Genomic DNA, 57,671 nt, shown 5'->3' with positions numbered 1-57,671 from the left:
CATGAGTGATATTCCAAGCTTCCCATACGCCATTTTGTGGGGTGAGCGCACTTTATGCTCTGTAGCCAATTTAACGATAAAAGATGGTAAAGAATTTTTAACCTTGGCGCCATCGATTCCGGTGAAGACAGAAATCCATCTTTACCCTTTGCTGCATGCCAATGAAGCTCTCGATGATCTTCGCCATGGCCGGTTTACCGGAGCTGCAGTCATTGTAGTGGATTGACTTGCGCAGCCTTTGTGCCTGTCATGGCTATTAAAACTAGCAGGCTTAAGTTATTTGCAGGTAAGCTTTTACAAATAATTCATATAAGAACTAACCAATAAAAAACTTCGTTCGCTGCTCACATCATATATTTTGTTACTTCGTCAAGACTGTTTTTTTTGTTTTTATTTAGTTACCATCTACGCTCTGCGAAAAGAGATCCGTATGAATTTATTTGTGGATAATTTTTTTCTCATGCCGCGCTTTCTGCAAAACACCTTGTTTTAAATTTTTAAACCCTCAGTAAATACAAGGGGCATGGCGTATTTTCTTTTTTCATTGGGGAAAATGGTTATCCACAAAATCTGTGTATAACTCTGTGAGTAGAAGATTAAAATCCTTGAAAAAGAATCCTCTGGTTAGATGTACAATAATTTTTCATCTCTTGCCAAGCTTATATGTTAAGGGAAATAACGGTTTCGTCTTCTTTTTCAGCACACATTTGCAGTAGTCTTGGGCTGGGGGCTTGCATAAAGCTGAAAGGCTGTACCTGGGAAACAGGGTTATCATTTGGCTTTAATGCCTGCAATTGTTTTAATTCTTCATGGTATTTCTTAAGAAATGTTTCATGATTTGAATTTAACTGCTCATAAAGTGTCCCACTCTCTTGCAACTGTTTTTTGATTACTGCCAATTCTTGTTTAAGCAAAATATATTCTTCAGATTTTTTAATTGCTTCTTCCGTACCATGGTTTACAAATTGCTGCAATTGCATAACAAACATTTGTTTATGCTCATTATCTTGGATGTAAGCATCCGATATCTCACCCGCAATCCCCCTCAATTGACTGTTTATTTCCTTTAAATTTTCAATTTGCTTCGCTGTTTTTGTTTTAAATTCTTCCAATCTTGCCAATGACTGTGAATATGCTATTTTTAATTGCGTAAATTCACCCTGAACTTCAGCCAAGCCCTGCACGTCTTGCGACAGCAACTGCACTTGTTGCGTTAATTCTGCAGTGGAACAGTTTAACTTTTCATTTTCCCGCTTAAATTGCTCAACTTCCTGGCTCAGTTGTATTTTAAGCTGTTGTAAATTTTCAATAATCCCACCTAAAACTCCTACTAATCCAAAAATGCCTTTCTTAAGACTGTCTTTGGATATCCTCGCGCTTTCATAGTGCTCATCAAAGATATAACTGATAATCCCATATGCCACTGCAGAAACCACGGTGATCAAAATGAGCGGCAACAAATGCCCCAAAACTCCCAATGCCAGCAAAGTCCCGAAAAAACCAACCCCAGCCAGAATTTTTTGCCAAAGAGGCACCTCACCTCCCCAAAAATTGGCCCACCTGCCTATCATGCTGGAATTATGGTAAGTAGTATCGATCATTGCATCAAGATGCTTTTTTATGTTGTGAATTTGTGAATGCACTTCTTCCATTTGTAAATCCTTCTTGGGAATAGAAGTAGTAACCTCAAAATCAGCAAGCACAGTTTGTACCATATATTTTTCCCTATTCGTCAAAAGCAATTCCTTCATGCCTGCCAAAAGCAAGCAAACGCGGCTAACTTAAATTTTCAGCTGGCAAAGCTTTGCTTTATCGTTGCACGTATCAAGTTTTATTCTTTTCATTCCGCCATCTATTTACTAAGATGCAAGCATTAACCCTTTTTCCGTAAGCAATGCATGCTTAACCGCTTGTTTTAACTAAAAATATCTTCTTACAGTTGCCAGTATTCAAAATGTGGAATTATAAGCACACAATAGCGGATAAGCCCAGTGCTGCAAAAATCTAAAGGGGAGTGATTTTACTTTTTGCAGCCAATACATGGCTGGTTTTTGCAAGATGGTGAGCAAGAGGCAAGAAACAAAGTTTGTGCCCATAAGCATACAGGCACAATTCACCTTGGGCAAAAGTGCATTAAACTCGCTTACAGCGACGAGTCATGTTCATCCATCATATAGGCAATGATATCGCCGGGCTGGCAATTTAAATGAGCGCAAATTGCTTCCAGTGTCGAAAAACGCAGCGCTTTTGCCTTGCCATTTTTTAGAATGGATAAATTAGCTTCGGTAATTCCTATGGCTTCTGCCAATTCTTTCAGGCGACATTTCCGCTTGGCCATCATCACGTCTAAATTAACAATTATTGGCATGACACATCCTTAAATTGTTAACTGAGAATCAGTTTTTAATTGATTGGCTTCTTTAATGATCCAGGAGGCTACCAAAATAATACAAGCCGTTAACAAAGTAGCAATATTGGTGGTGCCCAGCGTTACGCTTATAACCCGCTCGCCTGTCTGATTATTAAAACTCAGTGCCGCCGTAAGCATGGGTTGATAAATTAATTGCACCAGCTCCCCCAGTATCATGTAAATTCCTATCGCTCTGATTAATTTTATATTTTCTTCTTCAAACAACTCTCCTCTTTCATACAAGCCAAATAATTTGGCCAACTTATTGCAAATGAGTACGGTGATCGACAAGGGCAATAATTGAATCATTAAAATGATAAAGCGATGGATGAGGGAGTAATGAGAAGTACCTTGTATATGCTTGGATGATATCATCGGCGACCAGGCTCCCCACTCAATGATACGCTCTAGGTGAAAAAGAATAAAATAAGCGGAAGTCAGAGGGATAGCCCAACAAATGAAGGTAAAGAAAAGACGCAAAAGGCGGCTGGTCCGTTGTATTTTTTTCATGGCAATTCCTTTAAATTAAACACCACCGTATTATAAATAAAAATTATCGTTTATCAATAAAAAATTATTCTAAAACGCTATTTCAAAGCGATCTTTGCCAAAGCTTCATGATAATTTTCATAACCTGCCTGCAATTAAAGAAAAGTGCGAAAGCCGGCAATTTCATTTAAAATGCCAGTTCCTTATTGTGGCCACCCCAACATTATTACAATGGCAGTCTGTGTCTCGAACTGAACGATTATTTGCTTTAATTCAACTTTTACGCTGTCACCGGCTTCCAGTGAGTGGGGCAATTCTTGCTGAGCGATTAGGCGTAAGCCTGCGTACGCTTTACCGGGACATTGCTACCTTGCAAGTTTTTGGTGCTCCTATCGAAGGCGAGCCTGGCATGGGCTATGTCTTGAAGCCAGGATTTATGCTACCCCCTTTAATGTTTTCAGAAGATGAAATTGAAGCGATTGTTCTGGGAGCGCGTTGGGTTACCAAGCGCGCTGACTCGCAATTAAAATTTGCGGCGCAAAACGTATTGGCAAAAATCGCAGCCATCTTGCCTGCAGAATTACAAACCCAGCTGGAAACCTCAAGTCTTTTGGTTCCTCCCGGACAACACCAGAAAAGCAAAGACACTGATTTGATTCTTATCCGTCAAGCGATCCGGCGCGAACGCAAATTAAAACTGTACTATCAAGATTTACAAGGCAACTATTCCGAGCGCATTTTATGGCCCATCGCACTTGGTTTTTTTGATGAAATCCAACTGATGGTTGCATGGTGTGAGTTAAGGCAGGATTTTCGCCACTTTCGCACGGATCGGTTCCTGCAATTGGAGCTTGTAGATATACGTTATCCGCAACGCCGGCAAACTTTGTTAAAGAAATGGCGAGCGCTTAACAACATTCCGCAACAATAAATACATCAGGCTACTGACAAAAACTGGCAGCAGCATCCCTTAAGCTTAAGCCATCATCAATCCACAGGAGCTTAAAAATGTCCCTTTCCCCTAAAGCCAATTTACAATTGATTTACGTTTCAGATATCGCACGTTCCACTCTTTTTTACAAAACAATTTTCAATGCTGAGCCCGTATTTTCAAGCCCGCGCTACGTAGCATTCGCTGCCGGAAATGAGGCATTATTTGCTATTTGGACTGGGGGAACACCGCCAAACACAAGTAGCGAGCGCTTTTCGGAAATAGGAATCATGCTGCCTACAAATGCAGACGTAGACAATTTATTTGCAATCTGGTGCAAACTTCCCGATATGCATATCATGCAAGAACCATCTACTGAAGTGTTTGGCCGCACTTTCCTCGCGAAAGATCCTGACGGCCATATTATTCGGGTATGCCCCATAGATTAATAGGGCTTATAGCTGGCAATTTGCTTAAAGCGGTTTTCAATTTCTTCTTTTAATTCTGGATTGGCGCAATGGCCAATGACATTGTGGACAATCCAAACTTTTTCAGGGCTCGCCTGAGCTCTTTTAATTGCCTCGGCAGCTATGGCCATAATATAAGCAGGATTAATCTGGTTTTTAGTAACCAAAATTTGTAACTGTAAATCAGATGCTTCTTCGAGCTTGCCAGTAAACTGATAAGGCTCATATGCGGGCAGGGAAAAAAAATTTTGCGAGATCATTATGCCAACCTCTGCTCCTGCAGAATAAACCTGCATGGAAAATACGCGAAAATTTCCCTCATTATCAGCTAATTCAATCGCATAACCCTGACTTTTAAACCAGCTTAACAATCCTGCTGTTTTTTCGGTTAAATGTGCCAAACCCACGGCAAGCAACATATTACTATCTTCAGCAAGCTCTTGCAGGATTCGATAAAACCAATTTTGGTTTCTTTTAGCCACAGGAATACTGCTGGTTTCACACAAAAAATCCTTTTTAAGATAATTTTTCCGGGCAGCACCTACCCTTTGCACCAGTGTTTGCAACACCGTACTTAAGCTATCTGTGCTTTGTGCAAAATTACGTGCATAGAAATGTAAGATTTGTGAGAAAAGATCGCTGCTTTCTTCAAGACCGACGATGGCCTTCCCCGCCTTTTTATATTCTTCCCTTAATTGTACATCCATGGAATTTATGCCATCTGTCTGGGTATAAATTCCATGAATCATCCCGAATATAAGCTCATCCTTTACATTGGCAAGATCTTCACCTATTTGCCTTAATTCAAATTGTAAATGATGTAAAATTTTTTCCTTAATAAAGGTTTGCTCTGCAGAAGATAACTTTAAAAACCTGCTTTCTTCGGCAACCTTCCTTTTATAAATCTTAAGCGGTAATTTTATAAAATCCTTTACCATTTCCGGTACCGAGAAGTTTATTCTTTCCATTAATAATTTCTTGGGTTTACATAATAAACTTTGAATTTGCGGGGAAAATACATCCAGGGTATGAGCATGGCAGGTACCCAAAATTAAAATCTGTTTTTCATCTTTACTGGCTCTGAATAGCCACGGGACTGCCGCTTTGAGAGATTCAGGCTGTTGCATACTATCAATTATCAAAGCAATAAGGATAATTATACAACAGAATACAAATCCTATCTTAATAATATTGTATTATTTATAAACTTGTTAACCGGTAGGCTTGCAATATTTTATCAGGTATCCGCTTTCTCATATGCTTTTCCCTGTTGTTCTCATATAATTGCCAAATTCCCAACCCATTCATTTAAGACATTATGAAACAAAATATAAATGCCGGATATCAAGGGCAGCCACAGTTGCCGCAGACAGAAACTAATCCACTAACTTCTTATTTTTCACAGGATTTTCTTAATCTACCACCTTATTGGCCAGGAAAGCCAAATCCAAGACCAAGCCCTGAGGAAATCCTAGGCCCTTTTCTGCCGCAGCGCTGCCCATTTCCAACTGGTTTCCCAAACCCCATATTGCCCATGCCGGCTTCCACGCCAACTACAGTTAATCCGCCGCCAATGCAAGTTCCCTTTCCCAATCAGACAGGGGTTAGCTACCTGCCTGCGCAAGCAGACTTTAAAACCCTTGCACATCCAGCTTTACAAGCATCATTCGCATCTTATGCATCGCCAGCCGCCGCAGCCAGCACTGCTAATGCACGAGCGGGAGTAGCACCGCGGCATAACCCAGAAACGGAACACAGGGTATACCGAATGCATGAAGAACTGGCAAACAATGCATTGAATCACTCTGCTGAAACGCAGCAACTGTCAAATCAGGCGAGCTTTACTGGTCGTTTTTTTACACCCGTGCCAGTACAAAAGAAAACGATTAACTGTGGAGAGCCTTCCAACCAGTTAACGCGTCGGTAGAGCTTTCGGCCTCAATATAAGAGGCCGAAATTTTCTGAGCATGCAGGCAAATCAACCTTAAAAAGAATTCTACTGCCCAGACTGCTTAAAATAGGCAAACAAGTCATCGCAACCGCCAATATGCTCTTCATCAAAAAAGATTTGCGGTACGGTACGCCGCCCGGAACGGGCTATCATGTTTTCACGCTCCGCGTCATCCAAATCCACGCGAATTTCTGTGTAAGGTATCCCTTTTGCCTGCAAAAGCTGCTTGGCCCGCACGCAGTAGGGGCAAGTAGCTGTGGTATAAATTAAGGCTTTCATAAATATCCCCGAATTAATTTGACATAAGCACCTAGAAGCGTCCAAGTAAATGTTGCATTCTTAATATTAGTCTCTTGCTTTAAAATAAATAGCTAATGCTTAATAAAATATTATGCGTATAAAGATGCGATAAACTTGGTCCGTTATACGTAATCGGTTGAGAAATTACAAACGAAGTTCCCGATACAACAATACTCTGCTGTGTGCCAACAATCCCCTGCCCTAAGCTGCTTCTCCCCCAATCTTCAAACTCATAACCTAGCGATATATTCCAGTTATTATTGAGGCATTTTTGCAAACCAAGGCCCACGCTGTAGGTGAAACTGAACGATTGCGTATTATTCTCAAACCAAGTGGCTGAAAAATTGGGATCGACTGTAGGCGCTGTACTGAAACCGTGTGATTTATTAAATGAAGCCCCCAAGGAACCTGTTAAAAACGGTTGCACTGAATTCCAAAAAGGAGCAAAAATTAATTTATCGCGAATGACTGCTTTTCCATGATTCACATTGTATTGATAGCTTGAGCCGGTGGGAACGGCATTTACACTCACCGTGCCTTTTATATTGGCATCACTTGCGCCGCCAAAAGCGACCCCAAGCTGGTTGAGCACACCATTAGGAAAGGGCCATTGCAGGGCAAAAAAAACTTCCCCCGTACCCATTACTTCTGTTTTTTTATGCGCATTGTAAGTATTTGAAAACGTATTCGTAACCGGTATCGAACCAATAATAACGGGGGCGCCAGTACTGCTGACGCCAATAATGGGAATATTTTCAACTCGTGATAAATAAAATGTCTGATTTTGCCCAGGGTTAGCCAGTGCTACTCCTCCTGTAAGCGTGATCACCCGGGTAAATGAGCTGCTCCAATCATCATACCAGTCACCCAGTGCAAAAGCAGAAGAACAAAAAAACAACATGAAAGCTGTAGTAATCCTTTGCAATTTCATCTTTTTATCCATAAAAAATTTTTAACATATTATCTTAAAATCAATAAATTATCTTCATCAGGGAAAAATTTTTCTGCTCTAAAAACAAACATGATAAGCATAGGGTACGCTGCAAATTTTATGCAATAATTGCTGCTTTTCAGATAAAAAAACCACTATGAATGCCCATATATATCAAAATCCGGATAAATACAGCCAGAATAATTCGCTTCAATATCATTTTGCCATGAAAACTTTAAGCAAAATTTCTTTCGATACTAAAGCAAGAATATTAGACATCGGCTGTGGTGATGGGGTAATCACTAAAAAAATCGCCGATATGGTGGAGGCAGGGTGTGTCATTCAAAAAACGAGCTGGAGCGCTTTTTTAGTGCTGCCGGGGCGCATATTAAACAAGTTCCTGCCGAGCGGAAAAGCGAATTCCTAAATGATTTTGTAACTGCCTACTGCCAACAAGCCGGTTGTGCTGCAGATGCTATACCAGTCAGTTTTTGGTGCCTGCAAATTCTTGCTGTAAAAACGTGATTAAACAAGGAATGCAAGGTACCCAATATCCAGGTTAGATTCTCGGTGCATCGTAACTCGAAAAAACATAACCAATTTCTGCCATATTTTGCTTGGGCAATACAAATTGTGGGTAAATAGCACACACTTTTTCATGCACTCTTTTTATGTCGCTTCGCGTAAGGCAAAATTGTTTGCTAAACATTTTCTCCGCCATAACGGAGCGCACTTCATTCAAGTAAGGAGCAATCGCCCTGGCTTTTTCTATTTCTGTCTCATAGCATGCTGTGTTTAAATAGTGGGCGACCTCGTGCACAATGGTCAGAGCCAGATCAGCTGTACTCATTTCTGAATTTAAATAAATATTAGGGGTTAGCAAAACGCCTTGGGCCATGGATTCTATTTGTTTTACCGTGTCTGCAGCCGGAGGAAATAAGTCAGGAAGCTCGATATTTCTGAGAATCTGCAAACCCTTTTTTATATGAAAAAAATCCCTTTCTGTCATTTCAGCGAATGGCTTAAGCGCCACTTCGCCCGATACGATGGCGCTATATACTTTACCAGCAATCAACGATTTATTGTTTTTAATCACTGTGAGTGCTGAAGTTAATTTTTCGAAGAAATTAGCAGTGGCAGCCGCCTTAAAAAAATTATTAGAATATTGTGGATGCATGTTGAATACCTGGGAATTACAGGTTGAAACCGCTTGTTTCAACTCTTGAAACCATGCCAGAATTAAAGTCTAGGCGTATCAAAACTTGAAAAAACATATCCTATGGCTTTGGTGTTTTCACCCGCGGCTACATATTCTGGATACAATCTTGTAACTTTTTCATGGACTTTTTTTACATCATTGCGCGTCAAACAAAACCCCTTGGCGAATGCTTCTTCAGCCAAAAATGAACGTACTTCGTCACGATAGCATGCTATTTCGCATTGTTTGGTTGTCAATTCTTCTTCCCAAATGTCGGTATTTAGATAATGAGTAACTTCATGAACAATGGTTAAAGCAATCCGCCTTGAGGAGCCGCGGGAGCATAAGTAAATGCAATCATGAACGATAAACCCTCCCAGTTTGTTCTCTATGATGTTCAAGGTTTCCTCTGCGGGCGGGTATTGTTCAGGAAGTTCAATTTCACTACTTTCTGCAATGGCTTTCCTGACTTCTAAAAAGTGCTCTGCTGATAATTGCTTAAACGAGTGAAGCGAAACTTGTTTAGTCTTGATGGCTTCATAAACTTTTTCGGCAATGAATGATTTTTTTTCCCTGATTGATTTAACTGCAATTTTTAGCTTCTGTTGAAATGTCAGTTTACGCGAAGATTTATTGAAAAATGTGATATGGTTCATAAATAAATAAAAAATTTTAGTATGTTAAATTAACAAAAAAATATAAATACTTACATAGTAGAAAAATATTATACACTATATGTATTAAATTGGCAGGGAAACCTGCAGCTGCTTTCAATATTGAATACCTTCACAACTTTCCTGGCAGAAGCATCAATGCTTGCAATCATAATGAGCCCTAAAAGAAAAAATCACTGGTAAATTTTATTCCCCTACATTTTGCATTGTTTTTCACAACATTTAAAAATAAAATGGGTCCGTTTTATCAGGGGACCCAACCATGCGCTTGAATCGCAATATTACTGCCTGCATCATCGGCAATGTGCTTGAATGGTATGAATTTAGTTTATTCGCTTACTTGTCCCCAATCATTGCCCAATTATTTTTCCCCACACAAAATCCCGGCGTAGGCTTATTATCCACTTTACTGGTATTCGCCGCAGGATTTGTCATCCGTCCGCTGGGTTCTATTATTTTAGGATATTTGGGCGATCGTTTTGGCCGTGCAAAAACTTTAAAGCTTACGATCTTCTTAATGTCGATTTCTTCTGTACTTACCGGATTAATACCTACATTTCAGCAAATAGGAATACTTGCCCCCATCCTATTGGTTATCTGCCGCTTGCTGCAAGGCTTCTGCATCGGAGGTGAATTCGCAGGTTCAATGATTTATTTATCCGAAGCAGCGCAAAATAAGCAACGCGCTTACATCAGCAGCATGACGAATAATGGCTGTAATATCGGCGTTTTAATCGCCGTGGTTGCCTGTGCGCTGCTTACTCATTGCCTGTCAGAATCCAATATTCTGGCGTATGGCTGGCGAGCTTTGTTTATTTCAGGTGGGGTATTGGGTTTAACCGGGCTGTGGTTGCGGCGCGACTTGCCTGAATCCGAAACGTTTCAAACTCTGCAAAAAAATATCACAGAACCTTATCATCCGGTAACGTATGTTATTAAGCATCAACGCAAGCGCATGCTGCATGTCATTTTACTATTGGTCATCAGCGCGTGCGGAAGCTATACCCTGATGGGGTACCTTTCTACTTATATGTATACCTATTTGAACGTATCCATGCATACGGCTTATCACATGCAAATTTTATTTATTCTTTTATCTTTGATTTTTCTACCATTTTTTGCGCTTCTTGCTGACAGATATGGGCGCAAAACTGTGCTGATATTTGCCACAACAGGTTATTTGCTGTTTGCTGTCCCTTGTTTTTGGTTCTTGCAATCCACGCCATTATGGTGGGTTTTGCTTCCCCTGGTGATTTTTTATAGTGCCGAGCAAGCCGTAATGCCGGTGGTTATTGTTGAAATGTTTCCTGGCAAAGGCCGTTATACGGGCATTTCCCTTGCATACAATCTGTGCATGGCAACCGCCGGCGGCTTTTCCCCTGCATTGAATACCTGGTTAATCAATCATTTTAGCGACAATTTAATGATTGCTTATTATGTGATGGCATGTGCCTTCATATCGTTTGTTATGGCTTTAAAATACTTACCCAAAACGTATGGCGCACACCATGATTTGAGCCTGGCTTAGCCATGGCATTAAGGCCTGCAAATATGCAAACGTGGCTGTCCATCGGGTTCAGGAATTTTACATGGATTTTAAGGAGAAAAGATGTATCAGAAGACCTATTCCAAGTTTGGCCCCCGTATCTTTTTTTCAAGCTTGCTTACTCTAGTCTGCATGCAAGCACAAGCCGGCATGATGGGCAGTCTGCCACCAATTGCTCCTTGGGACGGCTTTTACGCCAGTGGACTTCTAGGCGGAGCCTGGGGCGAACAAGATTGGAATTATACCAATCTTAATTATTTTAATACGTTGGGCCCCATGCTGATAGGAACAGATTTTTCTTTCAATTCTAAAAGCGTTCTTGGGGGTGTTAACCTTGGCTATAATTATCAGCCAAACGATTGGTTTGTTGGGATTGAAGGCGCTTTAATGGCTGCAGATTTAAATCCAACGCGTGTCAGCCCTTTCTTTGCGATCGATCGCTACACTTCCGACCTCAATGCTTTGGGAACCTTAAAAGGACGTTTCGGCTATGCGTATGACGAATGGCTTTTTAACGTCAATGGCGGACTAGCCATTGCAAATGTTAAATTAACGCTTAGAGACACCCTCGTGGGCATTAGTGCATCGAGCTCACGCAGCTGGCGGCCTGGTTGGGTGTTGGGCGCCGGAGTGGATCGCAAACTCACCCCCCATTTCTCTATTGGTATAGGGTATGATTATTCCCAAATAAAATTTAATAAGACGCTTACCTGTCCAAGCTGCGGTACCGGCACTGGCCAAGGCACGCCTGTTGTAGAGGGTAAAATAGGCATACAAACTCTTCTTGCGCGCTGCAGTTATTGGTTTAATGCTTGATAAAACATGGGCATCACAGCAAAGAATGGCAAAGTATTTACGGCGTTCTTTTGAAAGCGCATACTCGTTATTTCATGAATAATTGAGTAAACGGCATGGTAGTTATTTATTTGCAAACACAAGCAGGGATTCAAGCTGAAGAATTGTCTTTGCAAGACACAGAAAAGCTTGAAAGCGCAGTCTGGATTGACTTGATTCATCCGACGCCGGAAGAGGAACATGCTCTTGAACAATACTTAAAGCTCGATATCCTACTAAAAAAGAAGTTGAAGAAATCGAGCCATCCAGCCGCTTATATTTTGAAAACAATGCCTTATTCATGACGGCAACCATGGTGGCTTATTCCGAATCCCCTGGAGTGAAAACAGACGTTGTTACTTTTATTCTCACTGAACAAAAACTCATTACCGTACGCTACATCGAATTAAACGCCTTCAAGTTATTTTCAGCTCACTTGCTTCGCTCGAAAAAAGAACAAAATGGGGAAGCTTTATTAGTTGGCTTGCTGGAGGCAACGATTGATCGCCTGGCCGATATTTTAGAGAAAATTAGCCATAAATTTGATGAAACATCTGCCTATGTGTTCCGGCAGCAGCAAAACCATGCCATCATTCAGGATGTAGACTATAAGCAAGTTTTGCAAAACATCGGCACCAGTGGCGATTTACTGACCAAAGTCCGTGAAAGTTTAATCTCATTTACCCGCCTTATCTCTTTTCTGGAGCAGACCCATTTCACACTCGCTACCAGCATCCGCCCTGCTCTAAACATCATTAGCAAAGACGTCATTGCATTGAGCGATTACGCTTCCTTCCTTTCTACTAAATACAACTTTCTTCTCGATGCAACGTTAGGTCTTATTAATATTGAACAAAATAGCATCATTAAAATTTTCTCAGTAGCCGCTGTCATTTTCCTGCCCCCTACCTTAATTGCCAGTATTTATGGCATGAACTTTCAGCATATCCCGGAATTGAAATCTTACATCGGCTATCCGGTTTCTCTGATTTTAATGTTTTTTTCAGCGTGGCTGCCTTTCCGGTATTTTAAAAAGAAAAAATGGCTATGAACTGCAATAAAAATAAGCCAACTGTAAGTACATTATTCAATATTCTTAAATACATTTGCCATGCTAACCGCAAATTTTTGAGTAAATTATGAAAGTTTTTGCACAACTTTTAGTTTTATTATGGACTTTTGCCAACCAGGCTTGGCCACTTGGTGGCACAAGCATGCATTTCCAAGTTATTCCCTTAGGCACTGGAGGTGGTGAACTTGAAGACAATTTATCCGCCTATCTCGTTGCCCCAGTGAATTCCCATAACTGGGTCGCCTTGGACGCAGGCACTTTTTGCAGTCAGATAAAAAAAATTAAATTTAAAGATTATATTGCTGCGCTGCTCGTTTCGCACGCACATTTAGATCACATCAGCGGCTTTATCATTTGCTCAACAATGGACACCGGGAAAACTATTTTAGGCACGGATGTAACCATCAATCATTTACGTGATCATTTGTTCAATTGGAAAATTTGGCCTAACTTTGCAAATGAAGGCATCCCTCCCCTCCTTAAAAAATATCATTATCAACGCTTGCAGGAAGGCGTAACCGTAGCCATACCAAACACCGCAATGCGTGTACAAGCTTTTCCATTGAATCATGGGAATCATCCATCTACTGCATTTTTGCTGGAGGCAGCAGGTTATTACCTGCTCTATTTGGGTGATACAGGTCCTGATGCGGTGGAGCATGGCAATAAATTAAGGGCATTATGGGAAAAAATTACGCCTTTGCTGCAGAAAAAGAAGCTGCTTGCATTATTCATTGAATCTTCCTATGCAAACGAACGTCCTGATACACTGCTATTTGGGCATATGACACCAAAATGGCTGATGAAAGAATTAGATATTCTTGCTCACCTCGTCAACCCTAAACACCCGCAAGGTGCTGTTTCCGGTTTAAATGTAATTGTAACCCACATCAAGCAAAGCAATGAGGCTAACCAGCTTGCAAACCAAATTTTGCAGCAATTACAAGAAAAAAATAATTTAGGCATTCACTTTATAATTCCAAAACAAGGCCAACGCCTAACTTTCTAATCCTCAATGTGCACAAGGCTTGTGCACATTTTTTTATTTTTAGAATGCCCCTGCACTTGTATAAAAATGTGCCATAATTAAGATGACCTGGCATAAGCTATTTACCTTTTATAATCATGAATTGCTTATCAATCAGGCATCACAGGTTTGATTTATCCGGCAAAGGAAAAAGATGTTTACATACACAGCTGTTTTATCCATTGATTCGCAAGAAATCGCGAGGAAAACTGGGAATGACATGGAAGAACTTTATATTTGGATGCTATCCCAAGCTCATGGAAAGACAGGGCATTTTTACGGTTATATTGTCGATAATGAAACAAAGGAAAGAGTTAAAAGTTTTCGCACCAATTCTGTTGAATAACTGCAAGTTAAAGCTTGTATTCAAATAATTTGAATACAAGCACATTAAGCTTAAGGTTTGGTTACCGTTATTTTGCCAGCTGCAGTATTTGCTTTTATGCTGGGTTCATACATGGCTTCCGCATAAAGCGGCGGCACCGTGTATTTGCCAGCGTTTGTTGCTTTCATGCGGTATACTAATTCTTTCGCTGCAGAATCAAAACTGTCAAAAAATACCACGCGATCTTCACGAATATCAACATAATCAAAATACATCCCCTGGATGGATTCACGGAGTACCTCAAAACCACCTGGTAATAAATCAACAATGGCTCCATTGAGGATAAATTGATCATTCAAACTGCGCACCTGGATATGCACTTCAACCTCATCCCCCAACGCCACACTGGCTATGATATTACCCTGGCTGTCACGGTATTCACGATGGATTTCCAATCCTTGTTGGCGAGCCTCAGTGGGCAAGCTTTTATCAAATCCAGCTTGGCTGAGTTGATAAAAATAAGTGTGCTTTTCCGGATTGGCAAAAATAATCGATTTTACCTCCTCATGCACACTGACCTTCGCATAAGTATCTTTAAGAGTAGCCAACGTTTCCTGCTCTTTGTTTGCCAATACAGCGCGGATCACCAACCCCTCTGCATTATTTTGCTGTGTCTTTGCGTAAGCGCTTAATGCAAGACTTGTATAGGCAGAAAGAATCGTATTGATGTCATCTGTATTTACAGCGGAAACCAAACCTTTGAGAAGATTATTTCCTACTTCAGGTAAACGCTCAGGGAAATGCTGGGCGATTAGATAAAGGTATTGTGCATTGGCGACGTGGTTATCATAAAAAGCAAAACGATCGCGCATTTGCCTGTCAGCTTCATATTGCCGAATCAACTGTTCGGCTTCACTTGTATTTTTTAGCATTTTATAGCTAGCCGCAATGTATGCGCCGGTTAACTCATGTTGCCATTTTTGCGGAGCTGCCTTATCCAGATACAGCTGCAAATTGGTCAAATAATTCGTGGTGACCATTTCATTGCGGGTTAACACATAAATAGCATAAGCCTGCAACCGCGCCATATCCACATCAGACGCATTGCGTGCCGCTAAATCTTTAAGGGAGGAAAGACCGCCATTATATAAATCATCAGGGATGCGATAACCCTGTTCTTTTGCCTCAGTCAGAAAATGCATGGCATACACGGAAGCAAAGGTATTGCTGTCATTTTCCCCCAAGCCAGGCCAATAACTGAAACCGCCGTTCACCATTTGGCGTTGGCCTAACATTTGAATGGTTGTTGTAATTTTTTCCGTTGCCTTTTGTGCATCATCCACCAACCAGGGATGTGCACCGATAGCTAACAGTGGGAATGCTTTACTGACTAACTGTTCCGTGCAGCCATATGGAAAATTATCCAGATAACGTTGCAAACCAGCGAGCAGAATTAACGGACTGCTTGACATGGCTGCATCGACTTGGCGGTATTGCGGGTATAAATTGCGATCAACAGCAATGGTTTTTTCAACGCCATTGCTGCTGCCGCTTGTAACCGTGGTGGAAAAATGAGTGGCAGGGCGTATGCTTACGGTAGCATCCATTTCACTGGCTTTGCCGCCCAGACTGGCGGTAAATGTCATGCGTGCAGAACCTAAGGCAGAGGTAGTAGCCCGCAATTTGAACTGCACCGTTTTCTCGCGCCCTTCTTCAATCATCAATAATTCATTATCCGAACCAATGATTTCAAGTTCAGGGCTTACTTTAAGCTCTACTGCAACTTTACCGCTATTGCCAGCACCCTTGATGTTGTTAGCAACACTGGCAGTTACTACAAACTCATCGCCAGGGGCTACAAAAGTAGGCGTGTTTGGGTTGATGATAAAATCGCCTTTGATTTCCGAAGTCTTTTCTGCAGATCCCACCGCGTCTAATGCCACAGCCACCGCCATGACATGCAACGTCCCGTTAAAATAATCCGGTATCTCATACACCAGTTGACGCACGCTGGAGTCGGTGTCAACTATGCCAGACCAGAAAGCAACAGGCAGATCCGTTTTGCGTTTAAAAGGATTTAAATATTGTGATAACAAGTCTTCACCACCATCACCTCCTGCTGCCGAAAGTTCCCGCTCGCGGATGTAGCGCGGTAAAATTTGATCTACCGTTTGCTGGGTTAATACCTCCAGAGCGCGTTTTTGGAAGAAAAACCCTAGCGGGTCGGGAGTGGTGAAGCGAGCCACCTGTAAAATGCCTTCATCCACAGCAAATACAATAATTTTTCCCGGTTTATCACTGTAATATTCCATTTTATAAGGTTCGCCCGGTCTTGCTGTTTCAGGCACGTGCAAATTGATGTGCATGGCGTGCTGGTCATGATCGACATTAAACGGCACCACGCTATAGCTTAGCGGACTTATGAAAATATCCGGCGAATTCCAATCGCGCACGAAAGCAACATTTACATAACCATTCCCCTGAAAATCGCTAGGGATACGAATTTTTTGTACAGAACTGCTGGTACCGGTTTTAAACCACTGCACTGCATAAACTTTGTCCCGCTCTATGGTAATTAAACCAGAGCCGGTATAAGGAGCAGTAATTTGCAACTCGATTTCCTCGCCAGCTTTATAATCCGTGCGGTCAAGCTTCACGCTCAATTCAGCATTTTTTGCCAAAGGTTTCTGGCTGGCTCCTACCACACTAAATTTAAGATGGCTAAGCTCAGTATCGTCTTTGTCCAGCACGTTAATCGCAAAGTCACCAATTTGCTCAGTAGGCAAATCAAAAGCACTGCCTTTTGCAGCAATGGCAAATGGCTTGGTCGCAAGCACTTTCGTTTGAATTATGGATTGGTATTGATACGTGCCATTGTCATTTTTTATCAGCGTGGATACAGGCTGCAAGGCCACTAATTGCAATGTCATGCCGCCAAGTGCTTGTTGTTGCAGCTTGGGATTTATCGCAATAAAATTCACGCTGCGCTGGCTGTTTTGCTTGATGTAGTTTAGATCGCCATCCGCCTTGTACCCCACAAAATAAGGCAAAGGGCTGACCAAAGTGGTAGCGCGTGTAGCCACACTGCGCCCACCGTCGGCTTCAAACCCCTCGGCAAAAAACGTCAGCTGATAAGTGGCTTTATCGAAACGCTCAAGCTGCAAAGGAAATTCAGCGACACCTTGCATGTCGGTTTTTGCATCAGCCAAATTATCGGTAAACACTTTAGCCGGCTTTTTAGGATCAAGGAGGGGATCGGCAAAGACATAATCAGGATAATTTTTAAACTCCACCGCTTTGGGTTCAAGTAAAATTTTGCCGCTAATACGGCGCTCAGCAGCAGGCGCTCCATACAAATTCCACAATTGCACCTTAGCTTTTAAATTGGTTGGAGAAACCCAGCCATTAATCGATTGCGGCAGAATATTTGCTTTAATACGCATCCTATCCGGCAGAAACTCAGCCACGCGAATACTTGACGATCCCAGCAGGCTTTCAGGGTGTTGATCTTTAACAATATATAAACTGATAAAATAATCGCCGGTAGGAGAAGCCGCATGCGTTGGAAAATCAAAGCTTAAATAGCCGAGGGCATCAACGGTAAATTTTTTATCAAACACCGTCATGCCACGCGGATCAGAAACGGTAGCCTGTACAATAAAGCCGGGGGGCTGCGGTTGCGCATACGCTTGCTTAACAATAACCCCGACATGCACTTCATCGCCAGGGCGATAAATGCCGCGGTCAGAAAATACATAGGCGCTTAAACTATGTTGTTCCTGCCCCGCGCTATATATACCACCTACGTCATAGCGTGAGTAATTTAATTGGCGGTTCACATTATTATAGGGAATAAAGGATACATCAGCACCCAGACTTGCCAAATAAACCACAGGCTCGCGCTCATTCACAAAATCAGTCAGCACCGGAAAATGCGCTTGTCCCTGTTCATTGCTTGCATAGGAAAGCAAGGGTAAACCATTTTTGCCCAAAACCGTCACATTTACATTGGGCAGCGGCGTGCCCGTAGTGATGGATTGCACAAATACATCATGGCTGCCGTCTTGATTGTCCTTAACGACCAATCCCATGTCGGTCACCAGCACTAAACGATTGGCACGTACATCCAACGGCTCTTGAGTTTCCTGATTCCAGCCTTGCGCCTGCAGCAAGAATAAACCTTGCGGGCCTCCTGTATTGGCTGCATTGGCCAAATATTTAGTAAAATCCAAAGCCGTATATTGTTGTTTGGTTAAATCAGAAGCATCAAATTGCTGAATTTCGGAGAAGATTTCACTGATATTTTTTTGATCAAAGCTTTGGTTAATGAAATATGGATTATTAAAATCTCCTTCAGTCTGCGTAACGAGTTGATTGATGTTGTCAGGCAATACGCGGGCAAACTCGAATTTTACAGCCGGCAATCCCCGGATTAACACCGAAAGCTTCCTCTCACCGCTTAACGCAAGTAACGCCCCTTTATGTAGGAAACTGATTTCTTGCGGGTACGGTGGCACTTTGATGATGGCAGTGTAATCTTGCGTCAGTACGAAATCACCCAAGGCACGCGCGCCTTTGTCCAGTTTAAGATAAATATAACGCGGCGTTTGCGCATTAAACTTAAAGCTGTGCAGGGTTGCATAATTATGCTCGGCAGGGATGGCTTCCATCTTAAGTGGGGTGGCTAATTGCAGAATGTTAGAAGTTACTTCCCCGGGATTTTGCCATTCATAATTCTTTTTTTCTTCTGCGTGGGCAGTTGCCGGATAATTTTGCGGTAGCAAATACACATGCAATGCCTTTTTAAGCTCGGTTTCACTTATCCCGGCTGAGGTCTCCAGGGCCAGGATTTGTTCGGGGCGATCTTGCTCATTGCGTACGATAGCAGCCGTGGCGGCGGCCACCTTGAAATAACTGCCCATATCAGGAAGCAAAAGATTTTTGGAAACAGTATGCCGGATCATGCCCGGCCCTGTGACTGAACGCACTCCCTCACCAATGACCAGCACCAAATATTGCGGAGTATCCGTCAGTGATAATGGCTCGGAGCGCAAGTAAGCAATCCGTTTATGCTGATCATAATCCAAGGTGAATTTATAATGTTTTGCTTCCTTATCCAGTTTGCCTTTATGCAAGGTCTGCAACAATAAGGATAAATTACCTTCAAGACTGTTAACCTCGACGGGATAATTGAAATGGATGGTGGCTACCGCTTGTAATAATTTGGGCTGGGTGGGGTCTTGATGCAATTTAAATTGGCTGATTTCTGCCGTAAACGGCTGCGTAGAGAAGGAATAGGCCGGATTTTGCAAGCGAATAGGTTCAGCTAAAACGCCTTCGCCAAAGCGGACCGTATAATCCTGCCCCGCTGGCCAATCTTTCGCTGGGGTAAAAATCAAGCGGCTGTCGCTTTGCCAATACCACTCCCCCTCTAGCGCGGGCGATAATTCAATACCTTGTGGCACATTTTTGCCGATCAATTGCAGTGGGGCAACCGATTTCGGCAGCAACTCGCCTTCCGCATCCTTACTGCCGAAATCAATGATCAAATCGTCTGGAATTAGGGCTTCTTCACGTAATGGCGTAATTTTAGGTGCCGTTATGTATGCTGTAGGTAATTTCGGCTTAGGAAGATTTTTATACCAGCAATAACCATAAATTGCGGCAACCAATAGACAAAGAGTAGCAACCATAACCGTCCAAAAAGCAGCCGGCCTGGCAGCAGCTTGGCGGCGTAAAAAAATCATCCAGGGCGGACTGCTCCAATGCATACGGCCTACAATCATTGCAAAAAAAGCGCCCATGCGTGAAAACAATTCGGAAACCAATGATTTTTTATTCATATATAATCCAATTTGCTGTAAAACACTGCCCGTTCCGTGATAGTTTTAACCACCGAAACCATGTTTAAAGCCGCGCGCATGATTCAGTCATCATGAAAGCATTTATAAAGCTACTTAGCATAACTCTGGTTTTCCTTTTTGTCAGTGGCGCAACCATATTATTTTTCTTACCCGTGCCATCCTTATTGGCCAGTACCCATTTCTCGACTGCGGTGTATGATGAACAACAGCACTTATTGCGGTTAACATTAAGCCGTGACGAGAAATATCGGTTGTTCACCCCTTTGCATAAAATTTCCCCAGAGCTCATTGAAGCGACTCTATTGCAAGAAGATCAGTTTTTTTACTGGCATTATGGCATCAATCCTTTTGCTACCTTGAAAGCTGGGTGGGAAACTTACATTGCCAAACGGCATCGCTTGGGTGCATCCACTATTACCATGCAACTGGCGCGCATCCGTTTTGGCATTAATTCCAAGTTTTTGTCAGGGAAAATCTTGCAAATTATACGGGCTATACAACTTGAAATGCATTACAGCAAGAATCAAATCCTGGAAGCTTATTTAAACCTCGCGCCTTACGGCAATAACATTGAGGGAGTAGGTGCTGCAAGCCTGATTTATTTTAATAAAAAAGCAGGGAAAATCAGCTTGCCTGAAGCATTAACCCTGAGTATTATCCCGCAAAATCCCAATAAGCGCACGCCCCATAATCAAGCGCTTCGGGAGATCCGCAATAAACTATTCGCACGCTGGATAAAAGAACACCCAGAAGATGCAAATAAAAAAATTTTTATTAATTTACCTTTGCAAATGCGTAAATTGCAGGACATGCCATTTATTGCACCGCATATGGTCAATGGTATTTTGCAAAATCCTTCCTTAAAGCCGCAAGAAATCACCACGACGCTGGATGCGCGTATGCAAACCATTTTACTGCGCATGACCCGCAATTATATACAACGCAAAAAAAACTTAGGCGTTCATAATGCCGCGGTTTTACTGGTAGATACCCGTGATATGGGCGTTAAAGCGCTCATAGGCTCCGTTGATTTTTTCAACCGGGATATCCAGGGACAAATAAACGGGACCGAAGCCAAACGCTCGCCCGGCTCCACCCTAAAACCTTTGATTTATGCGCTAGCTTTTGAACAAGGGATCATTCATCCCAATACTGTCTTAAAAGATGTCCCGCACAGTTTCGGCAGCTATAACCCTGAGAATTTTGATTATGATTTTATGGGTCCTGTCAAAGCCAAGGATGCCTTGGTATTAAGCCGCAATATTCCCGCTATTTATTTAGCAAACCAACTAAAAAATCCAACTTTATACCAACTTTTGGAAGAAGCGGCTGTCAGCAACTTGAAATCCGAATCTTATTACGGGCTTGCCTTAAGTCTAGGGGGGGCGGAAATTAGCATGCAAGAATTGACCAGTCTTTATGCCATGTTGGTTAACGACGGCATGTGGCGCCCTTTGCGCATGCGGAAAGATGTGGATACAGTTTGGGGAAAGCGTTTATTGAGCAAAGAAGCAAGTTTTTTAGTGCTGGATATTTTAACCAACACTTCCCGCCCGCGGTCAGCTTCGTCTACTTCGCTGCAGTCCCATCTACCGGTATCGTGGAAAACAGGCACGTCATCGGGTTACCGCGATGCCTGGACTATCGGGGCGTTTGGCCCTTATGTGTTAACGGTGTGGATAGGCAATTTCGATAATAAAAGCAATCCGGCTTTCATAGGCAAAGACATCGCAGCTCCGTTATTTTTTGAATTGGTCAGCGCTATTGAACAAGAGCAGGGAAAAAATCTTGCAGCCTTGGCAAAGCATCCGGAACTTATGAATTTAGAAAAAATCCCAGTCTGCAAAGCATCCGGCTTGCTGCCTACCCGTTATTGCCAAGATACAGAACTCACCTGGTTTATTCCGGGTAAATCACCAATCAAATCAGATACGATTTATCGCGAAGTAGCCATTGATAAAAAAACTGGATTGCGCGCTTGCCATTTTGATGCAGATACCCGTTTTGAAATTTATGAATTCTGGCCTACAGACTTGGCCAAAATTTTCAAGCAAGCGGGCATACAAAGACGCACCCCGCCGCCTTATGCACCAGATTGTGCACTGACTGCCGCCAAGGGCTTGAGTCCACAGATCGTCTCCCCGCAAACTGAATTAAGTTACATCGTCAGAGTCAATGCCATCGAAAAAACTAAAATCCCATTGATTGCAGTCACCGATGCCGATATTGCAGCCATACACTGGTTTATCAACGGCAGCTATTTCGCAAAAACACGTCCAGACAAACCCATTTTCTGGACCGCGAAACCTGGGAAGTTTATCGTGCGCGTGGTGGATGATCACGGTTTATCGGATGCGCGGGAAATCGTGGTTAAAATGGACGGGTAAACCATCATCTTTTGCAAAAAAGCACCTAGCCTAAAAATGAGTCCGTCACTTCATGCTTGTAATGCCGTTACAAAGAATTTTTTACCGCATCCAAAATGGCAAGCCTCACTTGCTCTGCCGCAATCGTGCCCAGCATAAGCTCGCTTACTTCAAGATTTCCCAGGGAAAAGCAAAAAATTATATCGCCATCGTAAGGAGAGAATATCGGCGAGATGGCTTGGGAAAAACCCGCAGCAGTCATTTTTGCCATGCGTTTTAGGGAAGCTTTATCACCTTTGGCATTGGTAAAAACAGCAATTAAGGTGGTATTGGCATTTGCAAATAGATTTTGTTCAGACTCACCGGCAAGCAAACGTTTTTCTGTGTCGGCCCAGCTGCCATCGGCAAAACGCGCTCCTGCCACGATATTGCCTTTATCATGAACATCGCCTACTGCATTAACGGCAGCATAAGCAATAACTTCAAGACCTGAGTCTAGCTTGATGGCAGCGCGCCCCATGCCGCTTTTCATTGGCGAAGCCGAAGCAATCAATTTACCCACCGTAGCACCTGTACCTGCGCCGAGTATACCGCGGTCTTCATTATGCTCAGATGCTTTAAAACAAGCCTGATATACCTCATTTGCACTTGGGGGCACGGGGTGCTTGTAACTTAAATCATATAAAGCCGCGGCTGGAACTAACGGGACAATGGCATTGGGAGCATGAAAACCAATTTCCTTTTCATGCAAATAGCGCACCATGCCTTGAACAGCAAATAACCCGAAGGTGCTGCCACCTGCCAACATCAAACCATGCACGCAAGGGACGCTGTGTTCAGGCTCGAGCACTGCCACTTCATGTGTAGCACAAGCTGAGCCTACAATGAGGTAAGAACCGATCGCACCTTGCTCAAATAAAAAGATTGAAGCACCGGTACCATTGTCCATATCGGTTACATGATTGATCTTCAAACCTTGCATGCATATCCCTTATTGATTTCCTTAGCATTAGTTTAATGCGCCTGCCTGCATTTGCAAATAAAATCCTCCATGCCAATAAATGCAACCGCGGTTATGTCCTGCAAAGGTTTAACGTGCACCAGGAGTGTATTCTGGAAAACGATTTCAGCAACCTTCAGGGAAAATATAAATGTCTTACATGCAAGAAGGCGTGGTGGCAATCATCCAGTGGAAGCCAAGCCCGCTAAACGGCAAAAACGTCCCATCCCATCACCCGATGGTTCCGACATGCAAGCCATGCTCGCGCAAAGCAATCTGCAAGAAGCCACCATGCCTGCGTCCAATGGCTGTATTGCCCAACCATTGCGGGTTGTTTGCACTACCTAAAAGAATGAATAATACTGGGGAAAATCATAAAAATTCTCCCCGATATCCAAAATAATAAGGATAAAATGCTGACCCTGGGTTGGAGCCATTCGGGTAATAAACCACCCTTAATTGCTCCGATCCAAGACACGACTCTGAAAGCGATGAGCAAGTGACTGCGTGGTTGGCTATTATGGATAATATCTCACATATTCTTTACTGAAGTTTTGCACATTCAGCCCGGTTATAGCCCTCGCTTTGCTGCGACTTGTTTAATCTTTGCAATGATTTCCGGGTGGTCCTTCTTAAATTCGGCAAAATCTTTAAAACGCAGTTCATAGAGCACACATGGGGACGCGGCGCGGCAAGTGGCATTGCGGGGTTTATCCTCTATTAGACTAATCTCCCCAATAAAATCTCCTTCGCTTAAGGTGGCCAGCAGCTCGGTTTCTTGATCTTTTTTACGTACGACGTGGATTATTCCACGGGCAATAAAAAAGAGAGAACGTCCCGTATCTCCTTCTTTTATCACTTCATGGCCAATCGGTACCGTGTAAGAACGAAATTTTTGATAAAGCAGGGAAAATTCTTTGTCTTTTAAAGTCTCAAACAAATAAAAATTGCGCAGAAAATCATAAGCATCCAATTGCACGCGTTCCATGGGCTTATGTTTAAGAACATGCATTTGTTGCTCGCATTCTTGGATAATTTCAGCGGCAATGGTGGCAGGCAACTTTCCCGCCCTCACTTCTTCTTTTAACAATTCAATTTCTGCAGTTAAAATCATGTGTTCGTGCAAACGCTCTTGCAAGGATTGGATGACCGTTGGAAAATCATGCAGCATTTGCTCTAATTGTTGCTGGGTGACATATTCCCAATGGGTAATTTGCACCGTAAGATAAGACGTTATTTTTTCGTCAAACTTAATATGCAGCTGCAGTTCTTCAAGTGCATTTTGCAAAATTTTAGTTCCCTCATGCAAAGCCCATATCTCCTCATATTGGCGTGCAATGCGTGTAGCTTGCAAACGTCCCCTTAGCCAATGCATGCCAGGTAAAGGCTCGATAAAACGAATTAAAAAATTATCCAATCGCGAAGGAACTTTAAGAATTTTGCTAACTGCCAACCACCCACCGCCATGGCGCACAGCATCTAATTGCGTGTGGATCGTATCTCTTAAGTTTCGGTAAACGGTTTCTGAAATGAGGCCTTGTGTAAACCAGAGAAACAAGGCTTTTAATTCGCGCCCGAGCATGTGATTTAACAGAAATTGCTCTTGCCTTTTAGGATTAAACGCATGATCTTTAAGGCGTGCCAGAGATTCTTCTGCCTCCTTTAGTTCATAGGCATGCTTATTTTTTAATTCATTAGCCGTATGCAAAGAAACCAGACCGGCTTGCTTTAATTGTTTTAATCGCTGAAGTGCCTGTTTTTTAATAACAATTAACCCATCCAGTTTCATTAACTGGTCGATCACGGGTATTTTATTAAGCCCTAACCAGGCAATAACCCGCTCAATCGTGAGACCCTGTGCAAATAAGGTGAATAGAACCGCCCCTGCCACCAAATCAATGAGCAGAGTTTGTCCATGAAAATGCTGCAATCCAAACACCGTGGCTAAAGAGACTCCCCCACGCAATCCTCCCCAAAAAATTACCGTTTGGTAACGCCAGTTTACTTTGGTGGATAAGGGGAAAAGGCGAGAAACAGGAATTAATCCAAACACAACGACAGCGCGCGAAATTAACATGGCAACAACCACCACTAGCCATTCTGCCAGCACGTGCCAAGTGTGAGAGATATTGATATTCAAACCGACTAATAAGAAAAGAAGAGCATTTACCGCATAAGCTGCAAATCCCCAAAATTTCTCCAGATAATTTGTTACGTCGGGAGATATTTTGGTTTGCCCCCAATTTCCCATGGTTAATCCCGCCGCGACCACAGCTAATGCCCCGCTCACCATTAAAACTTGTTCAGCGATAATAAAAGATGAATAAGCTAAAACAGTCGTTAAGGAAATCTCAATTTGTGGCTGCGATTTCAGCAAGCTTAATATACTTCCCATTAAATGGGCAAAAAGCCAACCAAAGAGCAGCCCGCCTAAAAATTTAAGCAAAAACTGCATCCCACCCTCTGCAATGCCCGGTGCATCGAGCATGCCTATGGCGAGCATAATTCCAAATGTTTTGGCAAGAATAACCGCTGTGGCGTCACTGAACAAACTTTCTCCCTCGACCAATATCCTTAATTTTTTAGGTGCGCCTAAACTTTGGAAAAGAGAAAGCACTGCAATGGGTTCAATAGCGCTTAAAATAGCGCCTAATAGTAAGGCTAACAACCAGTTCAATGAGGTAAATTGATGCACAATAAATCCCATGAGCAGCGTTGAAATCAATACCCCGGGGATGGCAAGCACCAGAATTTGCGCGAGATTGCGTTTAAGCTGGCGAATGTCGATGTGGTAAGCGGATTCAAAAAGTAAGGTCGGCAAACATAGATAAAAAATGAAATCAGGACGCAATTGATAAATATTAAAAAAACGAAGCCAACCAATACCCTGCCGCTCCAAATGGCCAATAAGTAAACCAATCCCCACCAATGCAATGGTAAAACGCCATTTTTGGCGTGAGCACGCCGCCATGGTTATTGCTGCAATAACCAGTAACAGTACAAATGCTATAACCAGCTGCGCTGCCGGCGGTAAAAGATATTGTCCCAGAGCCAAAACTCCTGTTTGCCAACGCTAGAAATCATATCCAGCTAATCATTCTCGCAGTGTCCATTTTTTCTTGCAATAGAACCTATGCTACTCTGCTCTATTGCTTTACGAATTACCCTCCGACTGTATTTAGATCGCCCATTTAATCAATTTATCGCTATCATGGTGCAATGAATACAATTATTCATTTTTAATGTAATCTTATGAAAAATAATACTTCTTATTATTTTTCCACATCATCTTTCTCAAGCAGTGAATGAGGGTTAATCACGAAAATAATTTTTCCAGCGAGTACAGGTTGCGCCATCCATTCCTTGTAATTTTCTTACGCAACCACATCCTGAAGCTAACTTAACACCTGCATTGGCTGAATTTTCCATAGTAGACGTATTTACTCCAATCAGCGAGGCAAATTATCAAAACCCGAATGATACAAACCTTGCTCCATTGTTCTCATTGCAAGCTAAACCCCCACAGCCCGAAAAACAACTATTGGTCCACGATCAATAAATTTTGCTGAATTTTTTGCATAACTGGACGCCTTTCCTGCAACATTAACACCAGCCTTTAGCATTGTTTCGGCCATCCACATCACTGTGGTACAGAAACTATCACAGTTCAAGATAACCTGTATTTCGCTGCTCTTTTGCAGGCATTAGGAAATGCTGTAACCTGCCCACAATTGGATACAACTCCCTTTATTCCACAAAACATCCCAACGAACCAACTGCAACCAGCATGCCTGCCCCTTATCACCCGCGGCGATCAAACCTGCGGCTTATTCATATTTACCCCGGGCAGAGAACTGAATCTTAATTTAGTTAACCCGAAACCATGTAAATATTTCCACTTATAATTCTTGCGGCAATCAACATGTCTCTTCTGATTTACTCAAGCAGAACGAGCCAAGATGCAGCCGCTTGGCAATCAGGCAGCCGCTAGCCGCTGACAAACGCATGCACGAAATTTGCCAGCACAACCCTGGCACACACTCATAGAAAATATCCTGGCCATACCCTCAACAATAAACCCTTTTTTTACAACAGGATCCCAATGAAATTAAGTTCGACAAGGCATTCGCTCTAAATCATACCGCAAGCCCCGGCTCCACTGGTTTTTTACTGCAAAACGGGGATTTTTTGCCTCTCCCTTGCCCATGAATGGGCCGATGGATAAGCAACAGGCACAACAATTTTATAATAGCGACAACCTTGCTAGCCCTTGGATTTTAGCCCCGTATAGACTTAAGTGACAGGCGAGCAGAGATCGCATATTATTTATAAACCCAAATGTTGCTATTCTCTGCATAATAGTCAGAAAAATCCCATATCATCGAGTGATCCCATGCGCCAATTAAACTTATTTGATAAAATATTAAGTGAGTTAGACACCACTTTACGGACATTATTCATACCACAAAACCGTCCCTGTGATCGCGCTACCCCGGGCGAGCATATTGAGGAGCCGCTTTTGACTCGTGCTGAAAAACAACACGTTGCAGGCTTAATGCGGGTCAATCATGCCGGGGAAGTATGCGCGCAAGCACTCTACCAAGGCCAAGCCCTTACTGCAAAATTAGATCATGTAAAAACGCAAATGGCCCAGGCGGCTAAGGAAGAAGAAGACCATTTGGCTTGGTGTGAGCAACGATTAGCTGAATTGAGTGAGCGGCCCAGTTGGTTGAATCCGTTATGGTACGGCGGTTCTTTTCTTATCGGGGCACTGGCAGGACTTGCAGGCGATCACTGGAGTCTTGGTTTTGTCGCTGAAACCGAACGTCAAGTCACAGCACACTTGCAAAATCATTTAAGTAATATTCCTGCTCAGGATGAAAAAACCAGGGCAATTTTAACGCAAATGCGGGAAGATGAAGAATTACATAGGCAAACGGCAATGACTGCCGGTGCTGCCGAGCTGCCCGGAGTTGTTAAATATGTGATGGGCAAAGTATCCAAATTAATGACAAAGAGCAGTTATTATATATAAATATATTCTTTTCTCTTCGCAAGTTGCCTCCCTCCCATGGCATTAATGGGAGGCGGTTGCCCGGAATAAACACCTAGGAAACAACATGGAACAAGGCATGTTCTTTATTCTATGCGTTATTTTGATAGCCTATCTTTTTGATTTTATAAACGGCTTTCATGATGCCGCAAACTCGATTGCCACCATCGTGAGCACCGGGGTGTTGACCCCAAGGCAAGCCGTATTATGGGCGGCTTTTTTTAATTTCATTGCTTTTTTGTTTTTTAATCTGATGGTTGCCAAGACCATTGGCCACGATCTGATTGCCACGAGTATCATCGACCCGAAACTGATTCTTGCCGCTCTTTTCGGCGCCATTTCCTGGAATCTTTTAACCTGGTATTTGGGACTGCCTTCCAGCTCTTCCCATGCTTTAATCGGAGGTTTGGCAGGAGCTGCTGTCGCACGAGGTGGGTTAACCACCTTAAAATGGAGTGGATTTACTAAAGTTGCCATCGGTATTTTTATTTCTCCGGTAATGGGATTAGCAGCAAGCTTGCTGCTTGCCTATGTATTTATAAAACTGTTGCAACCTAAAGACAGCGAGCGGTTCAAAAAAATGTATAAAGCCTTGCAATTGGCTTCTTCTGCTTTATTAAGCCTGACGCACGGCGGTAATGATGCGCAAAAAACGATGGGTATTATTGCCATTTTGCTTTTTTCCGCATCCTGGCTTGATGGTGAATTTTATATTCCTTTATGGGTAGTCATTTCCTGTCATGCCGTAATCAGCTTAGGAACCTTGGTTGGTGGCTGGCGTATTGTGCACACAATGGGCAGTAAAATCACGCAACTAAACACCTTAAGCGGTTGTATGGCGGAAACTGGAGCCGCCGCAGTTATTTTTGCCTCAACAGAATATGGCGTCCCAGTTTCAACAACGCAAACCGTAACCGGCGCCATTGCTGGCGTGGGATTGATAAGCGGCTTGAAAGGCACTAACTGGCGGATGCTTAGAATTATTTACCTGTCCTGGTTACTCACGCTGCCTGCCTCAGGTATAATTGCCGCAGGAATTATTCTTTTGGTACATTAATTGGAAGGGTTTTCCTTGCCTTTGTATTCCAATTCACTATTTAAACGGCTAAAGGAAAAATAAACCACAATGCCGACCAGCATCCAAATTATAAAACGCAACATGGTCACTAAAGGTAAATTGATAATAAGATACATGCAGCTTATCACTCCCAATATAGGTACATAAGGCATGAAGGGCGTTTTGAAAGGACGCGGAAGCTCAGGATGCGTGTAGCGTAAAATCAACACACCACTGCAAACGATCATAAAGGCAAATAACGTTCCTATATTAACCAGTTCTGCCAAATCATCGATGGGTACTAATGCGGAAACCGATGCCATTAATAAACCGCATACAATGATAATACGCACCGGTGTGTGCGTTGTTTTATTAATGACTGCAAAAAAACGAGGTAATAAGCCATCGCGTGCCATGGCATAAAATACGCGGCTTAATCCGTAAAAAAGCACCAGCATCACCGTGGTCAATCCTGCTATAGCCCCAACGCCCACCAAACCTGCAGCTGCCTTATAACCCAGCGTTAACAGCGCATGGCTTATTGGGGAAGCAACGTTTAGCGTACTGTAATGCACCATGCCCGTTAGCAAAGCGGAAACCAGAATGTAAATGAGGGTACAAATCACCAATGATCCCAAAATGCCGATGGGAAGATCGCGTTGTGGGTGGATGGCTTCCTCGGCTGCAGTGGATACTGCATCAAACCCCACATAAGCGAAAAAAATGAGAGAAGCACCTTGCATTACGCCACTCCAGCCAAACGGGAAAAATGGCTGCCAGTTTTCCGGTTTTACTTCATGCACTGCCATTATGATAAAAATAGCAATCACCAATAATTTAACCAGCACCATCGCATTATTAATGCGGGAACTTGATTTAGCTCCCATGATCAATAAAAGACACAAAATAAAGATGATTCCCAGAGCAAGAATGTTGCCTATGCCACCATTGGCAGGGGCATGCAACAAATAAGTAGGAATATGAATGTTCAATGCCAATAAAAGATCATTAAAATAACTACTCCATCCCACAGAAACTGCAGAAACAGCAATGGAATATTCCAACAGCAAATCCCATCCTACTATCCATGCTACCAATTCACCAAAACCTGCATAAGCATAGCCATAAGCGCTGCCACAGCCGCCAATTGCTGCTGCCAATTCAGCATAGGAAAGTGCAGAAAATGCGCAGGCAAGCCCTGCCATCACATAGGAAAAAACTATAGCCGGGCCAGCTTGCGTTGCCGCCACAATGCCGGTGAGCACGAAGATACCAGCACCAATAATGGCGCCTATACCCAAAAAAGTTAAGTCGAAAGCCGATAGACACTGCTGCAGGCGATCGCCATTTTCAATGGATTCATGAATACCTTTTTTACGAAACAAGTCCATGTTAATACGCTCGTCCTTTACATTTAAATGTTAAGCAAAATCTGTGTTATATTCATAAACCATATCACTTAACAGCCAATATTGCATCCCTATTTCATAGGGATGACTAACTCAATCCATGAATTATTTTCGAATTTGTTTATTACTGCTGGTTGTACAAAACTCATGGGCAGAAGTCACTGAAACTTATAGCCACGGGCCGTCCTGGCTACAGACAATTTGCCACCGTCTGCAGCAAATTTGGAACGAAGGCGATAGGGATTTATATTTTACCGGGTATGCCTGGCATAACCGCCATACCTATGCAAAAGAAAAAATAGCGCAATATAATGAAACTGCCTGGGGGGGCGGCATGGGTAAAAGCCTTTATGATGAAAAAGGCAACTTACATGGCCTCTATGCTTTTGCATTTCTTGATTCGCATAAAAACATTGAGCCCATCGCAGGTTATGCATATTTTAAAATGGCCCGTCTCACTGAAAATATCCGCCTTGGGGCTGGAGTAACGGCATTCATTACGGCCCGCTCAGATATATTTCACAATATTCCCTTCCCGGGTGCCTTACCCATGGCTTCTTTAACATACCGGCGGGCTTCGCTGGCTGCCACCTACATCCCAGGTGCAAAAGGAGCGGGGAACGTTTTATTTTTATTAGGAAAATGGCAGCTGGATGTATAAGTGCTCTCAGGAATGAGTCGCATTGTTTATTCCCTGCATACGCAATGGTAGATGTTTAACTAGAGAAAGCTGTTGAATAAACACTAGTCACGGCAATTGCATCCTCAGTAACTTTTTTCATGGCTATGCTGCCATTCATAATGGTCACAGCGTTTGCCGTTAATTAGTAGCAGTGGGAGATATTGGATAGGCGAAACAAGCAAAAGCAATCCATTCTCCGCAGAGAATGGATTGAAATCATTTCATTTTCTTTCTAACTTTTTGGATTGCCCGGATTTGGGCCACAGCGCGAGCCAATTCAGCAGCAGCAACGGAGTAATCGATGTCTGCATCTTTATTAGCGATGGCTTCTTCAGCACGTGCCTTAGCCGCCAAGGCAGCTGCTTCATCCAGGCTGTCAGCGCGCTCGACTGCATCTGCAAGCACCGTAACGTAATACGGTTGTACTTCCAGCATGCCGCCGGAAATGTAATATACTTCCTGCTCCCCGCCTGGCAATGTCACACGAACCTCACCCGGTTTTAACAGGGTAAGCAAAGGGGCGTGGCCTGGAACAATTCCAAGCTCGCCTATTTCGCCAGTAGCTACCACCATCTCAACGATGCCGGAAAATATTTCCCGTTCGGCACTGACGATATCCAAGTGCGTTGTTATAGCCATGTCAGACTGCCTCATAATGTTTTAGCTTTGGCAACTGCTTCGTCAATATTTCCAACCATATAGAAGGCTTGCTCAGGCAAGTCATCATATTCACCTGCAAGAATGCCCTGGAAGCCTTTAATGGTATCTTTCAAGGAAACGTATTTTCCAGGAGAACCCGTAAATACCTCGGCGACGAAGAAAGGTTGCGATAAGAAACGCTGAATCTTACGCGCGCGGGAAACCACACGCTTGTCATCTTCAGACAATTCATCCATACCCAAAATGGCGATGATGTCCTTCAATTCTTTGTAGCGTTGCAGGGTTTGCTGCACACGGCGCGCCGTATCATAATGCTCTTGCCCTACGATCAAAGGATCCAACTGCCGTGAAGTAGAATCAAGCGGATCCACTGCCGGATAAATACCAAGCTCGGCAATTTGTCGCGATAATACAACGGTAGCATCCAAATGCGCGAATGTTGTCGCTGGCGATGGGTCAGTCAAATCGTCTGCAGGCACGTATACAGCCTGGATCGAGGTGATCGAACCTGTTTTTGTAGAGGTAATACGCTCTTGCAGCATACCCATTTCTTCAGCCAATGTAGGCTGATAACCCACTGCAGAAGGCATGCGGCCCAACAGTGCGGATACTTCCACTCCAGCCAAGGTATAACGATAAATATTGTCAATGAACAATAAGACATCACGGCCTTCATCACGGAATTTTTCCGCCATGGTCAAACCGGTCAAAGCAACGCGTAAACGGTTGCCCGGTGGCTCATTCATTTGCCCGTATACCAGCGACACTTTATCCAATACGTTGGAATCTTTCATTTCGTGATAGAAGTCGTTACCTTCACGAGTACGCTCCCCTACCCCGGCAAATACCGAGTATCCACTGTGTTCAATGGCAATATTACGGATCAATTCCATCATATTTACGGTTTTGCCCACACCGGCACCGCCGAACAAGCCTACCTTTCCACCTTTGGCAAATGGACAGAGCAAATCGATTACTTTAATACCGGTTTCTAAAATTTCCTGGCTACTGGCTTGTTCTTCATAGCTGGGCGCCATGCGATGGATCGACCAAACTTCTTCCGCTTCAATAGGGCCTGCATCATCTACGGGCCTGCCCAATACATCCATAATTCGTCCCAGGGTTTTCTTACCTACTGGAACTTGGATGGGCTTGCGGGTATTTTCAGCTTTCTTGCCGCGTGGCAAACCTTCAGTCGAGCCCATAGCAATAGTACGTACTACGCCATCACCCAATTGTTGCTGTACTTCAAAAACCAGATCACCATCTACCAGTTTCAATGCATCATTCACTCGAGGCACATCGTCGCGTGGAAATTCCACGTCTACAACGGCGCCAATTACTTGCACTACGGTTCCTAAGCTCATCTCTTACCCTCTTATAAAGCGTCTGCACCACCGACAATTTCCGCCAATTCTTGCGTAATCGCGGCTTGCCGGGCTTTGTTATAAGCCAACTGAAATTCTTTAATTAACTCACCTGCGTTATCGGTTGCACTTTTCATTGCAATCATCTTCGCAGCTTGCTCGCTGGCAATATTTTCCACCACAGCTTGATACACTTGTAACTCGATGTACCGCTCCAACAAACCATCCAGTAATTCTTTAGCATCCGGCTCGTAAATGTAATCCCAGTGGTGGCTCATGGCCTTGCTGTCATCTTCCGACTTCGGCAATGGCAATAATTGTTTGACGGTTGGCTTCTGCGACATGGTGTTTACAAATTCGTTGTAGACAATGTGCAATGCGTCAATTTCACCGCGGTAAAAAGCATCCAGCATCACTTTCACTATACCGATTAAATCCTTGATGCCAGGCGTGTCGCCCAAATGATCAACGGAAGCAAGAACCCGACCACCTGCGCGTTTAAAAAACGCTTGGCCTTTCCGACCGATTACGCAAAGATCGCTTTCCTTCCCTTCTGCAGTCAACGAGCGCATAAATCCAATCGTTTCACGCAACAAATTTGAATTCAAACCACCGCACAAACCGCGATCAGTTGTCACAACAATGATGCCTACACGCTTCACTTCACGGCTATCCATGAAAGGATGACGATATTCTGAAGTAGCGCGGGCTATGTGTTTAACTACTTCATAAATTTTAGTAGCGTATGGTTTTGAAGCACGCATTCTTTCTTGCGTTTTACGCATCTTACTGGCGGCAACCATTTCCATCGCACGCGTAATTTTTTGCGTCTTTTTAATACTCGTAATTTTCGAACGAATCTCTCTCGCTCCAGCCATATCTTGCTTCGCCTTTGTTGGAGCACCCGCATGCTTGTACGGATGCTATTTACAAATGATCACCTATGTAGAAACAGGCTGCTTACCAGCTGCCTGTGCGCTTAAATTCTTCCACCGCGTCTTTCAATTGCGACTCAATCTCACCGTCATAAGCACCGGTTTCATTGATTTTTTGCATCAATGCAGCATAAGAGCCGGCCATGTGGCCTTGCAATGCTGCTTCAAAAGCACTGACTTCAGCAACCGGGACGTCATCCAAGTAACCTTTTTCGACCACAAATAAAGACAATGCCATTTGCGCAACGGAAAAAGGAGCATATTGCTTCTGCTTCATTAATTCAGTAATACGTTGCCCACGCTCAAGCTGCTTACGGGTGGCTTCATCTAAGTCGGAAGCAAACTGCGAAAATGCTTCCAGCTCTCGGAATTGCGCTAACGCCAAACGCGTACCACCACCTAGTTTTTTCATGATTTTCGTTTGCGCAGCACCGCCCACACGGGATACAGACAAGCCTGAGTTAATCGCAGGACGGATACCCGCGTTGAATAAATCCACATCCAAGAAAATTTGTCCATCGGTAATAGAAATTACGTTGGTTGGCACGAATGCAGAAACGTCTCCTGCTTGCGTTTCGATGATCGGCAATGCAGTCAATGATCCTGTCTTTCCTTTAACTTCACCATTGGTCAAGCGCTCAACTTCTTGAGCATTGATACGTGCAGCCCTTTCCAGCAAACGAGAGTGCAGGTAGAACACATCTCCCGGATACGCTTCACGGCCCGGCGGACGACGCAACAGCAAAGAAATTTGCCGGTATGCCCAAGCTTGCTTGGTTAAATCGTCATATACGATTAAAGCATCTTCACCGCGCTCCATGAAGTATTCACCCATGGTGCAGCCCGCATAGGGAGCTATGAATTGCAGCGCAGCGGAATCTGCAGCACCGGCGACTACCACGATGGTATGTTCCATTGCACCCTGCTCTTCAAGCTTGCGTACAATCGCTGCAACGGAAGACGCTTTTTGCCCAATTGCCACGTAAATACATTTAATGCCAGTGCCTTTTTGATTAATGATTGCATCAATGGCAATGGCTGTTTTTCCAGTTTGTCGGTCACCAATGATTAATTCACGCTGACCGCGGCCTACCGGAGTCATGGCATCGATGGCTTTTAAGCCAGTTTGTACAGGTTGATCTACGGATTTACGTGCAATTACGCCAGGCGCTACTTTTTCGATTGGAGATGTTTTGTCAGCTTGAATCGGGCCTTTCCCATCAAGAGGGTTACCCAAAGCGTCAACTACACGACCTAACAAGCCACGGCCCACAGGCACTTCCAAAATACGGCCGGTACACTTGGCTTTTTGACCTTCAGACAAGGTGCTGGCATCACCCAAAACTACCACCCCAACCGAATCACGTTCAAGGTTTAAAGCCAAACCATACACATTGCCAGGAAATTCAATCATTTCCCCTTGCATGACTTCAGCCAAGCCGTGTACGCGCACAATACCGTCTTGTACACTGACGACAGTACCTTCATTACGGGCTTCCGATACTACTTTAAACTGTTCAATTTTATTTCTGATTAATTCGCTAATTTCAGATGGATTTAACGCTCTTTGTTCTGACATGGACTTTTATCCTCTCAATTATGCAGCCAAATTGGTGCCGAGTTTATTCAGCTTGCCTCGCACTGAGCCATCTATCACCAGGTCTCCGGCGCGTACGATAGCCCCCCCAAGCAAAGATTTATCAATCTTTATATCCAGGGCAATTTGCCTATGCAAACGCTGGCTTAATGATTTGACTAAGCGCTCCTGTTGCACAGGGGTCAGCTCTGAAAAACTAAGAACTTGCACCACCAACGTTTTTTCCTGCTCGGCACGCAATGCTTCATACAATGCACTGATATCAGGCAACACCATTAAGCGTTTATTTTCAGCCAGCAAGGCAATGAAGCTTTGTACAAAGTTCATCTCACCTTGATAATCAGCCTGAGCAAAAATAGATAGCAGCAGCTTAGTTTTCAGCTCTGCCGAAGTCGTTGGATTGCTAACAAATTTCTTGGCATCCGGTTCTTGTACCGCTAATGCCAACTCTTTAAGTACTGTCGACCATAATACCAACTGCTTGGCAGCAAGAGCATGTTCAAAGATGGCTTTGGCATAAGGTCGGGCAATTGTTTCGGACATATCAAATCTCTTCGATCAAATTATCCAGCAATGCGCTGTTTGCTTTTTCGTCAATTTCGCGCATCAAGATTTTTTCAGCACCAACCACTGCCAAGGCAGCAACTTGCTTGCGCAAAGTTTCTTTGGCCTGGTTTACTTCTTGCGCAATTTGTTCTTGCGCAATTTTGGCAATCTTCTGAGCTTCAAGACGAGCTTCGTTTTTAGCTTCTTCAACGATTTGAGCAGCACGGCGATTGGCTTTTTCTACAATGTCAACTGCCTGCGCTTTGGCTTGCTTCATTTCATCTTTTATACGATGCTGTGCCAGCTCAAGCTCACGCCGACCGCGCTCAGCTGAGGCCAAACCATCAGCAATTTTGTCTTGCCTTTCTTCCAATGCTCTAACCAGAGGCGGCCAAACAAATTTCATGGTGAACCATACAAACGCTGCGAAAACCAGCATTTGTACGACCAACGTCAAGTTAATATCCAAGGCTTTTCTCCTGTAACATCCGGGCGTTTAACCCTTAGCACCTGTTATCAAGAACCCAAGTTGCTGAGGAAGGGATTTGCGAAAGTAAAGAACAATGCAATACCTACACCAATCATGGTTACCGCATCAAGCAAACCAGCAACGATAAACATTTTTACCTGTAACATAGGAACCATTTCAGGTTGACGGGCTGAACCTTCCAAAAATTTTCCGCCCAACAATCCAAAGCCAATAGCAGTACCGAGCGCACCCAGACCAATCAATAACGCGACCGCAATAACAGTCATGCCTTGAACTTGTGCTATTAAATTTGCAGCTTGCATAGAATTCCCCTTAATGGATAATGATGAAATAAAAAATAGTCACTAAAACCGATTAATGATCTTCATGGGCCAAACTTAGATATACGATGGTCAGCACCATAAAGATAAATGCTTGCAGGGTAATAACCAAAATATGGAAAATCGACCAGGCAAGAGCCAACAAGAACTGGGCAACACCCAAGGTAGCGTTGCTTAGCGCCGAGGATGTAGCTGCGTTCAATGTCAGTAGAGCTATCAGGATGAAAATTAATTCACCCGCATACAAGTTTCCGAATAAACGAAGTGCTAATGAAATTGGTTTTGCAATCAAGCCTACCAATTCAAGCAAAAGATTAAACGGGATAAAAATTGGATTGTTAAAAGGTTGCAAGGTCAATTCTTTGATAAACCCTTTCGGACCTTTGACCTTCAAACTGTAGTAAATGATAAGAATGAATACCGATAACGACAAGGCAAAGGTTAGGTTTAAATCATTTGTGGGTACGACCTTCAAATAATGGAAACCAAACATTCCCGCCAACATGGGCAGTACGTCTACAGGCACGATATCCATAAAATTCATCAAAAACACCCAGATGAATATGGTCAATGCCAAAGGACCGATGACTTTATTGCGGCCATGAAAACAATCTTTTACCTGATTATCGGCAAATGTCAGCATAATTTCTGCGAAATTCTGCAATTTACCTGGAACACCCGTACTGACACGGCGCGCACCTAAGTACATGAGTAATAAGGCGATTGCCCCAAGCACTACCGAAAAGAACAAGGTGTCCAAATTCAGCGTCCAGAATCCCCCATTTGACCCCAGACTCATGGTCTTTACGTTATAAGTCAGGTATGTCAGGTGGTGTTTGATATAGTCGGTGTTTGATACCATTTCAGTCACTTTCTGGCCTATTCAGTTTATTATCTATAATCAAGGGAGCAAACCAAAATACCATTTGCGCCACAATGTATGTGGCAAAAAATATAATGGGAACAACATTTACAAAAATAAAAACCAGCGCAAATAATATAACAGACAAAACAATTTTCAATGCCTCAGCCTTATAAAAGCTGTTGACGATTTGTTTTGCCGCTCTTGCGCCGTGATATTTAAATAATTTCCTGGCAAAATAAATATTTGGCAAAGCACTTACCAAACCGCCTAACAAGGCGGAAAAAGCACTGTTTTTGCCGAAAAACAATAAGCAGAATCCAGCAATTATTAAGGTTATCCCGAGTTGCCATGCAATTAACCGCTTTGCCCCGCGTAAACCCAGCTGATTTTTCACGATTCCCACCTATCTTTGGCGCGGATTATAAAGTAAACAATATGGATAAGCAACGCCAACAAGGGGATTATTTCATCTATAATTTAAATAGAGCATAAACGCTCGGTTTCAGGCTTGCTGGCAAATCCAGGATAAAATTAACGGATTGCAGTACCAAGCTGAACGTCCAACCTAGCAAGAGGAAAAACGTTATGTCTGAAAAACAACAGCGCAACGCAGCTCATATGCGGGAAAAAATGAACAATCGCTACGGCGACGGCTTACACCACAAACACGACAAATGCCACCTCTCCTATCGACACCATTACAAAACCCATCCAGCCAACACCCAAAATGGGTTAGACGGGAGTAATGAAGAAAATACTTCCACAGGCCTTATAAGAACATATAACTTGCGAAAAGTTCGCAAACGACTGGATAAAGGTCGCTTCCATTGATAAAGTATAAACATCCACATCAGGTTGGCCACTTTCCTGGTTTGGGAATAGCAGCAAATGGCCTGAGCGAGAACTCAGGCCTCCTTTAACCTTGACTTATTCAGTATTCGTATAAAAATTCTTACGAATTATCAATGTCCTAAATGTAAAATAACGAAAATTCTACAAACAACTGGATAAAGAGCGCTACCATTGATAAAGTATAAGTATCCACATCAGGTTGGCCACTTTCCTGATTTGGGAATAGCAGCAAGAGGCCTGAATTTGTTCAGGCCTTTTTTATTTTGCTTAATTTGTTTTATTTTTAATCAAGTAAGCGCTTGATCGCTCAAATTATAATATTTTAACAATTTTACAACGCGTTTAACCCCGCTGCATTCCCGGGAAATCTTTATCACCCGGCGAGCTTGTGCCGGAATCACATCCCCCATTAAATAAACAATTTGATCTACTGTAACGATTTTAAATTGATCAGGGTCAATGGCAGGATCTGCCAGAATGCGGCTGCGGATTTTAGCTGTAAGCCACGCATCTGCCAACGTTTCTTTTTGCCGCGGACTAATCCCTAATTGATTGAATAAACGACGATAACCATGTAAGCGTGCCAATCGCTGCTGCGCTTCTTCGCGCAAGCGTGCACTAGGCACATGGCCTGCGAGTAAAATGTCGCGGTTGAAAACTGCCAGATCGATATAACAACTGCTGCACTTGAATTTTTTATCTTTAAAATAAAGTGCGTGGCTAGCTTCTGCTGCCAGCCGCATATCCCATGCTTGCTTGTAGACGTCATGGCGATCATAAAACAAATTGGCACTGGTCCATAATGCATTCAAGCAGCCAGTTAAAGAAAATATTCCGCACGCTAACAGCATCAGGATGCTGTGGCGATGCATTTTAATTAATATAGCGGAAAACTTTGACAACCTTGCGTACACCCTGTACTTGCCTTGCTTCATTCACTGCCAAATTGGCTTGCTGGCGGCTGACTATTCCCATTAGATAGACTACGCCATTTTCTGTTACAACTCGCATTGAACCAGATTGCAAACCTTTTCTTGCCAACATTAACCCACGCACTTGGCTGGTTATCCAAGTATCTGTGCTTCTTTGCGCAAAGGGGATGGGGCTTTGAATGCTGATTTGGTTATAAACGCCACGCACCCCCCCGCCTCTTTTTGCAATTTTTTCTGCCAAAACACGTAAGGAAGCAGTCGGTGTTTGCCCAACAAGCAATACAGTCTGATTAAAACTGCTGACGGCAATGCGTGAATTGCGAAACAAAGGATCATTGGCTATGGTGCGGTTTATTTGATAAAAAATACGCGTGTCTGCCTCCATTACCGGTACACTGCGTCGATCGTACACAATCAAACCACCTGCTGCTGCACCGCCGGCCACGAGCAAAGCGACGCAACTGGTTAACAACGACGTGAGCAATATAAAAATATAAATCTTAAGTTTCATACTTACCCCAACATTTGACCGAACAAGGATTGATCGATTAAATCGCAAAAACAATGCAAAATAAATAAATGCATCTCGCGTATGCGAGCCGCATTATCCCCTGGTACACGCAATTCGATATCTTCTGGCCCCAAATGGTTGGCAAGTACGCCCCCATCGCGTCCGCAAAGGGCTATGGTATCCATGCCACGATCATTAGCAGCATGAACCGCTTGCAATACGTTGTCAGAATTGCCGGAAGTAGTTAGGGCCAGTAAAACATCCCCTTCCTGTCCTAAGGCTTGAATTTGACGGGCAAAAATTTGATCGTAATGGCCGTCATTACCAATGGCAGTCAATACTGCAGGATCCGTGCATAAAGTAACTACTGGCAGAGGCGGGCGCTCTACTTCAAAATGGTTGGTCATCGCTGTGGCAAAATGCAAACAGTTTGCCGCCGACCCCCCATTGCCGCACAAAAAGATTTTGCCATCATTTAATAAACAATTTACCAAACGCAATCCGGCTTTCGCAATCACAGTTGCCATGCCATCCGCTACCGCGATTTTTGTTTCAATACTGACACCAAAAAGATGCCGGACTCGCTCTTCCATTTGTGCCATATGGTTCGCCTCTAAAAATCTAACCCAAATGCATTCTTTATCCAGGTAAGCTTTGCTGGCATCCCTTCAAGGCTTACCAAGTCAAAACGGACAGCTTGCTTGTCTTGCAATTTATTTGCCGCTAAATAAAAAGATGCAGTTTTAATTATTTTTTGCTTTTTGCTGTAAGTGACACTTGCTGCCGCGCCTCCAAACGCATTGCCTGAGCGGGCGCGCACTTCAATAAATACCAAGTATTCCTCATCCCGCATGATTAAATCAATTTCGCCAAAACGACAACGGTAATTGCTTGTTATCCATTGCAATCCCTGTTGATGAAGATACCGGCGAGTATGGGCTTCGGCAGCAAAACCAATTTCTTGCGACATGACGACTTGTGTCCTTATCAAGGCTGCTAATTACTCATTAACAAATCCATCATTTTTTCCAACGCATGCACATCTTGATAATGAAGAACCAGGGTGCCTTTACCAGATTTGCCCTGCTTTAAGCTTACTTTCGTTTGCAAATGTTGCGCCAGGGATTGTAATTGTTCCGAACACACAGGCGGCAGCGGCTTTTTTTCTGCAGTATCTTTCCGGTAAGCACCCGTTTTCACCCTTGCAACCAATGCTTCAGTTTCGCGTACGGATAAATTCCTCGCGACAATAAGTTTTGCTACGTCACTTTGCTGGGTTTCATCCAAAACCAGTAAACAGCGCGCATGCCCCATGTCCAAATCGCCATTCTCCAACATGCGCCGAACAGCGGGGTTTAAATTAAGCAAACGCAGATAATTGCTGACAGCCGTGCGCGACTTGCCGATGACTTCAGCAACTTGTTGATGAGTGAGTGCAAATTCGGTGGTCAGCCGCTGCAAAGCGCGTGCATGATCCATCACATTCAAATCTTCACGCTGTAAGTTTTCCACCAAAGCCATGGCCATAGCCGTTTCATCATCCACTTGCCGGATCGTTACCGGTACTTGCTCCATGCCTGCCAATTGACAAGCCCGCCACCGTCTTTCGCCAGCAATGATTTCATACTGTCCCGCAGCCACTTCGCGGACTACGAGCGGCTGCAAAAGCCCCTGTTTCTTAATGGAGTCAGCCAATTCAGCGAGCGATATTTCATCTATCTCGCCGCGAGGTTGATACTTTCCGGGTTGTAAACAATGCACGGAAAGTTCAACCTGGTGAGAATTTTCATTGACCGTTGGTGTAGCGCTTTCCGTATGGCTCAATAAGGCCGATAGACTGCGGCCCAATCCCCCTTTTTTTACCATTACAAATACCTCAATTGATGATCATTGACCCACCCGCGCTTACTGGTGCACGCAATTATCCGTCTTACGCAGCAACGGTTTGTTTACTAATGAGTTCGGATGCCAATACCATATATGCCGCAGCTCCAGGTGATGTTTTATCGTACTGCAAGGCAGGCATGCCGTGGCTTGGCGCTTCCGCTAAACGTACATTGCGCGGCACCACCGTGCGATATACCTTGCGGTTAAAATGCTCCAGCAATTGTTTTGCAACTTCAGAACACAGGCGATTTCTTCCGTCATACATGGTTCTTAATATTCCCTCAATCTGCAAGCGGGGGTTTACGGAAGCCTTAATCTGTTCAATGGTAGTTAGCAAAGCCGCCAAACCCTCCAATGCATAATACTCACATTGAATAGGGATTAAAACCGAATCAGCAGCAACCAAGGCATTGATGGTAAGCGTATTTAATGCGGGCGGACAGTCAATCAGAATGAAATCATAGGTGCTTTGCAAAGATTGCAATGCCTTAAATAAAAAGGTTTCACGATGATCCCGCTCCATCAAACTGACTTCAGCAACTGTCAGATCACCATTGGCTGGAATTAAATCGAACCCAGCGCGGGTAGACAAGGATGCCTGTTCTGCCAAACAATCGCGCAGCAAAACGTCATTGCTGGTGTGCACCAGTGAATTTTTATCCACGCCGCACCCCATGGTGGCATTTCCCTGCGGATCCAGGTCAACGAGCAGCACTTGTTTTTTATTGGCAGCAAGTGAAGCCGATAAATTGATTGCCGTGGTAGTTTTGCCCACCCCGCCTTTTTGATTGGCTATGGCTATGACTTTCGCCATGATCATTCCTTCTTACTTAACGTTGCAAGACTGACATCTGCATTTTAAACAGCCGTCTCCAGAAATCTGATTATTTACTAATGATAACGCAGCAGCGTTCACCATCCATTCCCGCAATCTTGTAGGATTCAACCTGGTACGCATAGGGGATGGCTGTCAATTCAGCTTCGGGCCGACGTCCCTTCATTGCCAACCAGATACCATCCTCGGCAACCAGGTGATGGGTCCATTTAATCATTTGCTGCAAATCACTAAATGCCCGACTAATAACTGTATCAAAACCTTGGGCGGGGTGGTAGCTCTCCACTCGGGTTTGCACGATGTCAACATTGTGCAAGGATAAAACACGCTTTACTTCATGCAAAAAGCGGGTTTTCTTGCCATTGCTGTCCAGCAAAACCACTTCAAGTTCCGGCCGTACCAAGGCTAGAGGAATACCTGGCAGCCCAGCACCGCTGCCCACGTCCAGAACGCGTGTGCCTTTTACCCAGGGGACAACCGCGAGACTGTCCAGAACGTGGCGAGTAACCATCGCAGATAAATCCTGAATAGCCGTCAGATTATAAGCCTTGTTCCATTTCTGCAAGAGTTGCAGGTAATGCAGTAAAGGTTCAGCGGATGCGTTTATGCCAAGCTGCTGCATGCCATCTTTTAATTTTTTTGCAATTGAACTGTGCTCATTCATGCCAGCAACCGCTGTTTTTTAAGATGGATCAATAATAAAGACAAGGCAGCCGGGGTTACGCCAGAAATCCGAGCAGCTTGCGCGATAGAAGCAGGGCGAATACGCGTCAGTTTTTGCATGACTTCCGTCGATAACCCCGAAACTTGGCTGTAATCCAAATCCTCAGGTATGCGTGTATTTTCATGCTTGTGCAAACGAGCGATATCCTGCTGTTGCCGTTCTATATAGCCTGCATATTTGCTTTGAATTTCAACTTGCTCGGCAATTTCTTCCGGTAGCTGCGGCAGATCCAGTTCAGCAACGGCTTGCAGATGTGAATAGGCAATTTCAGGCCGCTTTAACAAATCCAAGCCGCGGCAATCATGTTGCAAGGGAGTTTCCAACACGTGTTGCAAAGCTTCATTATGGTGCACGCGCACCCAGGTATCTTTCAATCGTTGCTGTGTTTTTGCAATTTGCTCTTGTTTTTCGCAAAATGCCCGCCAGCGAGTTTCCCCTACCAAACCAAGCTCCCGCCCTTTGCTGGTTAACCGCAAATCCGCATTATCCTCACGCAATAATAAGCGGTATTCCGCACGCGAGGTAAACATACGATAAGGTTCCTGGGTTCCGCAGGTAATTAAATCATCCAGTAAAACCCCAATATAAGCCTCGTCTCGTCTTGGGCTCCACATCGCTTTATCCTGAACCTGCAAAGCTGCATTCATCCCGGCAATGATTCCCTGGGCAGCCGCTTCTTCATAGCCGGTAGTCCCATTGATTTGCCCGGCAAAAAATAAATTGGGTAATGGCTTGGTTTGCAGAAAAGGAGTCAGTCCCCGCGGATCAAAATAATCGTATTCGATAGCATATCCCGGGCGCGTGATATGCGCGTTTTCAAAGCCTTTAATCGTGCGCACAAATTGCACTTGCACTTCAAAAGGCAGGCTGGTGGAAATGCCATTGGGATAAATTTCGTCTGTGGTTAAACCTTCTGGTTCAACAAAAATCTGGTGTGACAGCTTATCGGCAAAACGCACCACTTTATCTTCAATGGATGGGCAATACCGTGGCCCGACACCCTCGATGACCCCTGAATACATAGGGGATTGATGCAAATTGTCGCGAATAATTTCATGAGTGGTGGCTGTAGTATGGGTAATGTAGCAGGGCACTTGTTTGGGATGATCCGCAGGCGTGCCTAAATAAGAAAACACAGGGACTGGTGTATCTCCAGGCTGTATAGTCATTTGACTGTAATCTAAAGAACGACCGTCAATACGTGGCGGCGTACCGGTTTTCAAGCGCCCGACAGGCAGCTCTAACTCCCGCAAGCACTGTGCAAGTGCGAGGGCAGGCGGATCACCTGCCCGGCCTCCCGCATATTGATTCATGCCAATATGAATCTTGCCACCAAGAAATGTCCCCACCGTGAGCACGATCGCACGGGCGCGCAATATCAAGCCAATTTGCGTACGCACCCCAACAACGCGCTCCCCCTCTAAGAGTACGTCCTCTACCGCTTGCTGGAACAGGGTTAAATTGTCTTGCTTTTGCAAGGCTTCGCGAATAGCTTGACGGTAAAGAACGCGATCAGCTTGAGCACGGGTAGCGCGCACCGCTGGCCCTTTCGATGCATTCAGCATGCGAAATTGAATGCCGGCTTGGTCAGCCGCACGTGCCATGATGCCATCCAGCGCATCGATTTCCTTGACCAAATGGCCTTTGCCTATTCCGCCTATGGCAGGATTGCAAGACATTTGACCAAGCAAATCCATATTGTGGGTGAGCAGTAACGTATCCGCCCCCATACGCGCTGCAGCCAAAGCAGCTTCAGTGCCTGCATGACCACCGCCAACGACGATGACGTCATAGTATTTATCAAGAATCATAACGGTGTGTTTGGATTAAAAAGTCATCAATTATACACTTTTTTGGCAGCATGCCCAAGGTTATTGACCTTGAAAGAGCTGATTCCTGTCTTTACAATACGGCTTCCCAGGCATCCAGTGCATCGTAAAGGGAGCCGCGGATGCCATTCTGCAATCCTGCAAGAAACAGCTTGAAATTTGGAGACAACCGTGGGGATTGTACTTAAAATTTGTCTTCCCCATACGCGCCGTGATTTTTTTGATTATTATGCAAATGATGTTGTCCCGGCTATCGGCACACGCGTTTGGGTACCTTTCCGTAAACAAACCCGCTTGGGGATTGTTGTCGGTACAGGAGCGCCTGAGAACCTTGCTGCCAATATAAAAACCATTCATAGCGTGATTGATGCAGAACCCTTGCTGAGCAGAGATATTCTTGCCTTGTGCAGTTGGGTCAGCCGTTATTATCAATCGCCGCTTTCAGAAGTGCTTCCTCTGGCATTACCAAAAAAATATCGCGAAGGACACGATGCAGTCGTGCCGGTGTATCATTGTTATTCCCTAAAGCTTACTAAAGAACAAGCACATGCACGCCTGCCTCAAAGAGCCCATCGCCAGCATGCTTTAGTCGATTATTTTGCAGAAAACACTGTACCCAAAAGCAAAAAAGATTTGTTAGCCGCTGGATTCACGGCATCGCAACTTAATTCATTAAGCCGGCATGGGATTTTATCAATCCGGGAGCAAGAACCTGCCACTGCACCAAACGGCATGCCCCCCATGCTGAATACAGAACAAGCACATGCAGTCGCCATAATTTCCAGCAACTTGCATATTTATCGCAGCTTTTTGTTGCAGGGGGTGACTGGAAGCGGAAAAACAGAAGTGTATCTACAAATCATTGCCCAAGTTTTGGCTATGGGTAGGCAAGCGCTGGTCTTGGTACCTGAAATTGGCTTAACCCCGCAACTCGTGGCGCGCTTTCGCGCACGTTTTACCAGCCCCATGGCCGTGCTTCACTCCAATTTATCAGATACAGAGCGGCAAATCGGCTGGCAACTTGCCAAAACAGGTGAAGCGAGAATTGTGATTGGGACCCGCACTGCGATTTTTACGCCCCTCCCAGATTTAGGCTTAATCATCATCGATGAAGAGCACGACCCCTCGTTAAAACAAATGGACGGAGTGCGCTATTCGGCGCGAGACACAGCTCAGTGGCGCGCTTGTCAGGGCAATATCCCAATTATCCTTGGCTCAGCGACCCCAAGTCTGGAAAGTTTGCATAACTGTCAGATTAATAAATATATCTTGTTACAGCTTACGCAAAAGGCATTGACTAACCAACCTCTGCACTACCGAATTTTAGACCTCCGCAATCAAGCCTTGCAACATGGGTTGGCACAGCCTGCCCTGCAACTGATTGCCGAGCATTTACAGCAACAAAATCAAGTCTTAGTATTCATCAACCGTCGCGGCTTCGCCCCAGTCCTTTTGTGCCATCAATGCGGCTGGATGGCGGATTGCCGTGCCTGCGACAGTCACATGACTGTACATCGCAAATCAAACAGGCTCATATGCCATCACTGCGGTTTATTACAAGCCATACCTACCCATTGTGCGCAATGCTCTGCCACGGAATTATTGCCGATTGGAGCAGGTACACAGCGCATTCATGAATTCCTGGCGACACAATTTCCTACTACCCGTATTTTACGCATTGACCGCGATGAGGTCAGTGGCAAAGAAGCTTTGGCGACAGGATTGCAGCAGATCGAACAAGGTGAAGTGCAACTTATTGTCGGTACCCAGATGCTGGCAAAAGGCCATCATTTCCCACGCCTGACTTTAGTAGTGATTGTGGATGCTGACCATGGTTTTTATAATCAAGACTTTCGTGCTTTGGAACGCCTGGGGCAATTGCTCATCCAAGTTGCCGGGCGGGCAGGCAGGGCGCATCTGCCCGGGCAAGTTCTGATCCAAACGCATTTACCGCAACATCCTTTACTGAATTTGTTGATACAGGAAGGATATCAATCCTTTGCGCATGCTTTGCTGCAGCAGCGGCAGGAAGCGCAATTACCTCCCTATCATTTTCTCGCGGTAATCCGGGCCCAAGGAAAAATACAAGAGCAAGTGGTGCAATTTTTATCCACTTTACAACAATTTCTACACCAGGATAACCTGGCAACCCTGGGGCCTGCACCAGCACCGCTGGCGAGGAAAGCCAATCAGCATCGCTTGCAGTTATTAATTAAATCGGCTTCCAGAAAAAAATTACAATCAGCCTTAACGGCTTTGCAAAAAAGACTCACGGCAAATGAATTTGGGGGCGGTATACGCTGGAATATTGACGTTGATCCGATTGATTTATCCTGAGTTGCCGGGCTTAATCGACCGCTCCTCAGCGTTATCGTTGCCTTCCCCGCAGGGTTTGGGCAATTCCGCTTTAAAGCGGTTTATCGTTTCTTGGGCGGAATCAATATTCTGTAGAACGGCATCATTGGTATTCAATAAATTCTTAACAAATTTGTTTTGTTCGTTCGGCCTTAGTAAATTTAGGGGCGATATGCCCGGGGCATGCTTATCGAGTAAATACAAAATTGCAGCTCCAAAAACTCCTGTGCTAACCAAAGTAGCGGCAACGACCAGCAACCCTAAGGCAATTTTGGCTGTGGCGCGACTTTTATCTGCACAGAGTGCATCCATATTGGTGGCCGCATTTTTTAAATTTTTAAATTCTGGCATAGGTCCTTCCAACAACTTACCATAAAATTTTTCCAATTTCTTATCCGGAGAACCGGCTGGATCATTTAAAATTTCCATTAAATTTTTAACCAGGGATTTATTATGTGCCTGCACCTCGGTAGGCTTTTTAATTTCCTCTAATGATTGTTGATAATCTTCGCTAATTGATTTTAATTTCTGTAAAAGCCCTGCCATTTCTTGCAATTGCTCTTCGTTAAATCTTGTTTTTTCTACATGCGGGTTAGAATTTTCTTCTGCCCTCACCTCATTTTCTGCAATGGCTTCCTGACTAGCCACTATCTCCTCAGATACCTCTTCATCTTTTGCATCCTCATCATTTAAAGCAGCGACCGGGATTACAAATTCTTCCTGCTCTTCGTTCACCTCTTGAGTGTTTACTGTTTCCAACACGGGTGATGGCTGAAATTGCTGGGGGGATGATTCTTTGGCAAGGTTGCCTATCTCTACTTGCTCTTTTTCTTTGGCAAATTGGTTCGGCTCTTCGACATAAGGAACATGTTGTGGTTGTGTCTCCTCTTGTATTGCAGAAAAACCATGCTGCAAGTTCTCACTTCCCGCAACTTCGTCTTCTTGCTGCGTTTTTTCATCAACAACGGCTACTATTTCTGCTTCATTAAATGGTGGCGCCGATTTAAGATTCGGGGTAGACGGATTTTCTACTACGGGCTCTTGCAGCGCATCGTATAAAGAAGTTGCCTTGTTTTCTTCCTGCATGGCCACGGGGTTTGTCTCTTCGAGCATGGGCTGAACAACCACTTCCTCAGCTTCAACAGGTAGAGGCTGCGTTTCCTGTTGTTTCTGCATTTCAACTTTCTGTGCTTCAGCATAATCTTTATACCCTTGGATTTCATGCTCAAGGATACCTTTTTCCAAAGCGGTAACCGCTTGAGTAATTTCACGCACAAAGCCTGGAATAGTTTGGTTGAGCTGACGGGTTTCCTCTTTATTTTCTGCCCACCTACCCAACATGGACAAGCTTTGCGTATACATATTTATACCAAGGCTTAGAGCTTCGACGTCTTTGGGTGGCAAACCTGTCTGGGTTAGAATTTGCATTTTTTCGAAATCTTTTTGTAAGCCGCTTAAAATTATATTTATCGTGGCAGCAGCGTTAGGATTTTTTTCAGCAAATTGCCGTAAAAACTTCGTCATTTCCTGCACGGTTTTTTCTTGTAAAGGCGGCTCGCGCAAAATAATTTTTGCGTCTTTATCATGAAGCGAAGTTTTTATTTCTTGCTCAACGCGCACGCGCTCATCTTTCCATTCTCTTAATTCGATTTCTTTAACTGCACGCGTCAGTGCTGGCATAATGATATTACTGGCTTTAGTAAAAACTGCTTGTTTTTTTTCATCATGAGTTTGTTCTGCCAATTTTTGCAAGGCCTTCATTGCAGCGGCTTCCAATTGCAAAGCCCGTGCTAACAAACGTTCGGGTGTTGTTTGCACACCTTCTTTTAATTGCCCATGTAATTGCTCCAAACGGTTTATTGATTCTTGGATATCATTGACGGCTTGTGCATAACGCTTGCGCACGCTCACACCGGAAAGCGTGTGTTTTTCCACAAAGGCTTTATGCAGGTTTGCCACCTGTTCATGCAATTTTCCGCTTTCGCCGCTGCGCAAGAGATTTTCTTCCTTAATTATCGCCGTTTTTTGGTTTAAGGAATCATGAATAATAGCGGCCGCATCTTGGATATTAGCCTGCAAGATTTGTACATTCTTATCGAGCACACTTTTTTTCTGCTTATCTTCCGTTTTTTTATCCAGCTGCTGTTTAAGCTGTTGGATTTCCTCAAAAGCTTCCCCCAAAGTTACAATGAAGTTTTCTTTAAAGGCAGAAAGATTACCTTTGGCGCCTGCAGTTGCTGCATGGATTTGCGCTTGTATTGTTTTGACTTTCTCATGAATTTGTTCCGGCAAGCCATCATATTTTTTCTTGCTTTTTTTCGCCTGGGTACTGCCAAATGCTTGCAGAATATCCTGCGCTGCGGCATCCAGCTCTTGGCTGATATGTTTTAAATCATCTAAAGCCAATTCATCTGTTATCTCAATTGAAACCACTTCTTCAGGAGGAACAGCATCTATGTCCTGTTCCTCCTCTATCGGTAAAGCAGTAAAAGGTATTTCTTCAGCATATGCGGCTTGCTGTGATTTTTGAATTTGGGCATTTTCTTGTTCAACAGCTTCTAACGGTACGGTTTTTATTTGCTTTAATTTTTTTTCATTATACAAGTTGCTCTTAGCGAGCTTCGCCAGTGCATACCCGGATGCATTGGGCAATCCTTTATTCACTTCCATACCGGAATCCGTTTGCTGTAAACCACGTGCGCCATGTGCATTTTCACCGCAAATATCACGGCTTACGGAAAACTCCACGACAGTTTTTGCCAATTCCTGTTGCAGGGCACGATCTTTTTGTAAAATTCCCTGTTGTTTGAAATCAAACTGCGGAAAATGTTTGTGTAAAGATAAAAATGCATATAATTCTTCAATAAAATTTTGCTCACGACCTGTCCTGTCTTCACCGCTTTTGCAAAACCAATCCACGGCAGTGCCCATCATTTGGTTGAGGATTAAATAGCGGGCCGGAAATTCATGTGGTTCAGTATTGCCCCCGTAATAAAGCGCCTCGCTTTGCTGGAACAATTGCATAAATTGCAACAGTTTCCTTAATTTTTCGCCGTCTTGTCCCTGCAGCTTTTCTTGATTTTCAGGGTCAGATAAATAAGCTACTATTTTTTTTTCTAATGCTGCATAACTTTCCTTGTTTTTTTCATACAACTTGGCGCGCTCATCGACAACTTTTTTATACGCTTGCTGCATTCTCCCTTCTAGGGAACGAATTTTATCCACTTGTTCATAATATTTTTTTTCATTAAAGGGCGTGCTGTCTTTTAGATATGCTTGCTGCCGATTTTCAAGCTCTTGATAAGAAGCCGCGAGATCTCCTTTTTTTAATAATTCCTCCAGATTTTTTTCTGCCTTTTGCAACTGTTTACTCGCATGAGGTATTTCCCTGTAAATCCTAATGATGTCTTCCGCCGCTTTATCTACAGCACCCAAATCTCTTAATTCATTGGCAATATGCTCCCTGCCATCTTTCACAAAATGGTAAATGCCGCGTGTGTTAATCGTTTCATCCAAGCTGGCAGGGATAGGCAAATGAAACTTGGATAAAAATTTCATAACCTTTTGCGACGTTTGCTTGACCAGTAAACCATGCAGATTAGCCGGATCATTCATTAAGTTTACATTCGGTTTCACAACTATCTTCTGGCCATCTATTTCCAACTCTAAAGGCCGCTGGTTATACATCATCAAGGCATATTGCGATTCTTTCAATTGACGCAATTCAGATTCTTCCGCCTTCATGATTCTTTTATCACCCATAATGGGTGATAAAAGCCCCATGGAAGATAAATTAATTTCCAAAGGAGATGCTTCGCTATAAGTTCTCCCTCTTTCCATGGATTTTCTGGCGAGCTCTCGGAACATGTCTTTTACCGCTTCACACGCCATGGCTCTTCGTTTGATCTTGTCTTTTTCTTTTATGGGAGGATAGGAACTGTGGCGAAATCCAGTAAAATCCAGTTCGTTGCCTTGGTTACCTTTACTGCCAATAGCCACTTCGACAAAGTTTGCAAGCTTGCCTTCATCCCGTTTTGTACTCGGTATGATGCTTGGGCCTACTACACGTTGTGCGCTGATGCGGGTAACATCACCGCCTAGGTCATATTGGTTGATAAAGTTAGGCCTGCCTTGTGCAGCCGTCCATTTCGCTTCCTCATTTTGAAATAACTGCAATGCTGCCTTACGCTTCTCTTCCGGATAAACAATAGGCAAGGCATGAGCCAAGAAAAACCGTAAATGTTTGCCTGCTTCATTAATTTGCTGGATAACTTTCTCTTCTGTTTCGCTGTTTCCTATCTCGGCGAGTGCAATAGCTGGGATGCCACAATGTTTCTTCAACCCACGTTCTGCTTTTGCTTTATAAGCGTCAATGGCTGACAAACGCTTTTCTTTTTCTTCATTGGGCAATTGCGATTGTTCTATGATGGTCGCTGCCGTTTTGGAAACAGCTTCTAGGCGATCTAAAAAATCTTCAAGCCGCGGACCATTGTAAGAATCTGTAGCAAAAGAACGAATCTTTAATGCAGGCTCGGCATTGTCTTTTTCTAAAACCCATTCGCAATATTGGTATTTTTCCTTTAAGCCTTCATCTGCCACTACGTGATTGCTCTTTGTAAAAAAAGAAAATTGCTCCTGAAGCCAGGAATCCATGTAAGCATGTTGATCGAGATAAGTCTTGGGCATAGCGATGATATTGTGGACAGCCAATACCATGATTATAGACAATAATTGGACAATAAGAGCATTTATTGCAAAGTTAACGATGAGTTAGGCTGTTGCTCTCCACTAAGGTGCAGTATGCTTACGCTTTAAACTAACATCTAGGGATAGGGATGATTATTAAAAACATACACGTATTTGGCTACGGTCAAGCAGGTTTACAAACGGTCAACATTACCTCTGCAGGCAAAATACACATACAGCCTGAACACCTTGAACCAAACAGCGTGGTGATGGATGCAAAAGGAAAGTATGCCTTGATGCCGGGAATGATGGATGCGCATATCCACGGATATAACGGCTCTGATTTTGCAGACGGAGATAATATTAAAACCATCACCCGGGGCCTGGGCGAAGCTGGCGTCTCTTATTGTGTAGCCACCCTAGTCTCTTTGTCTTTTGAGAAATTAAAAATTGCACTAACAGCCATTGATCAGTACATTGCTGAGCAAAATAAAACGCCCACTGCAGGTGCGGCTATTATTGTTGGCGTGCATTTAGAAGGCCCCTTCATCTCCAAAGAATGCAAAGGCGCGCATGACGCCCAGGTTTTACAAGAAGAAATTAACGTGGAAGCTTTTTCAAAAATTGTGCGCCTGGCTCCGCATGTACAAAACTGGAAAATTACCCTTGCACCTGAATTAAAAGGTGCTATCGAATTCATTAAACAGACTAGAAATTTTACAGTGGATAACCGCCAAGTGTTCGTGCATGTCTTTATTGGGCATAGCAATGCTGCCGAAAAATGCATAGAACAAGCGCTTGCAGCAGGAGCCATCGGTTTTACCCATTTGGGAAATGCCAATCAAGAGCAAGCTGCGAGAAACAAGAATTTTGAGCCGCAACAATCGACCAGCAATGTTGTACGCTGGGTGATGAAAAATGCACAAAAGTCTGAGTTTTTTGCAGAATTGATTTGCGATGAGCAGCATCTTTCTGCAACATTTGTGAGCACATTAAGCAATTTGCTGCCCAACCGCATCATGGTAATTACCGATGCTTTAGGCCCAACGGGTTTGTGCGATGGAGAATATAAGCTGGGAGAGTTACCTATTTTAAAACAAAAAAGTAAATTCGTTTTGAAATCGGATCCGAATAAATTAGCCGGCAGTGCCGCAACGTTACCGCAAATAGTACAAACATACTGCAAAAACTTCATGCATCTCCCCGCGTTTTCCTTGTGGGAAAAAATTTTTCACGCAGCAGTCATTTGTCCGCGAAAAGCTTCATTAGGCACGGCTGAATCATTGCATGAAGAGCAACATTTTACGATTTTCGATGAAAAAGGTAACCTCGTGCTCAACGCTTGCAACGGAAAATTATATAAATTTTCACCATTCTCCACGCATGAAAATAAACTTGAACTTCTTGGCTTATTTAGCAACGCACAGACTGCCCTAAATGCCACTAGCCAAGCCGATTACGCCGCATTGGATTATCAAATTTAGCATCCTAACGATCATCGCAAACGGTATACTGACCATGGCGATAAGGGTTTGAACGTGAACGAAATTCATATTCGCGACAACGCTTGCCATACGAGTCCGTATACCGTCTTTCAAAACGAAATTCAAAATCGCTAAAGTTCATATCTTGCTGCCGTTCCCGCTGTTGTTCTGCCTTTTCCTCTGCCTCCAGCTTGTTTAAAAATTTACTGAGCTTACTGCCATAGGCTGTTGATAAACAAAATAAGGTCAGAAAAAGAATAATAAATTTTTTCATAAAGATAAAATAAGCAACAATAATAGCAACATTAAAGCATAAAAGCTTTAAATTTAACAATAAGTTCAGTAAAAATAAAAAACGATGGGGCAAACCTTGCTAAAAAACAAGTTTTGCTCAACAATTTTAATATAAGGCAACGCCGATTATCAGGTTTAGCATGAAATTAAAATTTCTCGGCTCAGGCTCGGCTTTTGTACCCATAACTGAAAATTTCCAGTCCAATATGATCTTGGAAAGCGATTCAGGCAAACGATTGCTGATCGATTGCGGCACGGACATCCGCCATTCGCTGCACAGTTATGATCTCACTCACCAGGATATCGATGCCGTATACATCAGCCATTTTCATGCCGATCATGTAGGCGGCTTGGAATGGCTTGCCTTCACCTGCAAGTTTTCTGTGCCTGCCAAAAAACCAAAATTGTTTATTCATCCTTCCATGGTAGAAACCTTATGGAATCATGTGCTATCCGGTGGCTTGCGTTCAATTGCAGACGAAAATGTCAGCATCCATACTTATTTTGACTTGCAGAATTTACAAAACGAAACGACGTTCACATGGGAAAAAATCAATTTTAAATTGGTTAAAACCAAGCACGTGTATGATAACGGCAATCTGGTGCCAAGTTTTGGCTTGTTTTTTACCAACGGCAAAAAAAATGTATTCATCACTACGGATACGCAATTCGATCCTGAAGCTTACATGGAATATTTTAATAAAGCTGACGTGATATTTCATGATTGTGATTTGAGCAATCCGGGCAGCGAAGTGCATGCAAATTATGCCAAACTGCTTACTTTGCCCCCGGCAATAAAAGCCAAAATGTGGCTTTACCATTATCCGGCACTTCCCTTACCCGCTGCACAAGCCCAGGGATTTAAGGGGTTTGTAAGAAAAGGGGAGGTATTTGAATTTTAATATTAAGTCTCTGCAGTTCCATCACACTTGCTGCGCTTACTCAAACCTTATTTAGCTTTCTCATGCGGAATACAGCGTGTGCGCGCTATAGTCGTTTTATTAATATAAGTCCAGGTGCTTTCCATGCTGCCATCACGTTTCACGTGGCTCATGGCAATCCCTGTTTCATCCAATTTTTTAGGATTAATAAAACCTGAAGACAAAAAATGCGTATTGGCATCGTAAATACCAGTTCCGGTATAAGCATTACCATTATCACATATCGCCATTGAAGCATAAGTTTCGCCTGTCTTTTTAATGGTTAGCGTACACTTAAATACATTGCCGGTGCCGATTTCGTTTCCTTCACAATCATATTGCCCACCAAGTTTATAATCTGTATACGCAAATACGGCAGAAGTTAACAATAACGTGACTAAAAAAACTGCTTTTTTCATTTTAAATTCCTAATGAGGTGCTGTGGTTCAGCTTCATCGATGGCGCAAATGCGCGGCACCCAAGGCATTGAGCAATTGTTAGAATGATACAGCGCTACCTGATGTAAATTGCACATTAACACCACCATCCTTGCCGGCAATCTTACGGAATTGGCTCCTTGCTAAAAATCAAAAAGCTTTGTGTATAAAAATTGATTCTTGAGCCACAATATTCATGTCTATCCTTTCCGTTAATAATGCAGGCATCCATTTGTGCCTGCATGGGTATGCATTAGACTGCTATAGGTGCTTTAATAGCCGGATGACATTGATAATTAACAAATTCAAAATCTTCAAATACGTAATCAAATAATGAGGCGGGTTTGCGCTTGATATGCAATTGCGGCAAGGGAAATGGCTTGCGCTCAAGCTGGGTGCGCGCTTGTTCCAGATGATTTAAATATAAATGACAATCGCCCCCAGTCCAAATAAATTCGCCGGGTTGTAAATTACACTGTTGCGCAATCATGCAGGTTAACAAGGAATAAGAAGCGATATTAAATGGTACGCCTAAAAACACATCTGCCGAACGCTGATATAACTGGCAAGACAAGCGATTATTTGCCACGTAAAATTGAAACAGGGCATGGCAAGGCGCCAAAGCCATTTTATCCAATTCACCCACATTCCAAGCACTTACCAACAAACGCCTGGAATCGGGGCTAGCTTTAATCTGGTTTAATATTTCCGCTAATTGGTCGATGCTCTGCCCATCTGCGGTAGCCCAACTGCGCCACTGCTTCCCATATACTGGCCCTAAATCGCCATTCTTATCCGCCCACTCATCCCAAATAGTCACGCCATGCTCTTTAAGATAAGCAATATTGGTATCACCGCGCAAAAACCATAACAATTCATGAACAATGCTGCGCGTGTGCAATTTCTTGGTCGTTACCAGCGGAAAGCCCCGGGATAAATCAAAGCGCATCTGGTAGGCAAATACCGACAGCGTGCCGGTACCCGTGCGGTCAGTTTTTTCTATACCATGTTTTAAGATATGCTCAATGAGTTGAAGGTATGTTTTCATTGCGTTTTACCCACCAAAGTACCAGGCCGATGAGAAGCATCGGGATAGACAGCAATTGTCCCATGGTAAGCCAATTAAATGCCACATACCCAAGTTGCATGTCGGGCTCGCGGAAAAATTCTACGATTAAGCGTGACAAGGAATATCCAATTAAAAAAATAGCAGAAACACAACCGGCTGGACGCGGTTTGGCTGCATACCACCATACTAAAATAAATAAGACAATACCCTCAAGCCCTAATTCATAAAGTTGTGAAGGATGGCGGGTTTGCCCATCCACATGCGGAAATATCATCCCCCAGGATGTAGAAGTAGGTTTGCCCCATAATTCACCATTGATAAAATTGCCCAGCCGCCCAAATGCCAAGCCTAAAGGCACCAAGGGTGCAATAAAATCCGTCACGGCCAAAAAAGGTTTTTTCACTTTATAGGAAAAGAGATATAAAGCGAGCGCGACGCCTAATAAGCCACCATGAAAAGACATGCCGCCTTCCCAGATTTTAAATAAAAC

General features: G+C 43.6%; 54 protein-coding genes (2 of these 54 only partly in view). 20 read left to right on the top strand and 34 right to left on the bottom strand.

The genetic code is table 11. The features are described 5' to 3' along the window. Positions 1–226, top strand: partial view of a zinc-dependent alcohol dehydrogenase family protein gene (locus ELY11_RS01050; protein ID WP_127032333.1) — the final stretch only. Its footprint begins 761 nt before the window's first position; only the last 226 of its 987 coding nucleotides appear in the window; its start codon lies beyond the left edge, outside the window; the stop codon is at positions 224–226. Positions 227–659: 433 nt separating this feature from the next. Here ELY11_RS01050 and ELY11_RS01045 read toward each other — a convergent pair whose 3' ends face one another. The 3 genes from ELY11_RS01045 to ELY11_RS01035 form a co-directional block, all read right to left on the bottom strand. Continuing rightward, positions 660–1,715, bottom strand: a complete 1,056-nt coding sequence (locus ELY11_RS01045) for a synaptonemal complex protein 1 (protein WP_127032332.1) — start codon at positions 1,713–1,715, stop codon at positions 660–662. Positions 1,716–2,143: 428 nt separating this feature from the next. Beyond that, complete coding sequence (locus tag ELY11_RS01040) at positions 2,144–2,368, bottom strand: helix-turn-helix domain-containing protein (RefSeq protein ID WP_126953323.1); 225 nt, start codon at positions 2,366–2,368, stop codon at positions 2,144–2,146. Positions 2,369–2,377: 9 nt separating this feature from the next. After that, a complete protein-coding gene (locus ELY11_RS01035) occupies positions 2,378–2,920 on the bottom strand; it encodes a DUF2975 domain-containing protein (protein WP_126953322.1) in 543 nt (180 codons plus the stop codon). A gap of 220 nt (positions 2,921–3,140) precedes the next feature. Between ELY11_RS01035 and ELY11_RS01030 the strand changes: the two genes are divergently transcribed. Together ELY11_RS01030 and ELY11_RS01025 are read left to right on the top strand one after the other, a co-directional pair. Then, complete coding sequence (locus ELY11_RS01030; RefSeq protein ID WP_126953321.1) at positions 3,141–3,830, top strand: helix-turn-helix transcriptional regulator; 690 nt, start codon at positions 3,141–3,143, stop codon at positions 3,828–3,830. Between the two features lie 77 nt (positions 3,831–3,907). Next, positions 3,908–4,279, top strand: coding sequence for a VOC family protein (locus ELY11_RS01025; protein WP_126953320.1), 372 nt, complete (start codon positions 3,908–3,910; stop codon positions 4,277–4,279). Here ELY11_RS01025 and ELY11_RS01020 read toward each other — a convergent pair. Beyond that, the gene (locus ELY11_RS01020; RefSeq protein WP_127032331.1) at positions 4,276–5,424 is read right to left on the bottom strand and encodes a TraB/GumN family protein; all 1,149 of its coding nucleotides are present in this window, start codon (positions 5,422–5,424) and stop codon (positions 4,276–4,278) included. The genes ELY11_RS01025 and ELY11_RS01020 overlap by 4 nt on opposite strands. A 191-nt stretch (positions 5,425–5,615) precedes the next feature. Here ELY11_RS01020 and ELY11_RS01015 point away from each other — a divergent pair, with 191 nt between their 5' ends. Next, entirely contained in the window at positions 5,616–6,224 is a 609-nt protein-coding gene (locus ELY11_RS01015) for a hypothetical protein (protein ID WP_126953318.1), read from the top strand. Positions 6,225–6,293: 69 nt separating this feature from the next. Here ELY11_RS01015 and grxC read toward each other — a convergent pair whose 3' ends face one another. Both grxC and ELY11_RS01005 read right to left on the bottom strand, forming a co-directional pair. Next, on the bottom strand, positions 6,294–6,527 hold the full coding sequence (gene grxC / locus ELY11_RS01010; protein WP_126953317.1) for a glutaredoxin 3: 234 nt from the start codon (positions 6,525–6,527) through the stop codon (positions 6,294–6,296). Positions 6,528–6,606: 79 nt separating this feature from the next. Next, on the bottom strand, positions 6,607–7,479 hold the full coding sequence (locus tag ELY11_RS01005; RefSeq protein WP_127032330.1) for a hypothetical protein: 873 nt from the start codon (positions 7,477–7,479) through the stop codon (positions 6,607–6,609). A gap of 333 nt (positions 7,480–7,812) precedes the next feature. Here ELY11_RS01005 and ELY11_RS01000 point away from each other — a divergent pair, with 333 nt between their 5' ends. After that, positions 7,813–8,004, top strand: a complete 192-nt coding sequence (locus ELY11_RS01000) for a hypothetical protein (protein WP_126953315.1) — start codon at positions 7,813–7,815, stop codon at positions 8,002–8,004. A gap of 34 nt (positions 8,005–8,038) precedes the next feature. Here the strand turns inward: ELY11_RS01000 and ELY11_RS00995 are convergent, their stop codons facing one another. After that, positions 8,039–8,656, bottom strand: a complete 618-nt coding sequence (locus ELY11_RS00995) for a hypothetical protein (RefSeq protein WP_126953314.1) — start codon at positions 8,654–8,656, stop codon at positions 8,039–8,041. 62 nt (positions 8,657–8,718) lie between these two features. Then, the gene (locus ELY11_RS00990) at positions 8,719–9,333 is read right to left on the bottom strand and encodes a hypothetical protein (protein WP_127032329.1); all 615 of its coding nucleotides are present in this window, start codon (positions 9,331–9,333) and stop codon (positions 8,719–8,721) included. A 280-nt stretch (positions 9,334–9,613) separates the two neighbouring features. Between ELY11_RS00990 and ELY11_RS00985 the strand changes: the two genes are divergently transcribed. The 6 genes from ELY11_RS00985 to ELY11_RS00965 all read left to right on the top strand — a co-directional run bounded on the left by ELY11_RS00985 (position 9,614) and on the right by ELY11_RS00965 (position 14,176). Further along, positions 9,614–10,879 carry an MFS transporter gene (locus tag ELY11_RS00985; protein ID WP_126953312.1) on the top strand — a complete coding sequence of 422 codons (1,266 nt, stop codon included), beginning with the start codon at positions 9,614–9,616 and terminating at the stop codon, positions 10,877–10,879. Positions 10,880–10,960: 81 nt separating this feature from the next. Next, positions 10,961–11,713, top strand: coding sequence for an outer membrane protein (locus ELY11_RS00980; RefSeq protein WP_127032328.1), 753 nt, complete (start codon positions 10,961–10,963; stop codon positions 11,711–11,713). Positions 11,714–11,808: 95 nt separating this feature from the next. Beyond that, positions 11,809–12,036, top strand: coding sequence for a hypothetical protein (locus ELY11_RS12455; protein WP_199741498.1), 228 nt, complete (start codon positions 11,809–11,811; stop codon positions 12,034–12,036). Then, a complete protein-coding gene (locus tag ELY11_RS00975) occupies positions 12,033–12,782 on the top strand; it encodes a CorA family divalent cation transporter (RefSeq protein WP_233579536.1) in 750 nt (249 codons plus the stop codon). The genes ELY11_RS12455 and ELY11_RS00975 overlap by 4 nt, the downstream gene beginning before the upstream one ends. A gap of 88 nt (positions 12,783–12,870) precedes the next feature. Then, a complete protein-coding gene (locus tag ELY11_RS00970; RefSeq protein ID WP_126953309.1) occupies positions 12,871–13,812 on the top strand; it encodes an MBL fold metallo-hydrolase in 942 nt (313 codons plus the stop codon). A gap of 172 nt (positions 13,813–13,984) precedes the next feature. Next, positions 13,985–14,176: a hypothetical protein gene (locus tag ELY11_RS00965; protein ID WP_126953308.1), complete on the top strand. Its 192-nt coding sequence runs from the start codon at positions 13,985–13,987 to the stop codon at positions 14,174–14,176. A gap of 50 nt (positions 14,177–14,226) precedes the next feature. Here ELY11_RS00965 and ELY11_RS00960 read toward each other — a convergent pair whose 3' ends face one another. Further along, positions 14,227–19,998 (bottom strand): alpha-2-macroglobulin, encoded by a 5,772-nt coding sequence (locus ELY11_RS00960; protein WP_127032327.1) that lies wholly within the window; start codon positions 19,996–19,998, stop codon positions 14,227–14,229. 92 nt (positions 19,999–20,090) lie between these two features. Between ELY11_RS00960 and pbpC the strand changes: the two genes are divergently transcribed. After that, complete coding sequence (pbpC, locus tag ELY11_RS00955) at positions 20,091–22,406, top strand: penicillin-binding protein 1C (protein WP_126953306.1); 2,316 nt, start codon at positions 20,091–20,093, stop codon at positions 22,404–22,406. A 67-nt stretch (positions 22,407–22,473) separates the two neighbouring features. On the opposite strand, the gene ELY11_RS00950 is transcribed toward pbpC, so the two are convergent. Then, complete coding sequence (locus tag ELY11_RS00950; RefSeq protein ID WP_127032326.1) at positions 22,474–23,367, bottom strand: P1 family peptidase; 894 nt, start codon at positions 23,365–23,367, stop codon at positions 22,474–22,476. Between the two features lie 93 nt (positions 23,368–23,460). On the opposite strand from ELY11_RS00950, the gene ELY11_RS00945 reads away from it, so the two are divergent. Further along, positions 23,461–23,733 (top strand): hypothetical protein, encoded by a 273-nt coding sequence (locus tag ELY11_RS00945; RefSeq protein ID WP_127032325.1) that lies wholly within the window; start codon positions 23,461–23,463, stop codon positions 23,731–23,733. Between the two features lie 223 nt (positions 23,734–23,956). On the opposite strand, the gene ELY11_RS00940 is transcribed toward ELY11_RS00945, so the two are convergent. Beyond that, the gene (locus tag ELY11_RS00940; protein ID WP_127032324.1) at positions 23,957–26,440 is read right to left on the bottom strand and encodes a cation:proton antiporter; all 2,484 of its coding nucleotides are present in this window, start codon (positions 26,438–26,440) and stop codon (positions 23,957–23,959) included. A 1,338-nt stretch (positions 26,441–27,778) separates the two neighbouring features. On the opposite strand from ELY11_RS00940, the gene coq7 reads away from it, so the two are divergent. Both coq7 and ELY11_RS00930 read left to right on the top strand, forming a co-directional pair. Further along, positions 27,779–28,420: a 2-polyprenyl-3-methyl-6-methoxy-1,4-benzoquinone monooxygenase gene (coq7, locus tag ELY11_RS00935; protein WP_126953342.1), complete on the top strand. Its 642-nt coding sequence runs from the start codon at positions 27,779–27,781 to the stop codon at positions 28,418–28,420. Between the two features lie 85 nt (positions 28,421–28,505). Continuing rightward, a complete protein-coding gene (locus ELY11_RS00930; RefSeq protein ID WP_126953302.1) occupies positions 28,506–29,495 on the top strand; it encodes an inorganic phosphate transporter in 990 nt (329 codons plus the stop codon). On the opposite strand, the gene ELY11_RS00925 is transcribed toward ELY11_RS00930, so the two are convergent. Then, entirely contained in the window at positions 29,492–30,886 is a 1,395-nt protein-coding gene (locus ELY11_RS00925) for an amino acid permease (protein WP_127032323.1), read from the bottom strand. The two genes, ELY11_RS00930 and ELY11_RS00925, sit on opposite strands and share 4 nt — an antisense overlap. A gap of 118 nt (positions 30,887–31,004) precedes the next feature. Between ELY11_RS00925 and pagP the strand changes: the two genes are divergently transcribed. Further along, positions 31,005–31,565, top strand: coding sequence for a lipid IV(A) palmitoyltransferase PagP (gene pagP, locus ELY11_RS00920; protein ID WP_126953300.1), 561 nt, complete (start codon positions 31,005–31,007; stop codon positions 31,563–31,565). A 237-nt stretch (positions 31,566–31,802) separates the two neighbouring features. Here pagP and ELY11_RS00915 read toward each other — a convergent pair whose 3' ends face one another. The 9 genes from ELY11_RS00915 to ELY11_RS00875 form a co-directional block, all read right to left on the bottom strand. Beyond that, positions 31,803–32,225: a F0F1 ATP synthase subunit epsilon gene (locus tag ELY11_RS00915; RefSeq protein ID WP_126953299.1), complete on the bottom strand. Its 423-nt coding sequence runs from the start codon at positions 32,223–32,225 to the stop codon at positions 31,803–31,805. An 11-nt stretch (positions 32,226–32,236) separates the two neighbouring features. Then, the gene (gene atpD / locus ELY11_RS00910) at positions 32,237–33,613 is read right to left on the bottom strand and encodes a F0F1 ATP synthase subunit beta (protein ID WP_126953298.1); all 1,377 of its coding nucleotides are present in this window, start codon (positions 33,611–33,613) and stop codon (positions 32,237–32,239) included. An 11-nt stretch (positions 33,614–33,624) separates the two neighbouring features. After that, a complete protein-coding gene (gene atpG, locus ELY11_RS00905; protein WP_126953297.1) occupies positions 33,625–34,491 on the bottom strand; it encodes a F0F1 ATP synthase subunit gamma in 867 nt (288 codons plus the stop codon). 82 nt (positions 34,492–34,573) lie between these two features. Then, entirely contained in the window at positions 34,574–36,127 is a 1,554-nt protein-coding gene (gene atpA, locus ELY11_RS00900) for a F0F1 ATP synthase subunit alpha (protein WP_126953296.1), read from the bottom strand. An 18-nt stretch (positions 36,128–36,145) separates the two neighbouring features. Next, positions 36,146–36,688 (bottom strand): F0F1 ATP synthase subunit delta, encoded by a 543-nt coding sequence (locus tag ELY11_RS00895; protein WP_126953295.1) that lies wholly within the window; start codon positions 36,686–36,688, stop codon positions 36,146–36,148. A gap of 1 nt (position 36,689) precedes the next feature. Next, a complete protein-coding gene (locus ELY11_RS00890) occupies positions 36,690–37,160 on the bottom strand; it encodes a F0F1 ATP synthase subunit B (RefSeq protein WP_126953294.1) in 471 nt (156 codons plus the stop codon). Between the two features lie 47 nt (positions 37,161–37,207). Beyond that, positions 37,208–37,483 (bottom strand): F0F1 ATP synthase subunit C, encoded by a 276-nt coding sequence (atpE, locus tag ELY11_RS00885; RefSeq protein WP_028385819.1) that lies wholly within the window; start codon positions 37,481–37,483, stop codon positions 37,208–37,210. Positions 37,484–37,535: 52 nt separating this feature from the next. Then, on the bottom strand, positions 37,536–38,363 hold the full coding sequence (gene atpB / locus ELY11_RS00880; RefSeq protein ID WP_126953293.1) for a F0F1 ATP synthase subunit A: 828 nt from the start codon (positions 38,361–38,363) through the stop codon (positions 37,536–37,538). 1 nt (position 38,364) lies between these two features. Then, positions 38,365–38,760: a F0F1 ATP synthase subunit I gene (locus ELY11_RS00875; RefSeq protein WP_126953292.1), complete on the bottom strand. Its 396-nt coding sequence runs from the start codon at positions 38,758–38,760 to the stop codon at positions 38,365–38,367. A 191-nt stretch (positions 38,761–38,951) separates the two neighbouring features. Between ELY11_RS00875 and ELY11_RS00870 the strand changes: the two genes are divergently transcribed. After that, positions 38,952–39,197, top strand: coding sequence for a hypothetical protein (locus ELY11_RS00870; protein ID WP_126953291.1), 246 nt, complete (start codon positions 38,952–38,954; stop codon positions 39,195–39,197). Between the two features lie 308 nt (positions 39,198–39,505). Here ELY11_RS00870 and ELY11_RS00865 read toward each other — a convergent pair whose 3' ends face one another. The 8 genes from ELY11_RS00865 to mnmG all read right to left on the bottom strand — a co-directional run bounded on the left by ELY11_RS00865 (position 39,506) and on the right by mnmG (position 45,918). Then, positions 39,506–40,069 carry a BON domain-containing protein gene (locus ELY11_RS00865; protein WP_233579534.1) on the bottom strand — a complete coding sequence of 188 codons (564 nt, stop codon included), beginning with the start codon at positions 40,067–40,069 and terminating at the stop codon, positions 39,506–39,508. Between the two features lie 22 nt (positions 40,070–40,091). Continuing rightward, positions 40,092–40,661, bottom strand: a complete 570-nt coding sequence (locus tag ELY11_RS00860) for a BON domain-containing protein (RefSeq protein WP_126953290.1) — start codon at positions 40,659–40,661, stop codon at positions 40,092–40,094. 2 nt (positions 40,662–40,663) lie between these two features. Next, positions 40,664–41,263 carry a D-sedoheptulose-7-phosphate isomerase gene (locus ELY11_RS00855; protein ID WP_126953289.1) on the bottom strand — a complete coding sequence of 200 codons (600 nt, stop codon included), beginning with the start codon at positions 41,261–41,263 and terminating at the stop codon, positions 40,664–40,666. A gap of 11 nt (positions 41,264–41,274) precedes the next feature. Next, on the bottom strand, positions 41,275–41,631 hold the full coding sequence (locus ELY11_RS00850) for a YraN family protein (protein WP_126953288.1): 357 nt from the start codon (positions 41,629–41,631) through the stop codon (positions 41,275–41,277). Positions 41,632–41,657: 26 nt separating this feature from the next. Next, positions 41,658–42,527 carry a ParB/RepB/Spo0J family partition protein gene (locus ELY11_RS00845; protein ID WP_127032322.1) on the bottom strand — a complete coding sequence of 290 codons (870 nt, stop codon included), beginning with the start codon at positions 42,525–42,527 and terminating at the stop codon, positions 41,658–41,660. 64 nt (positions 42,528–42,591) lie between these two features. Next, positions 42,592–43,362, bottom strand: a complete 771-nt coding sequence (locus tag ELY11_RS00840; protein WP_126953286.1) for a ParA family protein — start codon at positions 43,360–43,362, stop codon at positions 42,592–42,594. Positions 43,363–43,432: 70 nt separating this feature from the next. Beyond that, a complete protein-coding gene (gene rsmG / locus ELY11_RS00835) occupies positions 43,433–44,047 on the bottom strand; it encodes a 16S rRNA (guanine(527)-N(7))-methyltransferase RsmG (protein WP_126953285.1) in 615 nt (204 codons plus the stop codon). Further along, entirely contained in the window at positions 44,044–45,918 is a 1,875-nt protein-coding gene (mnmG, locus tag ELY11_RS00830; RefSeq protein ID WP_127032321.1) for a tRNA uridine-5-carboxymethylaminomethyl(34) synthesis enzyme MnmG, read from the bottom strand. Before mnmG ends, rsmG begins: the two co-directional genes overlap by 4 nt. Positions 45,919–46,107: 189 nt before the next feature. Here mnmG and ELY11_RS00825 point away from each other — a divergent pair, with 189 nt between their 5' ends. Next, positions 46,108–48,273: a primosomal protein N' gene (locus tag ELY11_RS00825; protein WP_126953283.1), complete on the top strand. Its 2,166-nt coding sequence runs from the start codon at positions 46,108–46,110 to the stop codon at positions 48,271–48,273. On the opposite strand, the gene ELY11_RS00820 is transcribed toward ELY11_RS00825, so the two are convergent. Then, a complete protein-coding gene (locus ELY11_RS00820; protein WP_127032320.1) occupies positions 48,265–53,019 on the bottom strand; it encodes a sbcc family protein in 4,755 nt (1,584 codons plus the stop codon). The genes ELY11_RS00825 and ELY11_RS00820 overlap by 9 nt on opposite strands. A gap of 107 nt (positions 53,020–53,126) precedes the next feature. Here ELY11_RS00820 and ELY11_RS00815 point away from each other — a divergent pair, with 107 nt between their 5' ends. Beyond that, positions 53,127–54,461, top strand: coding sequence for a hypothetical protein (locus ELY11_RS00815; RefSeq protein WP_126953281.1), 1,335 nt, complete (start codon positions 53,127–53,129; stop codon positions 54,459–54,461). A 4-nt stretch (positions 54,462–54,465) separates the two neighbouring features. Here the strand turns inward: ELY11_RS00815 and ELY11_RS00810 are convergent, their stop codons facing one another. Further along, positions 54,466–54,735, bottom strand: a complete 270-nt coding sequence (locus ELY11_RS00810; RefSeq protein WP_126953280.1) for a hypothetical protein — start codon at positions 54,733–54,735, stop codon at positions 54,466–54,468. A gap of 160 nt (positions 54,736–54,895) precedes the next feature. On the opposite strand from ELY11_RS00810, the gene ELY11_RS00805 reads away from it, so the two are divergent. Beyond that, positions 54,896–55,657 (top strand): MBL fold metallo-hydrolase, encoded by a 762-nt coding sequence (locus ELY11_RS00805; RefSeq protein WP_127032319.1) that lies wholly within the window; start codon positions 54,896–54,898, stop codon positions 55,655–55,657. Between the two features lie 47 nt (positions 55,658–55,704). Here the strand turns inward: ELY11_RS00805 and ELY11_RS00800 are convergent, their stop codons facing one another. From ELY11_RS00800 to lgt, 3 genes are all read right to left on the bottom strand, one after another. After that, a complete protein-coding gene (locus ELY11_RS00800; protein ID WP_127032318.1) occupies positions 55,705–56,094 on the bottom strand; it encodes a hypothetical protein in 390 nt (129 codons plus the stop codon). A gap of 271 nt (positions 56,095–56,365) precedes the next feature. After that, positions 56,366–57,160, bottom strand: a complete 795-nt coding sequence (gene thyA / locus ELY11_RS00795; RefSeq protein ID WP_126953277.1) for a thymidylate synthase — start codon at positions 57,158–57,160, stop codon at positions 56,366–56,368. Further along, positions 57,135–57,671, bottom strand: the 3' portion of a protein-coding gene (lgt, locus tag ELY11_RS00790) for a prolipoprotein diacylglyceryl transferase (protein ID WP_127032339.1). Its footprint extends 258 nt past the window's final position; the window shows 537 of its 795 coding nt (coding positions 259–795); its start codon lies beyond the right edge, outside the window; it ends in the stop codon at positions 57,135–57,137. The genes thyA and lgt overlap by 26 nt, the downstream gene beginning before the upstream one ends.

Source organism: Legionella septentrionalis (genome assembly GCF_003989745.1).
Lineage (GTDB): Bacteria > Pseudomonadota > Gammaproteobacteria > Legionellales > Legionellaceae > Legionella_A > Legionella_A septentrionalis.
This window is presented reverse-complemented; position numbering and strand designations above follow the sequence as displayed.

Bases quoted from the DNA above. Each gene is read 5' to 3' on its own strand.
- ELY11_RS00870 (WP_126953291.1), top strand. From the start codon at position 38,952: ATGTCTGAAAAACAACAGCGCAACGCAGCTCATATGCGGGAAAAAATG.
- ELY11_RS00990 (WP_127032329.1), bottom strand. From the start codon at position 9,333: ATGAACCATATCACATTTTTCAATAAATCTTCGCGTAAACTGACATTT.
- ELY11_RS01040 (WP_126953323.1), bottom strand. From the start codon at position 2,368: ATGCCAATAATTGTTAATTTAGACGTGATGATGGCCAAGCGGAAATGT.
- ELY11_RS00945 (WP_127032325.1), top strand. From the start codon at position 23,461: ATGTCCTGCAAAGGTTTAACGTGCACCAGGAGTGTATTCTGGAAAACG.
- ELY11_RS00850 (WP_126953288.1), bottom strand. From the start codon at position 41,631: ATGTCGCAAGAAATTGGTTTTGCTGCCGAAGCCCATACTCGCCGGTAT.
- ELY11_RS00995 (WP_126953314.1), bottom strand. From the start codon at position 8,656: ATGCATCCACAATATTCTAATAATTTTTTTAAGGCGGCTGCCACTGCT.
- coq7 (WP_126953342.1), top strand. From the start codon at position 27,779: ATGCGCCAATTAAACTTATTTGATAAAATATTAAGTGAGTTAGACACC.
- grxC (WP_126953317.1), bottom strand. From the start codon at position 6,527: ATGAAAGCCTTAATTTATACCACAGCTACTTGCCCCTACTGCGTGCGG.
- ELY11_RS00855 (WP_126953289.1), bottom strand. From the start codon at position 41,263: ATGGCACAAATGGAAGAGCGAGTCCGGCATCTTTTTGGTGTCAGTATT.
- atpA (WP_126953296.1), bottom strand. From the start codon at position 36,127: ATGTCAGAACAAAGAGCGTTAAATCCATCTGAAATTAGCGAATTAATC.
- ELY11_RS00925 (WP_127032323.1), bottom strand. From the start codon at position 30,886: ATGGACTTGTTTCGTAAAAAAGGTATTCATGAATCCATTGAAAATGGC.
- ELY11_RS00845 (WP_127032322.1), bottom strand. From the start codon at position 42,527: ATGGTAAAAAAAGGGGGATTGGGCCGCAGTCTATCGGCCTTATTGAGC.
- ELY11_RS00960 (WP_127032327.1), bottom strand. From the start codon at position 19,998: ATGAATAAAAAATCATTGGTTTCCGAATTGTTTTCACGCATGGGCGCT.
- atpD (WP_126953298.1), bottom strand. From the start codon at position 33,613: ATGAGCTTAGGAACCGTAGTGCAAGTAATTGGCGCCGTTGTAGACGTG.
- ELY11_RS00985 (WP_126953312.1), top strand. From the start codon at position 9,614: ATGCGCTTGAATCGCAATATTACTGCCTGCATCATCGGCAATGTGCTT.
- ELY11_RS00975 (WP_233579536.1), top strand. From the start codon at position 12,033: ATGACGGCAACCATGGTGGCTTATTCCGAATCCCCTGGAGTGAAAACA.
- pbpC (WP_126953306.1), top strand. From the start codon at position 20,091: ATGAAAGCATTTATAAAGCTACTTAGCATAACTCTGGTTTTCCTTTTT.
- ELY11_RS00860 (WP_126953290.1), bottom strand. From the start codon at position 40,661: ATGAAACTTAAGATTTATATTTTTATATTGCTCACGTCGTTGTTAACC.
- ELY11_RS01005 (WP_127032330.1), bottom strand. From the start codon at position 7,479: ATGAAATTGCAAAGGATTACTACAGCTTTCATGTTGTTTTTTTGTTCT.
- pagP (WP_126953300.1), top strand. From the start codon at position 31,005: ATGAATTATTTTCGAATTTGTTTATTACTGCTGGTTGTACAAAACTCA.
- ELY11_RS00840 (WP_126953286.1), bottom strand. From the start codon at position 43,362: ATGGCGAAAGTCATAGCCATAGCCAATCAAAAAGGCGGGGTGGGCAAA.
- rsmG (WP_126953285.1), bottom strand. From the start codon at position 44,047: ATGAATGAGCACAGTTCAATTGCAAAAAAATTAAAAGATGGCATGCAG.
- ELY11_RS00800 (WP_127032318.1), bottom strand. From the start codon at position 56,094: ATGAAAAAAGCAGTTTTTTTAGTCACGTTATTGTTAACTTCTGCCGTA.
- ELY11_RS01020 (WP_127032331.1), bottom strand. From the start codon at position 5,424: ATGCAACAGCCTGAATCTCTCAAAGCGGCAGTCCCGTGGCTATTCAGA.
- ELY11_RS00970 (WP_126953309.1), top strand. From the start codon at position 12,871: ATGAAAGTTTTTGCACAACTTTTAGTTTTATTATGGACTTTTGCCAAC.
- mnmG (WP_127032321.1), bottom strand. From the start codon at position 45,918: ATGATTCTTGATAAATACTATGACGTCATCGTCGTTGGCGGTGGTCAT.
- ELY11_RS00915 (WP_126953299.1), bottom strand. From the start codon at position 32,225: ATGGCTATAACAACGCACTTGGATATCGTCAGTGCCGAACGGGAAATA.
- ELY11_RS01035 (WP_126953322.1), bottom strand. From the start codon at position 2,920: ATGAAAAAAATACAACGGACCAGCCGCCTTTTGCGTCTTTTCTTTACC.
- ELY11_RS00930 (WP_126953302.1), top strand. From the start codon at position 28,506: ATGGAACAAGGCATGTTCTTTATTCTATGCGTTATTTTGATAGCCTAT.
- ELY11_RS00865 (WP_233579534.1), bottom strand. From the start codon at position 40,069: ATGCTGTTAGCGTGCGGAATATTTTCTTTAACTGGCTGCTTGAATGCA.
- ELY11_RS00965 (WP_126953308.1), top strand. From the start codon at position 13,985: ATGTTTACATACACAGCTGTTTTATCCATTGATTCGCAAGAAATCGCG.
- ELY11_RS01025 (WP_126953320.1), top strand. From the start codon at position 3,908: ATGTCCCTTTCCCCTAAAGCCAATTTACAATTGATTTACGTTTCAGAT.
- ELY11_RS01015 (WP_126953318.1), top strand. From the start codon at position 5,616: ATGAAACAAAATATAAATGCCGGATATCAAGGGCAGCCACAGTTGCCG.
- ELY11_RS12455 (WP_199741498.1), top strand. From the start codon at position 11,809: ATGGTAGTTATTTATTTGCAAACACAAGCAGGGATTCAAGCTGAAGAA.
- ELY11_RS01045 (WP_127032332.1), bottom strand. From the start codon at position 1,715: ATGGTACAAACTGTGCTTGCTGATTTTGAGGTTACTACTTCTATTCCC.
- thyA (WP_126953277.1), bottom strand. From the start codon at position 57,160: ATGAAAACATACCTTCAACTCATTGAGCATATCTTAAAACATGGTATA.
- atpB (WP_126953293.1), bottom strand. From the start codon at position 38,363: ATGGTATCAAACACCGACTATATCAAACACCACCTGACATACCTGACT.
- ELY11_RS00980 (WP_127032328.1), top strand. From the start codon at position 10,961: ATGTATCAGAAGACCTATTCCAAGTTTGGCCCCCGTATCTTTTTTTCA.
- atpG (WP_126953297.1), bottom strand. From the start codon at position 34,491: ATGGCTGGAGCGAGAGAGATTCGTTCGAAAATTACGAGTATTAAAAAG.
- ELY11_RS00815 (WP_126953281.1), top strand. From the start codon at position 53,127: ATGATTATTAAAAACATACACGTATTTGGCTACGGTCAAGCAGGTTTA.
- ELY11_RS00895 (WP_126953295.1), bottom strand. From the start codon at position 36,688: ATGTCCGAAACAATTGCCCGACCTTATGCCAAAGCCATCTTTGAACAT.
- ELY11_RS00805 (WP_127032319.1), top strand. From the start codon at position 54,896: ATGAAATTAAAATTTCTCGGCTCAGGCTCGGCTTTTGTACCCATAACT.
- atpE (WP_028385819.1), bottom strand. From the start codon at position 37,483: ATGCAAGCTGCAAATTTAATAGCACAAGTTCAAGGCATGACTGTTATT.
- ELY11_RS00810 (WP_126953280.1), bottom strand. From the start codon at position 54,735: ATGAAAAAATTTATTATTCTTTTTCTGACCTTATTTTGTTTATCAACA.
- ELY11_RS00950 (WP_127032326.1), bottom strand. From the start codon at position 23,367: ATGCAAGGTTTGAAGATCAATCATGTAACCGATATGGACAATGGTACC.